The 49866-nt window shown below is 69.2% G+C and carries 42 protein-coding genes and 2 pseudogenes; 16 read left to right on the top strand and 28 right to left on the bottom strand.

All coding sequences use genetic code 11. The features are described from left to right. Positions 1-584 (top strand): annotated as a pseudogene (locus tag ACJ8AN_RS18735) (hypothetical protein); the annotation flags it as partial. A gap of 57 nt (positions 585-641) precedes the next feature. After that, on the top strand, positions 642-1010 hold the full coding sequence (locus ACJ8AN_RS18730; RefSeq protein ID WP_407756752.1) for a hypothetical protein: 369 nt from the start codon (positions 642-644) through the stop codon (positions 1008-1010). Positions 1011-1019: 9 nt separating this feature from the next. On the opposite strand, the gene ACJ8AN_RS18725 is transcribed toward ACJ8AN_RS18730, so the two are convergent. The 6 genes from ACJ8AN_RS18725 to ACJ8AN_RS18700 all read right to left on the bottom strand — a co-directional run bounded on the left by ACJ8AN_RS18725 (position 1020) and on the right by ACJ8AN_RS18700 (position 10704). Continuing rightward, positions 1020-2069, bottom strand: a complete 1050-nt coding sequence (locus tag ACJ8AN_RS18725; RefSeq protein ID WP_407756751.1) for a hypothetical protein — start codon at positions 2067-2069, stop codon at positions 1020-1022. Between the two features lie 13 nt (positions 2070-2082). Next, positions 2083-2589 (bottom strand): hypothetical protein, encoded by a 507-nt coding sequence (locus ACJ8AN_RS18720; RefSeq protein ID WP_407756750.1) that lies wholly within the window; start codon positions 2587-2589, stop codon positions 2083-2085. Between the two features lie 88 nt (positions 2590-2677). Beyond that, positions 2678-6553, bottom strand: a complete 3876-nt coding sequence (locus tag ACJ8AN_RS18715; protein WP_407756749.1) for a serine/threonine-protein kinase PknK — start codon at positions 6551-6553, stop codon at positions 2678-2680. Positions 6554-6586: 33 nt separating this feature from the next. Beyond that, positions 6587-8437 carry a cache domain-containing protein gene (locus ACJ8AN_RS18710; protein WP_407756748.1) on the bottom strand — a complete coding sequence of 617 codons (1851 nt, stop codon included), beginning with the start codon at positions 8435-8437 and terminating at the stop codon, positions 6587-6589. Between the two features lie 42 nt (positions 8438-8479). Next, positions 8480-9964 carry a glycine betaine ABC transporter substrate-binding protein gene (locus tag ACJ8AN_RS18705; RefSeq protein WP_407756747.1) on the bottom strand — a complete coding sequence of 495 codons (1485 nt, stop codon included), beginning with the start codon at positions 9962-9964 and terminating at the stop codon, positions 8480-8482. After that, positions 9961-10704, bottom strand: coding sequence for an ATP-binding cassette domain-containing protein (locus ACJ8AN_RS18700; RefSeq protein ID WP_407756746.1), 744 nt, complete (start codon positions 10702-10704; stop codon positions 9961-9963). Before ACJ8AN_RS18700 ends, ACJ8AN_RS18705 begins: the two co-directional genes overlap by 4 nt. Positions 10705-10869: 165 nt before the next feature. Between ACJ8AN_RS18700 and ACJ8AN_RS18695 the strand changes: the two genes are divergently transcribed. From ACJ8AN_RS18695 to ACJ8AN_RS18685, 3 genes are all read left to right on the top strand, one after another. Beyond that, a complete protein-coding gene (locus ACJ8AN_RS18695) occupies positions 10870-12303 on the top strand; it encodes a hypothetical protein (protein WP_407756745.1) in 1434 nt (477 codons plus the stop codon). A gap of 12 nt (positions 12304-12315) precedes the next feature. Further along, positions 12316-12804, top strand: a complete 489-nt coding sequence (locus ACJ8AN_RS18690) for a hypothetical protein (protein ID WP_407756744.1) — start codon at positions 12316-12318, stop codon at positions 12802-12804. Between the two features lie 70 nt (positions 12805-12874). Continuing rightward, a complete protein-coding gene (locus tag ACJ8AN_RS18685) occupies positions 12875-13666 on the top strand; it encodes a YdiY family protein (protein ID WP_407756743.1) in 792 nt (263 codons plus the stop codon). 2 nt (positions 13667-13668) lie between these two features. Here ACJ8AN_RS18685 and ACJ8AN_RS18680 read toward each other — a convergent pair whose 3' ends face one another. Continuing rightward, positions 13669-14889, bottom strand: a complete 1221-nt coding sequence (locus tag ACJ8AN_RS18680) for a cytochrome P450 (protein ID WP_407756742.1) — start codon at positions 14887-14889, stop codon at positions 13669-13671. 110 nt (positions 14890-14999) lie between these two features. Between ACJ8AN_RS18680 and ACJ8AN_RS18675 the strand changes: the two genes are divergently transcribed. Next, entirely contained in the window at positions 15000-15188 is a 189-nt protein-coding gene (locus tag ACJ8AN_RS18675; RefSeq protein WP_407756741.1) for a hypothetical protein, read from the top strand. Between the two features lie 86 nt (positions 15189-15274). Here the strand turns inward: ACJ8AN_RS18675 and ACJ8AN_RS18670 are convergent, their stop codons facing one another. From ACJ8AN_RS18670 to ACJ8AN_RS18615, 12 genes are all read right to left on the bottom strand, one after another. Further along, entirely contained in the window at positions 15275-16759 is a 1485-nt protein-coding gene (locus ACJ8AN_RS18670; protein ID WP_407756740.1) for an N-6 DNA methylase, read from the bottom strand. After that, on the bottom strand, positions 16725-17387 hold the full coding sequence (locus ACJ8AN_RS18665) for a hypothetical protein (protein WP_407756739.1): 663 nt from the start codon (positions 17385-17387) through the stop codon (positions 16725-16727). The genes ACJ8AN_RS18670 and ACJ8AN_RS18665 overlap by 35 nt, the downstream gene beginning before the upstream one ends. Positions 17388-17423: 36 nt before the next feature. Beyond that, positions 17424-17945 carry a hypothetical protein gene (locus ACJ8AN_RS18660; protein ID WP_407756738.1) on the bottom strand — a complete coding sequence of 174 codons (522 nt, stop codon included), beginning with the start codon at positions 17943-17945 and terminating at the stop codon, positions 17424-17426. Positions 17946-18358: 413 nt separating this feature from the next. Then, positions 18359-18748, bottom strand: coding sequence for a hypothetical protein (locus ACJ8AN_RS18655; protein ID WP_407756737.1), 390 nt, complete (start codon positions 18746-18748; stop codon positions 18359-18361). Positions 18749-18758: 10 nt separating this feature from the next. Beyond that, complete coding sequence (locus ACJ8AN_RS18650; protein ID WP_407756736.1) at positions 18759-19766, bottom strand: glycosyltransferase family 2 protein; 1008 nt, start codon at positions 19764-19766, stop codon at positions 18759-18761. 159 nt (positions 19767-19925) lie between these two features. After that, positions 19926-20882 (bottom strand): SRPBCC domain-containing protein, encoded by a 957-nt coding sequence (locus ACJ8AN_RS18645; protein ID WP_407756735.1) that lies wholly within the window; start codon positions 20880-20882, stop codon positions 19926-19928. After that, positions 20854-21255 carry an ArsR/SmtB family transcription factor gene (locus ACJ8AN_RS18640; protein WP_407756734.1) on the bottom strand — a complete coding sequence of 134 codons (402 nt, stop codon included), beginning with the start codon at positions 21253-21255 and terminating at the stop codon, positions 20854-20856. Before ACJ8AN_RS18640 ends, ACJ8AN_RS18645 begins: the two co-directional genes overlap by 29 nt. A gap of 92 nt (positions 21256-21347) precedes the next feature. After that, the gene (locus ACJ8AN_RS18635) at positions 21348-22373 is read right to left on the bottom strand and encodes a hypothetical protein (protein ID WP_407756733.1); all 1026 of its coding nucleotides are present in this window, start codon (positions 22371-22373) and stop codon (positions 21348-21350) included. Next, complete coding sequence (locus ACJ8AN_RS18630) at positions 22370-22972, bottom strand: hypothetical protein (protein WP_407756732.1); 603 nt, start codon at positions 22970-22972, stop codon at positions 22370-22372. The genes ACJ8AN_RS18635 and ACJ8AN_RS18630 overlap by 4 nt, the downstream gene beginning before the upstream one ends. A 58-nt stretch (positions 22973-23030) precedes the next feature. Further along, entirely contained in the window at positions 23031-23531 is a 501-nt protein-coding gene (locus ACJ8AN_RS18625) for a thermonuclease family protein (RefSeq protein ID WP_407756731.1), read from the bottom strand. Then, positions 23519-24730 (bottom strand): lamin tail domain-containing protein, encoded by a 1212-nt coding sequence (locus ACJ8AN_RS18620; protein ID WP_407756730.1) that lies wholly within the window; start codon positions 24728-24730, stop codon positions 23519-23521. Before ACJ8AN_RS18620 ends, ACJ8AN_RS18625 begins: the two co-directional genes overlap by 13 nt. Continuing rightward, complete coding sequence (locus tag ACJ8AN_RS18615; RefSeq protein ID WP_407756729.1) at positions 24727-26838, bottom strand: hypothetical protein; 2112 nt, start codon at positions 26836-26838, stop codon at positions 24727-24729. The genes ACJ8AN_RS18620 and ACJ8AN_RS18615 overlap by 4 nt, the downstream gene beginning before the upstream one ends. A 219-nt stretch (positions 26839-27057) precedes the next feature. On the opposite strand from ACJ8AN_RS18615, the gene ACJ8AN_RS18610 reads away from it, so the two are divergent. Together ACJ8AN_RS18610 and ACJ8AN_RS18605 are read left to right on the top strand one after the other, a co-directional pair. After that, positions 27058-27831, top strand: a complete 774-nt coding sequence (locus tag ACJ8AN_RS18610) for an alpha/beta hydrolase (RefSeq protein WP_407756728.1) — start codon at positions 27058-27060, stop codon at positions 27829-27831. 22 nt (positions 27832-27853) lie between these two features. Next, positions 27854-28411 carry a DUF2378 family protein gene (locus ACJ8AN_RS18605; protein ID WP_407756727.1) on the top strand — a complete coding sequence of 186 codons (558 nt, stop codon included), beginning with the start codon at positions 27854-27856 and terminating at the stop codon, positions 28409-28411. 3 nt (positions 28412-28414) lie between these two features. Here ACJ8AN_RS18605 and ACJ8AN_RS18600 read toward each other — a convergent pair whose 3' ends face one another. Beyond that, entirely contained in the window at positions 28415-29578 is a 1164-nt protein-coding gene (locus tag ACJ8AN_RS18600) for an acetyl-CoA carboxylase biotin carboxylase subunit family protein (protein ID WP_407756726.1), read from the bottom strand. Positions 29579-30709: 1131 nt separating this feature from the next. Between ACJ8AN_RS18600 and ACJ8AN_RS18595 the strand changes: the two genes are divergently transcribed. Continuing rightward, complete coding sequence (locus ACJ8AN_RS18595; protein ID WP_407756725.1) at positions 30710-31498, top strand: hypothetical protein; 789 nt, start codon at positions 30710-30712, stop codon at positions 31496-31498. A 60-nt stretch (positions 31499-31558) separates the two neighbouring features. Here ACJ8AN_RS18595 and ACJ8AN_RS18590 read toward each other — a convergent pair whose 3' ends face one another. From ACJ8AN_RS18590 to ACJ8AN_RS18565, 6 genes and pseudogenes are all read right to left on the bottom strand, one after another. Continuing rightward, positions 31559-32029, bottom strand: coding sequence for an NUDIX hydrolase (locus ACJ8AN_RS18590; protein ID WP_407756724.1), 471 nt, complete (start codon positions 32027-32029; stop codon positions 31559-31561). Beyond that, positions 32026-32511, bottom strand: a pseudogene (locus ACJ8AN_RS18585) (DUF2380 domain-containing protein); the annotation flags it as partial. The gene ACJ8AN_RS18590 and the pseudogene ACJ8AN_RS18585, both read right to left, overlap by 4 nt. Positions 32512-32916: 405 nt before the next feature. Continuing rightward, entirely contained in the window at positions 32917-33669 is a 753-nt protein-coding gene (locus ACJ8AN_RS18580; RefSeq protein WP_407756723.1) for a hypothetical protein, read from the bottom strand. Further along, positions 33662-34828 (bottom strand): AAA family ATPase, encoded by a 1167-nt coding sequence (locus tag ACJ8AN_RS18575; protein ID WP_407756722.1) that lies wholly within the window; start codon positions 34826-34828, stop codon positions 33662-33664. Before ACJ8AN_RS18575 ends, ACJ8AN_RS18580 begins: the two co-directional genes overlap by 8 nt. Before the next feature lie 159 nt (positions 34829-34987). Beyond that, complete coding sequence (gene ettA, locus ACJ8AN_RS18570) at positions 34988-36667, bottom strand: energy-dependent translational throttle protein EttA (protein ID WP_407756721.1); 1680 nt, start codon at positions 36665-36667, stop codon at positions 34988-34990. Between the two features lie 258 nt (positions 36668-36925). Continuing rightward, on the bottom strand, positions 36926-37474 hold the full coding sequence (locus ACJ8AN_RS18565) for an FHA domain-containing protein (protein WP_407756720.1): 549 nt from the start codon (positions 37472-37474) through the stop codon (positions 36926-36928). 74 nt (positions 37475-37548) lie between these two features. On the opposite strand from ACJ8AN_RS18565, the gene ACJ8AN_RS18560 reads away from it, so the two are divergent. The 4 genes from ACJ8AN_RS18560 to ACJ8AN_RS18545 all read left to right on the top strand — a co-directional run bounded on the left by ACJ8AN_RS18560 (position 37549) and on the right by ACJ8AN_RS18545 (position 42207). Then, the gene (locus ACJ8AN_RS18560; protein WP_407756719.1) at positions 37549-38499 is read left to right on the top strand and encodes an ABC transporter ATP-binding protein; all 951 of its coding nucleotides are present in this window, start codon (positions 37549-37551) and stop codon (positions 38497-38499) included. Between the two features lie 57 nt (positions 38500-38556). Next, entirely contained in the window at positions 38557-39303 is a 747-nt protein-coding gene (locus ACJ8AN_RS18555; protein WP_407756718.1) for an ABC transporter permease, read from the top strand. A 93-nt stretch (positions 39304-39396) separates the two neighbouring features. Further along, positions 39397-41001 carry a serine/threonine protein kinase gene (locus ACJ8AN_RS18550; protein ID WP_407756717.1) on the top strand — a complete coding sequence of 535 codons (1605 nt, stop codon included), beginning with the start codon at positions 39397-39399 and terminating at the stop codon, positions 40999-41001. Positions 41002-41043: 42 nt separating this feature from the next. Beyond that, positions 41044-42207, top strand: a complete 1164-nt coding sequence (locus ACJ8AN_RS18545; protein WP_407756716.1) for a serine hydrolase domain-containing protein — start codon at positions 41044-41046, stop codon at positions 42205-42207. A gap of 6 nt (positions 42208-42213) precedes the next feature. Here ACJ8AN_RS18545 and ACJ8AN_RS18540 read toward each other — a convergent pair whose 3' ends face one another. Next, entirely contained in the window at positions 42214-42645 is a 432-nt protein-coding gene (locus ACJ8AN_RS18540) for a hypothetical protein (RefSeq protein ID WP_407756715.1), read from the bottom strand. A 234-nt stretch (positions 42646-42879) separates the two neighbouring features. On the opposite strand from ACJ8AN_RS18540, the gene ACJ8AN_RS18535 reads away from it, so the two are divergent. Then, positions 42880-44973, top strand: coding sequence for a Dyp-type peroxidase (locus ACJ8AN_RS18535; RefSeq protein ID WP_407756714.1), 2094 nt, complete (start codon positions 42880-42882; stop codon positions 44971-44973). Positions 44974-45025: 52 nt separating this feature from the next. Here the strand turns inward: ACJ8AN_RS18535 and ACJ8AN_RS18530 are convergent, their stop codons facing one another. Then, positions 45026-46246: a PPC domain-containing protein gene (locus tag ACJ8AN_RS18530; protein WP_407756713.1), complete on the bottom strand. Its 1221-nt coding sequence runs from the start codon at positions 46244-46246 to the stop codon at positions 45026-45028. Between the two features lie 261 nt (positions 46247-46507). On the opposite strand from ACJ8AN_RS18530, the gene ACJ8AN_RS18525 reads away from it, so the two are divergent. Together ACJ8AN_RS18525 and ACJ8AN_RS18520 are read left to right on the top strand one after the other, a co-directional pair. Further along, positions 46508-48478, top strand: coding sequence for a HEAT repeat domain-containing protein (locus tag ACJ8AN_RS18525; RefSeq protein WP_407756712.1), 1971 nt, complete (start codon positions 46508-46510; stop codon positions 48476-48478). A 209-nt stretch (positions 48479-48687) separates the two neighbouring features. Beyond that, positions 48688-49866, top strand: a 1179-nt coding sequence (locus tag ACJ8AN_RS18520; protein WP_407756711.1) for a hypothetical protein, incomplete at its 3' end; no start/stop codon positions are given.

The raw sequence follows: 49866 nt of genomic DNA, 5'->3' as shown, positions 1-49866 counted from the left end.
TGATGGGCCTGGTGGGCCTGCACATCGCCCACAAGACAGCCACCCAGAAGAAGTGGATGTGGTCCACCTTCGAGCACGTGGACAACGTGACGAAGCTCTTCAACAACCCGCAGTGCCCGCGGACGCCCACCTACAACCCGAACGTGCCGGTGCCCTGCACCCAGACGTGCTGCCTGCCCAACTCGCAGACGGCGGCCAAGGACCCGAAAACGAACACCTACGTGGAGCTGAGCCCGGCGGGCAAGCCGCTCAACCGCCCCACCCAGCTGACGCGCGTCATGGCCATCACCGATCCCCAGGCGAACGAGCAATTCAAGGCGCTGCTCGCAGGCTCGGTCTGGGAGAACTACGAGCTGGTGTCCACGCAGTGGGTGGACAACCTGGGAAAGACCCAGCCGGAGTTCGTCGCCAACACCACGCTGGAGAGCTTCAACCAGGGGCCCACTCCGCCCACGAACGGCAAGCTGCCCTACAAGCCCCTCTCCACCCAGGTCAGCTCCAGCTGTCTGCAGTGCCACTCCACGGCCACGAGTACGAGCGGCGGATTCGCGGACTTCAGCTTCGTCCTGGGCACGGCCCAATAGCCTGCCCTAACCTCTGGCGGTTCATGCAGCGGCCTCCTTGAAAGAAGGCGAGCACACATGGCGATGAACAGCACGACGAGCCCCAGGTATCGAGTCACGGCCTTGGACGCGAGCTACTCGGGCAGGGCGCTGACGGTGCGCTGCGAGGTGGCGCCGGCGGATCCCTCGCATGCGATCTCGCTCCTCCTGGTGCGGGTGGACGACCCCAACACGGGGAACATCTACCTCAACCCGTGCGCCACCCCGAACTACGGAACCCCGCCCCCCGCGGGCGCCAGCCTGAGCGTGAGCGGCTCCACCCAGCTCTTCGTGCCCTCGGCGACGATGAACAAGGTGCGGGTGGGCTACTTCGGCTTCGTCACCGACCCGAAGGGCGTCTCCTACGACTTCGACGGCATCCAGATCTTCGACGTCTCCCAGGAGTAGGCCGGCGGCTCAAACCCAGAGGGAGAAGCGGCACTCGAAGTAGGGGTACGCCTTCACGGTGACGGGCTCGTGGGGCCGGCACACCAGCTTCAGACCGATGGTCCGGCACAGCTTGCTGGGCCAGCGGTACCCCTCCAGGGTGACCCGGTCCGAGCCCGTCCAGTCCAGCACGGCGTCCCGCTTCGCGGGTGTACACAGCTTCTGCTCCACCATCCGCTGGAGCACGCCGCTCGCCCAGCTCTTGCGCGGCTCGTCGGGCAGGGGCAGCGAGAAGCCCAGCGTGGGCCCGAGGCCATCGGGCCCGGCATCCACGTTCACCTCCGCGAAGCTCAAGGGGGAGAGCCACGTTCGCGAGAGCTCCTCCACCTGGGCGCGCGGGCCGGGCCAGCCGAGCCGCTCCACGAACTCCGCCAGCAGGGGCCTCGGTACCCCCATCACCAGGCGCACCGCGTCCAGGCCGCGGCAGTCCAGCGGGGCCACGTGCTCGACCACGCCTCCCTCGGGGAGGTGCTCGAAGCAGCGCGCGACGGTGCGGGCCACGGCCGGAGTCAACGGCCTGCCCCGCAGCACCTCCAGGCCCCGCAGCGCCAGGTGGAGCGACGCGTCCGCGGCCTTGCGGTGGTCCAACGCGCGCCCGGGCGGCTTGAGGAAATCCGGCTCGACGCACAGGAAGGCGAAGGGCTGGAGAAGGCCACCCAGGGGCCTGGGCAGGTCGTACTCGAGCCAGAAGATGGGCACCCGAGCCAGGGGGGAGCTCGCCTCCAACCACTCGCGGGAGAAGGCGCGCACGCCATCCCAGAGCGGGCCCCGGAGCCGGTCTCCCGCCTTCGCGAGCATGTCCGCGAGCGCCGGGGCGCCCCCATCGTCGAGCATGCCGCAGGCCATGAAGTCCACCTGCGAGGCCCCTTCCTCCAGCCGGCACTCGAGGGAAATGCCCCCCGACATCCTCGGCAGCAGGTGGGCTACCTCGCTCACGGTGGCCAGCGCCTCTTCCGAGACCAGCTCCCAGGGCAGGCGCGTGCTCAACGGACGCAGCAGCTCATCGATGTGGACGATCACCCGCGGCTCCCAGCTACTTCGCGACGACGGTGAAGCTGTTGTCGAGGAGGGAGAACCACGCGCTCGGGTTGGACACGGTGACCGCGTACACCCCCGGGGGGGCGCTCGCCGGGAGGTTGAGCCGCGCCTTCAGCGTGGAGCCCTGGACATCCGGCTGGGTCACCTGGAGCGTCTGGGCCAGGTAGTTGCCACCATTTGCCTGCTGCAGGGTCACGAACGCGGTCGAGGCGAAGTAATCCCCGGTGACGGTGAGCTCGAGCTGCGTCCCGGCCTTGCCGGTGGCCGGAGACACGGAGTTGATGACGATGCCACCGGGCTTGCTCCAGAGCGCCCCGAACAGCGCGCTCCGCGACATCTCCTGCCCCATCATCTCGAGGAGCCTGTCCCGGTCCCCTTCCTCCAGGGCCTGACGCGCATCCGGGGGCACGCCGTAGGAGTCCATCACGCCGGAGGGATCCCGGCTGAACTGCTGCTGGACGTCGGAATTGGTCAAGAGATCCGCGATGAGCTTGATGAGCAAGGGTTCCCCTCCCGGGATACGGCCCCCGCTACGCTAGCCAACAACGGCGCCCATGACAGCAACGCAATGCGTGGCGCGGCGGGTGGAGCTACGGCGCACAGCCGGGGAGCATCATCGCCGCCCACTCGCGCGGGCGCTGGATGCCATCCGCCCTGAGCAGGGTGGTGGCCTCTTGCACGAGCGCCCGGCCTTCGTCCCCGCCCACCAGCTCGCCCTTCCACCAGCGCGCGCACGCCTCGAGGTTGGGCATCCCCACGGCCCGGTACCCGTCGATGGCCGAGGACAGGTGCACGAGCGCCTGCTCGAGCTGGTCCCGCTGCCGGGCCACTCCCGCCCGGATCAACTGGGCGAGCGAGGGGCAGTCCTTGCGGATCTCCTTCTCCAGTTGGAGCGCGTCCTCCTCGGCCTGCCGCAGCAGCTCCGGCCGGCGGTCTGGAGCCGTGGCCGCCATCGCCAGCGCAACCTGGGCGCGCAGGGTATGGCTCTCGATGCGGCTGGGCTGGCCGCGGAAGATCTGCGCGGCGGTGAGCATGGGCCAGGTCTTCTCCAGCCGCGCCCAGGCACTCTCCGGCCTGCCCTGGTAGAGGTCCGCTTGAGAGGTCCTCAGGAACGCGTGGTACTGCTGGATGGCACCCATCCGGGACCAGCCGGCGATGGTCTCCTCCACGAGCTTACGGGCGTTGTCCGGCTCATCCCGGGCGACGAGGCCGAAGGCCGAGTAGAAGGAAGACATCACCCGGGAGTAGGAATCGCCGCGCTCGGTGGCGGTGCGGTGCCACTCCGACGCGCGGATCCCCAGCCCGCTCATGCGCCGCTGCGCATCGTGCAGGTGGCAGTCCAGGGAGCGCGAGACGTTGAGCTCCCAGATGACATCCACCCCGTGCTGCAGCAGCAGCCGCTTTCCCTTCTCGACGTGGGCCCGCCCGCTGGCGAACTCCCCCTGCACCAGCGAGCAGGCCGCCTGGTACACCTCGGCGAAGCCGATCAGCGCGGGATGCTGGAGCCGCTCGGCGATGGCCGCCCCCTCCAGCAGGTAGCGGGAACCCCGCTCCAGGGCGGCATGGCTGCCCTCCCACAGCAGGACCGGACCGAAGGCGATGAGCGAGCGGGCGATGCGCGAGGCCTCTCCGCACTCCAGCGCCAGCCGCAGGCTCTGGAGCTGGAAGCCCGAGGCGCGGATCCACTCCACGTCCGCCAGCGCCTTGCCGAGCGACCAGCCCAGGTCCACCCGGTGCAGGTGCTCGGGAGCAACCGCGGAGGCGGGCTGCTCCTGGAACGCCGTCCCCCGCTTCTGGAGCCGGCTGCGGTGCCACAGCATGTTCGCCGGCGCGCCCCGGTGGGTGTCCCCGTAGGAGAGCTTCACCTGGGAGAGCATCGGCCGCACCAGCGCGAGCCCCTCGTCGATCTGCCCGCCCAGCATGTAGCTCTCGGTGGCGCGGCGCTGGTTGTCCAGCACCGCCACCGGAGAGCCGCCCAGGCCCGCCACCTCGAGGAACAGGGGCGCGGCTTCGAGACACCGGCCGGCATTGGCGAGCGCCTCCGCGCGGCTCCGCTTCAACGCGCCCGGGGTGCCCAGCTCGGGCTCGGGTGCGCCGCCGCTCCATTCGAGCGCGGACCCGAAGAGCTCCGCCGCGCGATGGAAGGCGAGCGCCTGATTGGCGCGCTCGGCCGCGCGCAGGGCGTTGCGAGCCGCCTTGCGCAGCTCCCCCGCCCCATGCTGGTGCACCGCCAGGTGCTCGGGATCCGCGTCGGCACGCGCCTCCAGCACCCGGGCCAGCCGGGCGTGATGCGCGATCAACTCCGAGGCGTCCAGCTGCCCCACCACGCTCTCGCGAATCCGGTCGTGGGAGATTTCCAGGCGGGTGTACTCCCCCTGGTGGAAGCGCAGCAGGTTGTGGGCGCGCAGCAGGACGAGCGAGGACAGGGCCGAGCCCGAGCCCCCGAGCGCCTCGACCAGCAACTCCTCGCCGGTGGGCCGGCCGGAGACCGCGAGCACCTCCAGGAGATTGCGAGCCTCCTCGGGAAGAGCGTGGATGCGCCACCGCAGGACGTCCCCGAGCGACACGGCTCCAGAGTCTCCCGCCTCCTGAAGCGCCCCGGTGACGGGAGCACGGGCGAGCTCCTCGATGAAGAGGGGGTTGCCGCGCGACTCCCGGGCGATGTGCTCGGCCCGCGTCCGGGCCTCGAGGGACGAGGTCCCCAGGCGCCGCGTCGCGAGCTGCACGGAGACCTCGGGCGGAAGGGGCTCGAGCCGCAGCTCGCTCCGGGCCATCTGCCAGGTGGAGCCCGCCAGCAGGCGCTCGAGCTCGACGAGGAAGGGACTGGTGCGGGCCTCGCTGGCGCGGTAGCTCGTGATGAGCATCAGCGGAGGAGCCCCGGGCGGCGACAGCAGCTCGGCCAGGAAGCGCGCACTGTCCACGTCGCCCCACTGCAGGTCATCCAGACAGAGCACCACCCGCGCGCGCTGGGAGATGCGCAGCAGCAACTCCTGGAGCACGGCCGCCGCGAGCTGGCGCGCCTGGAAGGGCTCCGCGGGAGGGGCCGAGGGCGGCGCCTCGGGTTGGAGCTCCGCGCTCAGCACCAGCACCGGGAACAGGCGCGTGAGCTCGTGCATCCGCGCGGGAATCAGCTCCCGGGCCTGCTCGCGCGGCAGTTGGAGCAGGTAGCGCCCCAGCGAGTCCATCAGGTCATCCAGGGCCTTGTACGGCACGGACTCGCGCTCGTAGCAGCGGCCGGACAGGACCACCGTGCCGCGCGCATGCAGCGAGTGGGTGAAGTGTCGCAGGAGGGTGCTCTTGCCGATGCCGGGCTCACCTTCCACCGTCACGAGGGAGAGCGTCCCCGCCTCGGTGCGCTGGAACGCCTCCGTCAACTGCTTCAGCTCGGTCTCACGGCCGATCAGCTCCTGGCCGGAGTAGGTGGCGCGCACGCCCGGCTGGGTATCGCCTCCCTGGGGATGGAGGGTCGCCACGATCTCGGCGTAATCGGGACGGCGGCTGGGCTCCGGGTTGAGCAGACGCACGCAGAGCTCGTCCAGCTCCGCGGGAACGCCTTGCACCAGGAGGGAGGGACGCACGACGCCCAGCCGCTGTTGCGCGAGGCGCTCGTGTACCTGGCCCTGGAAGGGCCGCCTGCCCACGAGGGCCTCGAAGAGCATCACGCCCAGGCTGTACCAGTCGCTCGCCGGCGAGGCCTGCTCCCCGGACCACTGTTCGGGAGCCATGTACGGCGGCGAGCCCGCGAACTCATCGGGGGTGACGTCCAGCGGGGCCGGCGCGGGCTCCTTCGCCAGGCCGAAGTCGAGCACCACCGCGCGGCCGCTCTCGGTGATGATGACGTTGGAGGGCTTGAGGTCGCGGTGGACGATCCCCTGGGTATGCAGCGTGTGGACGCCCTGGACGATGTGGAAGAAGACGGCGCGCAGACGCTCGGGATCTCCGGTGAAGACGGCAGGCTCGGACCTGGGCTCCTGTGGGGAGGAGGATGAGGCGGACGAAGACGCGACAGACGGCCGCTGCACGAAGCTGACGGTCTCGTCGCTGGAGGAAGCCGTGGTGCCCAGCTGGGTCTCGGTGGGAGCCTCGGGCGGCGCCGTGTCCTCGGGCCTGAGCGACAACAGCAAGGGATTGCTGACGTTGACCCGGGCGCTGCTCGTATTGGAGACGTAGGCGTTGAAGTGGCGCCCCTCGACGTACTCCATGGTGAAGAACCACTGGTCGCCCTCGGAGTGGAGCTCGTAGAGGGTGACCAGGTTGGGGTGCACGAGGTTGGCGAGCAGCCGGAACTCGTGTTTGAAGCGAAACACGGCGGACGGGCGGGTCTCGTTCAGGACCTTGAGGGCCACCACGGTGTTGTAGTGGCGATCCCAAACCTCATACACGGAGCCAAACGCTCCCGAGCCCAAGAGGCGGCGCAGCTCGAACCGGCTGCTCCCCTGAAACGAGAACTTCGTCGGCAACCGCATCTTCCGTCTCCTGAAACGCTGACGTGAGGGCCCTCAGGCTACCATGGAATGGTCAGCGCTCGCGTGCAGGGCGGACACGTCCACCGGCTCGGCGCGGCCCTTCACCGCGATGAGACCCAGGCTCTCCAGCCGCAGTCCGGACTCGCTCCGCAGCCCCTCCGCCACGGAACGGCTCATCAGGATGGGGTGCTCGGGATAGTCCTTGGTGAGCGATTCCAGCCGCGCCGCGATGTTCACCGTGTCACCGATGACCGTGTAGAGCAGCCGCTCGGGCGAGCCGATCTGGCCCGCCACCGCCTCGCCCGCGCACAGGCCGATGCCCGCCTCGAGGGGGAACTCGCCCCGCGCCACCCGCCGCGCGTTGAGCACCGCGAGCCGCTCCTGCATGGCCAGCGCCGCCCTCGCCGCGCGCCGCTCGATGCCCGTCTGGTCGATGGGCGCTCCAAAGACAACCACGATGGCGTCGCCGATGAAGTTGTTGATGTAGCCCTGGTAGGGCCGCACCGCCTCTGTCATCTCCGTGAGGTACTCGTTGAGCAGCGCCACCACGCCCTGCGGATCCATCCGCTCGGACAGGCTGGAGAAGCCCCGGATGTCCGAGAACAACACCGCCACCCGCCGCGTCTCGCCGCCCAGGCGCAGCTCGCCGCCGAGCAGCTTCTCGCGCACCTCGGGAGACACCACGCGCCCGAAGATGTCCCGCTCGCGCTCGCGCTCGGCGAGTCCCGCCGTCATGGTGTTGAAGGCCCGCGTCAGGGCGCCAATCTCGTCCTCCGAGTGCACGGGCACCCGCCCCGCGCCGTACTCGCCCCGCTCCACCACGCTCGCCGCCCGCGTGAGGCTCAGCAGCGGCCGCACGATTCCCCGCGCCACCAGCAGCGCGAGCACCGTCACCGCGAGTCCCACCCCCAACACGCTCAAGAGGGTCTGCCTCGCCAGCGAGACGAGCGGCGCGGAGAACTCGGCATCCGGCATCTCGACGCCCACCGTCCAGGGCCGGGTCTTCATGGGAGCGAAGCCCACGATGAGCGGGCCGCGCTGCGCGTCCGTGTAGCCCGTGTGTCCCGGGGCCTTCGCGCCGATCATCTCGCGGCCCAGCACGTCCAGCCCGAGGCTCGGAATGGTGTTGATCCCCACCGACGAGAAGCGCCGGTCGAAGACGGGCAGCTTCAGCACCTCGGGAGCCAGGGGCGTGAGGCTGTGGAACAGCAGGCCTCGCTCGGTGTGGCTGATGACGACCCCGTACTCGTCGATGAGGAAGCCCCGGCCCTGCTCACCCAGACGGAGCGAGCCCACCATCTCCATCAGGGACTCGCCCTGGAGCTTGAGCACGACCACGCCCACGGCCGAGCCCTCCGCGTCGCGCACGGCATGCGAGAAGAAGACGCCGGGCCGCGAGGTGGTGCTGCCGGTGAGGAGCTCCGAGACATAGGGGCTGTGCTCGAGCGCGCCCCGGTAATAGCTGCGGAAGGCGTAGTCCCGGCCGAGATTGTCCGGGTGCGTCGCCGCGACGCACGTACCGGCCTTGTCGAGCAGGAACACCGAGAAGACATCCGGGTTCGAGTGGATGACGTTGTCGAGGGCCTGCTGCACGGAGGCGCGCTCGGTGGCGTCGGGAGCCGGAGCGGAGAGGAAGGCCACCACCTCGGCGTCGCCGGCGAGCTGGGCCACGGAGCGGCTGGTGTCCGTGACGAGCTGGTCCAACCGCGCGGCGGTGGTGCCGGAGAACAGCTCCAGGTTGAGGTGGGCGGTGCGCCGCACGCTGGCGAGGGACTGGTGGAGGTTGTACGCCGCCGTCAGGCCCATGGGGACCAGCGCGACCGCCAGGAAGGCGAGCGAGAGCTTGAGGGCAACGGGCCAGGAGGAGGGACGCGGCAGGCGCATGGGCAAGCGGGGTTCATCCTACCCCTGGAGTGGCCCGGGGACCTAAAGCCGCAGCCCCCGGGGAACCACGAGCCGCTCGATGAGCTCGAACAGGCCGCTGACGAGCAGCGCGAGCACCGCCGCCGGCACGGCCCCCTGGAGGATGAGCCCGGTGTCATCCAGCCGGATGCCGGTGAGGATGGGCTGTCCGTAACCCCCGGCGCCAATGAGGGCCCCCAGCGTGGCGGTGCCCACGTTGATGACAGCGGACGTCTGGATGCCGGCGAGGATGGAGGGGGCGGCCATGGGCAGCTCCACCAGTCGCAGGCGCGCACCGGGCGGTAGGCCGAGCGCCTCGGCGGACTCGCGCACCTCCGGCGCAATCCCCGAGAGCCCCGCCGCGGTGTTCCGGATGATGGGCAGCAGGCTGTAGAGGAACAGCGCCACGATGGCCGGCCGCGTGCCGATGCCCAGCAGCGGAATCATGAACACCAGCAGCGCCAGCGAGGGCACCGTCTGGATGACACCGGCCAGCGCGAGCACGCCCCTCCCCAGCTTCGGCCTGCGCGCCACCAGCACGCCCAGCGGCACCGCCACGAGAATCGCCGCGAGCAGCGACAGGCCCACGAGGAACAGGTGCTCACGCGTGTGGCGCCACAGGCTCGCGAGCAGGCTGTCGCCACTCACCGCCACCGTGAGGCCCAGCTCGCGCTCCAGGAACGTGGCGGCCACCTGCGGCTCGGGCACGCGCTGGAGCTTCGCCCGGGCGTTGAGCTCCACCATCTCGGACTCGGAGAGGCGGCCCTCCAACCGGCGGAGCGCGGTCACCACCTGGGGCGCCCGCTCGGACAGGTCCGCGCGGTAGACGAGCACGGCGTCGTACGCGGGGAAGTGCCGCAGGTCGTCCTCGAGGACGCGCAGGTGGTAGTACGCGATCTCCGCGTCGGTGGAGTACAGGTCCGTCACCTGGAGGGCGCCGCTCTCCAGTCCCCGGTAGGCCAGGTCATGGTCGAGTCCCCGCACGTCCCGCTGCGGCAGCGCGTAGCGGGAGCGCACCGCGGGCCAACCATCGGCGCGGTCCATGAATTCGTTGCTGAAGCCGAAGCGCAGCTCCGGATGCTGGCGCAGGTCCGAGAGCGTGCGGATGCCCAACCGCTCGGCCTCGGCCTCCTTCATGCCGAGCGCATACGTGTCGTTGAAGCCCAGCGGCGCGCTCATGCGCAGGCCCTCGGCGGCGAGCGCCTGACGCAGGGCCTCGTCATCGGGCAGCGCGCGGCCGGAGAAGATTTCCTGGCGCAGGGTGCCGGTGTACTCGGGATAGAGGTCGATCTCCCCGCGCCGCAGCGCCTGCCAGAGCACCTGGGTGCCTCCGAGCTCGCGCCGGTGCTCGGCCCGCGCGCCGGTGCTCCGGGCGAGCTGCGTCACCAGGTCCCCGAGGATGACGGACTCGGTGAACTTCTTGGAGCCCACGCGCACGGCGGGGCCCTCCACGGGCGCACCCGGGCACGCGGCGAGCACGAGCAAGAGACAGACGGCGGGGAGCCTCATGTGGGGCGGCCCTCGGAGGGCAGGCGCTGGGCCTGGAAGAAGCGGGTGACGAAGGGGTCCGCGGGAGCGCGCTCCAGCTCGGCGAGCGGGCCCTGCTGGACGATGCGGCCCTCGCGCATCAACACCACGTGGTGCCCGAGGAAGGCGCCCTCGCCGAGGTCATGCGTGACGAGCACCACCGTCTTGCCGAGCCGGGCGAAGATGTCGCGCAGATCGCCCTGAAGCTCGTGGCGGATCATCGGATCCAACGCGCCGAGCGGCTCGTCGAGCAGGAGCACGTCCGGGTCGAGCATCAACGCGCGCATGAGGCTGACGCGCTGGCGCTGGCCGCCTGAGAGCTGACCAGGGAAGCGGCCGAGCGCATCCGGGGGGAAACGGGTGAGCTCCACGAGCTCGCGCAGCCGGGCGTGGACGCGGTCCGCGGGCCATTTCAAATAGCGCGCCATGAGGGTCGCATTGCCCTCGGCGGTGAGGTGTGGGAAGAGCCCACCGCCCTGCAAGGCGTAGCCGATGCGCTGGCGGACGGAGAGCAACTCCTCCTCGCGCAGGGGCTGACCCCGGAAGAGGACGCGGCCGGAGTCGGGCCGGAGCAGGCCGTTCATCAATCGCACCAGGGTGGACTTGCCACAGCCGCTCGGGCCGAGCAGGACGGTGGTGCGCCCCGGGGGTACACGCAGGTCGAGCGGGTGCAGGGCCCACGTCCCGCCGAAACGCTTGGATACCTGCTCGAGCTCGAACATGCCCCGAGTCATACCGCGACAGGCGACACCTCGGGCATTCAAGGGTCGTCTTCTGTAAACCCAGACACGCGCCTCCCGCGGGCTCCCTTGCCCGGTGCGGACGCGGTCTCCACCTTCGCGCGGCCCGTGCCGTGCGGACGGGCGACCCCCGTTGGAGAAGACGTCATGTCCCCGAAACGAATCCTTCCCCTGTTTTGTCTGCTATTGGCCCTTCCGCTGGCGGCGGGAGCCCAGACCCATCCGAGCGCCGTCAGCCTCCGCATCCAATGTGACTTGAAGGACGTCACCCAGACACTCGGCGCGGCGAGCCGCGATTGCCAGACGCTCTTCGGCTGGTTCGAGGGCCGGCTCGACTGGCGTAGCGGCGGCACGGTGGGCGACGAGGAGTCGGGCACGCTGCTGTACTCGGAGTTCGGCCGCTTCTACGCCACCCACGCGCTCGACGGCGAGGTCATCGTCTACGCGGATGGTGGCGACAACCGCGAGGACTTCGAGCAGCGCTACCTCACCCCGAGCGAGCACAACGTCCTGACGGCGCCGGACGTGCGGGTGGTGCTCTACCTGAAGAAGAAGAGCGACTACGTGAAGCTCACGGACCAGCGCTTCATGCCGGTGGCGAGCGCGGCCTGGGCCCGGTACGCCGAGGAGGCCATGCGCTTCAAGGGCGAGCTGCGCGGGGACGTCACGGGGCCTCAGGAGGGCACGAAGGTGGTGGCCCTCCAGAACGTCCCGGTGTCCGGCACGGCGCCGGTCCAAGGGCAGGAGCTGCGTTTCAATGGCTCCCAGTGGGCCCCCACCACGCCCTCGCTCCTGACGGCGGGGGCCGGCCTCCAGGGCGGCGGCTATGACGGCTCGAGCCCGGCCACCTTCAGCGTGGTGTTCGGCACGGGCCCGGGCACCGTGACGGAGGGCTCGGATGCGCGGCTGCCTCCCGCTCCGGGCACGGCGGGACAGCTCCTCTATTCGAATGGCTCGGGCTGGAGCGCGCTCTCGCCGGGTGCGCCGTATCAGGTGCTGCACGCAGGCCCCCTGCCTTCCTGGGGCGCGGTGTCCCTGGGCACCGACGTGAGCGGCGTCCTACCCGTCGGGAGCGGAGGTACGGGGCTCGCCTCGCCGGGCGCGCCGGGCAACGTCCTGCGCAGCACCGGGACGGGATGGACCAGCAGCCCGCTCTCCGGCACGGAGCTCCCGGGCGGCAGTGGCAACTACATCCAGAACCAGGGCTGGATGGCGCAGAACGCGCAGCTGTGGATCTCCGGGACGGCGAAGGTCGGCGGCCTCCAGGTGGGCGGCGGCACCGCGCTGAAGCGGATGCAGATGGGCACCCTCACCCTCAACCCGCCCGGCCGCTGCAATGGCTACCCGGTCGTCAAGTGCACCTATACCTATCCGCTCGCGTTCCCCACGCCGTTCTCCACCACGCCGACGCTCATCGCCTCGCCGCGGAGCGCCTGCGGGGACTGCACGGACGCCTTCAGCGTCACCACCCGCAACGTGACGCCGTGGGGCTTCGAGGTCGTGGTGACGCGCGTCGACCCGAACCGCATCGGCGGCGACTGGGGACAGTTCCTCCAGATCGACTACTGGGCCGGTAACTGAGCGGAGGCATCGATGACTCCACGTCGCTCCCTCTGGATGGGCACCTGTGCCGCGCTCCTCGCCGTGGGAGGGCTGCTCGGCATCCACGTGTACCGCCTGGAGGCTCGCCTGGCCTCGCTGGAGGCCCATGCCGAGCGACGTGATGACCCCGAGCCGGGAGTGCAGGGGCGCGCGCCTCCCACGCCCGTCCGGCCCACCCGGCAGACCCTGCGGGTGGATGACCAGGCGGCGCGGGAGCTCGCGCAGCGGCTCGGGGGAGAGCTGGGTCTCGAACAGGAGCGGGTGGAGAAGCTCACCCGCTTCCTGATGGCCTGGCACCTGCGCGCTGCACTCGAGGGCGCGCGGGCCCAGGGCGAGGACGTCTCCGGCGTGGCGGCCAGCCATGCCGAGCTGCTGCGAGGGGACCTGAAGCAGGAGCTGGCCGGGCTGCGGCTCGACCGGGCGCAGCTCGCCGTGTTGTCCCGGGAGACGCCGGGGCTCGAGGCGCTGCTCACGCATTGACCAGACGCGGCGCGCCCCGAAGCTCGCGGGAGTATCGGCGCACCACCGGTTCCCGGTACGGTGCGCCGCCATGGAAGACACCCCTCCGCGCCGGTGGGCGGGCCTGCTGTTCCTCCTGCTGGGAGTGCTGACGCCGCTCGGGGCGTCCGCGCAGATCGTCAACGTCCAGGCGCTCTTCGACGAGGCCACCTCCCCCATGGGCGGCTCGGGCGGCGCGGAGCTGTCGCTGGACTGGCGCACGGGCAGCACGGACCTGCTGGTGGTGCGCGGCCTGGTGCTCGGCCAATGGCGCTCGGAGAAGCACACGGTGCTGGGCGTCGCGCGTGGCGAGTACGGCTACGCCCAGGACACCCTCATCGTCAGCAAGGTGCTCGAGCACGTGCGCTACCGCTACCGCCTCATGGACTGGCTCCAGGGGGAGACGTTCGTGCAGCACGAGCTGGATGCCTTCCGGCGGCTGCGGCTGCGCGCACTGGTGGGAGCCGGGCCGCGCTTCACGCTGTTGAGCTCGGAAGGGGGCTCGCTCGTGCTCGGGGTGGCGGCGATGCTGGAGTACGAACAGCTGCGCCACGATGAGCTGCCGGACGCGGGCTCCGAGACGCTGGACCCGCGGCTGAGCAGCTACGCGCTGGGCCGGTTGCGGCTGCTGGAGAACCTGAGCCTCGTGGAGACGCTCTACGTGCAGCCGAGGCTCACGCGATTCTCCGACGTGCGGGTGCTCAACGACCTGTCCCTGGTGATCGACATCAACAAGCGCCTCACCTTCGGCACGGGCTTCATCCTCACCTACGACGCGGCGCCGCCCGCCACCGTGTCCCGCTTCGACACCCAGCTGCGCTCGGCGCTGGGCGTGAAGTTCTGAGGTCACCAGCGGACGGGCAGCGAGTCGAACCCGCGGAACAGCAGGCTGTTGCACTTGAGGCGCGGCGGCCGCTGCTCGTCGAGCCGGAGGTCCGGCAGGCGGCGCACCAGGGTCCGCAGGGCGAGCTCCAGCTCGCGGCGGGCGAGCCCGAATCCGAGGCACAGGTGCGGGCCGAAGGCGAAGGCCACGTGCTTGTTGTTCTCGCGGGTGAGGTCGAACCGGCCCGGGTCGGCGAAGACGGACGGGTCCCGGTTGGCGGCGGCGATGCCGAGGAACACCAGTTGGCCCTTGCGGATGGTGCGCCCGCGCAGCTCGACGTCCTCCACGGCCACGCGGTGCATGAAGGGCACGGCGGGGGTGTAGCGCAGCAGCTCCTCCACGGCCGGTTTGCACAGCTCCGGCTGCCGCTTCAGCTGCTCGAGCTGCTCGGGGTGCGTCAGCAGCTCGTACACGCCGTTGCTGAGCTGGTCGATGGTGGTGACGTGCCCGGCGGTGAGGATGAGGACGGCGTTGGACACCAGCTCCTCGGTGCTCATCCGGCCCTGCTCCTCGTAGCGCAGCAGCAGGCTGAGCAGATCATCGCCGGGACGCTCGCGGCGCGCCTCGATGGCCGCCGTCAGGTAGCGCGAGAGCTGCGCCGAGCCCTCGTTGGCCTGGAGCGCGGCGCTCCTCATGTCCCCCACCGCGGCACCAAAGAAGGTGGTCACGTGGTTGGACCACCGCTGGAAGCGCTCGTGGTCCTCGGCGGGAATGTCGAACAGCTCGGTCATCACGAGCGCGGGCAGGGGCTCGGAGAGCTCCACGGCCACGTCCATCCGCCGCTGCTCCTGGACGCGGTCCAGCAGCGAATCGATGATGCGCTGGATGGCGGGACGCCACCCGTCGAGCACCTGCGAGGTGAAGCCCGTGTTGGCCTGCCGGCGCAGGCGGGTGTGCTCGGTACCGTCCTTCATGAGCATCATCCCCTCCGCCACGCGCAGGTAGTCCCGCACCAGCTCCGTCCCGAGCCCCCGGAGCTGGTGCTCGGCGAAGAGCTGGGTGCGGTTGGCGCTCAGCCGCGGGTCGCGGAAACATCCGGTGACATCCTCGTGGCGGGTGACGAGCCAGGCCTGGAGCGCCTCCGACCAGTGGACCGGGTCCTCCTCCTGCAGTTGCCGGTACACGGGCCAGGGATTGCTCAGGGTTTCGGGAGTCAGGAGCGCGGGCGCTGCGGGCGACGTCATGGGTCCTCCTCACGAAGAGGTCATTTCAAGTGAACACCTCGTATTTCCAGAACGGCTGCGTTCCAGAACTCGTGGGGCGCACGCTGTGATGGAACGAGAGGGTCTCGAACGTGACCCGCGGCCCGGCCGGGGTGGTGAGGCAGGCCGCGAAGCGAGGAGGCGCACCCCAGGACTACCTGCTCACCCGCTGGGCCGAGACGGAGGTGGACGGCAAGCCACTCTGCGAGGAGGACATCTCAGGCTTCTTCCAGCTTCAGGAGGACTTCCAACTCGCCAGCGGCGAGCCCTGGCCTCCCTGACTCAGACTGCACCCGCACGGGCACAGCCAGGCTCCCAGTGCGCCAACCAGTGCCCCGCGTCTCAGCCGCGTGAGGCACAGCAAACCTCAAGAAGAGGGAGGCAAAAAGCGCATCAGCCTTCTGACGGACTCATCCATGCGCCGCGCTGCCTCATCGCGCCGGCTCTCGGCATCAACAAGGGCGTCGAGTTGCTCGTCCAGCTCGAAGCGCTCGCGAGCCTCCTCGCGTTTCACATACCGCTCGATGGTCAGGTTCCAGTCGAGCTTGCGTATCTCGTCCAAGGGAACCGCACGCACATAGCGCGGGTCACCGCCGAAGTCCCGGTATGCGCTGACGATGGCACCGATGTCGTCCTGCGACAGCGCGCGCAGCAACCTGCTCTGCTTCGCGCCTGCTTCGGATGCATCAATGAACAGCACGCGATTCCGCCGCTCGGTGGGCTTGCCCTTTGCCAGGACAAGAATGACGGGTGCAAGGCCGAGGCCGTAGAGCACGCCGCCGGGCAATCCGATGATGGCTTCGAACCGATCCTCTTCCAGAAGCTTGCGGCGGATGAGCCCTTCGCCGCCACTGCGGAGGAGCACTCCGCGCGGGAGCAGAAGTGCCGCCCTTCCTCCTTCCGTCAGAGTGGCCAGACAGTGCTGCACGAATGCGTAGTTCGCGTTGCTCCTGGGCGGTACAGGATTGAACCGGCCGAAGGAATCCTCTGAGGCCCGCTCGGCCCCCCAGTTGTCGAGATTCCACGGAGGATTCGCCAGAATCCTGTCGTACTCGAGCAGGCGTTCCTGCCCCGTCAGCGGGGGTGACCACAGGACATTTCCAAGCTCAAGGTGAGCATCGGTGATGCCGTGCAGCAGGAGATTCATGCGGCATCGAACCCACGTTTCCGCGTTCCGCTCCTGTCCGTATAAAGCCAGCGAAGCTGCGGCGTGAGGCAGGTTCATCACGGACTTGGAGGCAACCTGACGCGTACACTCCACGAGCAATCCGCCCACGCCACAGAACAGGTGGCAGATGCGCATGCCTTCGCGCGGCGCCAGGAGCTCGGCCAGGAGCCGGGTCACGGACGGGGGGGTGTAGAACTCGCCGGACTCCCGCCCACTCGTCTCGGCCAGCCGCTGGAGGAAACCGTCCGCGGCCTCGCCCAGTTTCCCCTCTGACACCAGTTCTCCGCTCAAATGAGGAAGTGTGGAGAGCGTCTGGAGCAGCACCTCCAGAATCCGAGCGCCCATCCCGATGGAGTTGAAACCAGCCCCCTTCAGAAGACCTCTGAGCGAAGGATTGGCCTCCTCAAGGACCGCGCAGGCCTCGTCGATACGCTCACCTTGCTTCGAGGACACGTAACTTCGCAGCTGGGACCAACGAGCCGAGGGGGGCACCACGAACCGCTGCAAGCCCGAGATGGCGGGCCCCTCCGTCACGTCGCTCAGGAACTTCAGGACCAGCAGGCGCAAGACGTAGCCGACTCCCGAGTCGATCCTAAACCCTCCATTCGCGTAGAGGACATCCGTGGCCTTCCACAGCACCCCGACCAGCTCATTCGTTCCCGGGCTCACGTGACGACTCCTCATCTGCGGCTGGCAGCAGGATTTCCGAGATCAGTCCATCCACCAGCGCACGCCGCACTGCCGCGGCCCGGAGCGCCGCTTCATGGTGCTCCTGCTCCGCCTCGATGAGCGCGGCGAGCTCGTGTTGCAGCTCCCGGGGCGGCAGAGGAACGGGCAGGTTCTCCAGGTCCCGGACGGTGAGCTGGACGAGCCTCTCCGAGGAGCGGGCCCGAAGCCGCAACTCGCTCTGCCACGCGGCACTCCGAAACAAGGCCAGGAGCACGGCGGGAAGGAGCATCTCCCCGGGCCGCACCACGATGAGATTGGAGCTGACGAGGAGCGAGGCCGCGCTCTCGGGAACGCGCGCTACCTTGAGGACGGTGCCCCGACAGGAGACGAGAAGATCATCCGTCTGGACGCGGAACCGCTCCAGCGACCCCGGGCGCAGCGCCACTGGCACCAACGCCTCCCGAGGCGTGATCCGACCCGCCTCGATGTCTCCCACGCTGAGCACCGGCTCATGGATGACCCGCGCGCCTTCCTCCGCCTGATGATGGCGGGACACCGGCAGCCCGACGAAGAGCGTCTCCACGACGGAGCGCAGAGGCAGGATCGGCCACCGCGGGGGCACTCCGGATTCAGAACGACTCATGGGCCCTCCCGCTGCCTCCGCCTGGGCGCGCGGCCCTCATTGAACATCCACCTCGAATGCCGTCGGGCCCTTGGCATGAACCTCGGTGAAGGTAGGCGCATCGGGAAGGATGCGGCTCAACACCGGTTCGAACCAACGGAGGGTCTCTTCCAGGGCCGCGTGCCGCCTCGGGAGGTCCCTCAAGCGCCAGATGGGCTCGTGGTGGAAGACCCGGTTGCGAAGCTTGCGCACCTCGTGCATGCGCTCCGCCACCCGTTGGCGCGTCCGCTCACGCCGGGGCATATGGGGAAAGACGGGTTTCAAGAGACCCGGCCAGATGACCTGCTCATAGGAGCGGCTCAGCAGGCTCGTCCAGAACCCGAAACTGAGCTCGGCCACGAGACGGCTGGGTTCCAACGGCACGGGACGCTTCTGCAGTTCCGTCTTCGCGGCCGCGATCGCATCCTGCTCACGTGGCAGCAACCACGCGGGAACGATGTCGTACCAGGCGGGCGCTCGATAGAACGCAACGAGCGCATCATGGAGGTTGTTGCGAAAGGCCACCTCCAGGTAGCCCAACGGTGCATACAAAGACATGCATAGGGCTACGTTCCATCGATAGCGCCCGATGAGGACACGCGGGGTATCGCTCGGACTCAGCCGATAGGCTTCCAGGCGAGGAGACGACAACACCCTCGTCAGGGCCGCAGCGGAAATGGATTGCACGGCTGAAGGGTTCGACATACGTTCACCGCACAGTCCCCGGGTCGTCCTCTCCCAGCGCTCAGTTGCTGGTGATGACCCCGGGGTTTTTTATTTCCCGACATTCGACGCACCACGCCTTCGGGAGCGCTGGAGTCCCCAGCGCTCCCGCCTAATGCGCGAAGAACACCCACGAGGAGCAAAGTAGGCCTCGTGGCGTCCTCCGTCAATGCCTAATGGGCCGAGAACATGCCCGCGACGTGGTTATCTGTGCGACAAAATCACAGAACCTACGCCGTCTTCAGGCTCACCAGGTACAGCCCGGCGATGATGAGCAGGATGCCGCCGAGGTTCACCCAGCTCATCGGCTCGCGCAGCACGAAGCGGCCGATGAAGAAGAGCGCCACGTAGGACAGCCCTCCGAGGATGGGCAGGGCGCGGGCGATGTCGAAGCGCGAGAGCACGTACAGCCAGCAGATGGCCCCGAGCCCGCACAGCGTGACGCCCGCCAGCGCGTAGCGCGACAGGCACAGCGAGACGAGGTGGTCTCTCAGGAACTCGGTCATCGACGGCGTCGCGCCCGCCAGCTCGGCCATGACGCCCTTCTTGAGCAGCACCTGCCCGGAGAGCGAGAGCGCCAGGGTGAGGATGAACCAGATGAAGAGGGACAGAGGAGGCATCGGAGAGACCCTAGGCGTTGAAGATCATGTCCCGCAGGGGCATGCGGTGGCTGCGCAGCAACTGCGTGAACTCGGCATCGGAGAGCCGGCGGCTGGCCGGGCGCTGGCGCAGGTGGCCGGGCCCGGCGCGCAGCGCCTCCCAGTGGCCGCGCAGGAAGGCCTCGAGCAGTGCCTTGCCCTGGCCGCCGCCCGTCGCCTGGCCCTTGCCCCTGCCGAGCAGCAGCGCCGAGGCCATCAGCCCGTAGCGGTAGGCGCTCCACACCGGCAGCATGGCCAGCATGGGCGCGGGGAAGTTGCGCAGCGCGAGGAGGTAGTGGTTGCGCTCGACGAGCCGCAGCTTCCACGGCGAGTAGGTGCTGCTGGAAGCCGAGTACTTGTGGAAGACGACGGCGCGCGGGGCGGCCACCGTGCGCCACCCGGCCCACAGGCAGCGCAGCCCCAGGTCCGAGTCCTCGCAGTAGGCGAAGAAGTCCTCGGCGAAGAGGCCCACCTCGTCGAGCATGTCCTTGCGGTAGAGGGCCGCGCAGCCGCTGGGCATCAGCACCTCGCCGAGCCCATCGTACTGCCCGGTGTCGTGCTCGCCGCGCCCCCGCCCCTGGGCGATTCCGTCCGCGCACATGACGAGCCCCCCCACCGAGTCGATGAGGGTGCGCTCGAAGAAGTTGAGAATCTTCGGGGCCACCATGCCGGCCCGGGGGTGCTTCTCCGCCGCGGCGACGAGCTCCTCGAGGAAGCGGGGGTCCGTCTCGGTGTCGTTGTTGAGCAGCACGAGGTACTGGCCCCGCGCCGCGGCGATGCCGATGTTGTTGCCCTTGGCGAAGCCGGTGTTCTCGGTGAGCGGGAGGAAGTGCGCCTCGGGCATCAGCTCGCGGGCGCGCGCGAGCGAGCCATCCGCCGAGCCGTTGTCGACGAAGATGACCTCGAAGTCGCGGTACGTCTGGCGCTGGAGCGAGCCGAGACAGTCGGCGAGCAGCTTCTCACCGTTGTAGTTGACGATGATGACGGAGACGGTGGGCACGGGGGGCTTCTAACCCAACCCCCGCGCCCGTCCAACCCGAGCGATGCGCCCGCGTGCCCTCCTCCGGCGAGGGCCGGGGACTCGGAGTGAAAGGGCACCCCGCTCGCCCGCCGGGATGACGGCCAGCCATCCCAGCGCAACCCCGAGCGTCGGGTCCGCTCAGGCCGCGGCGAGCGCGGCGGCGAGCTTCTCGAGGCTTCCGCTCCACCCTTCCCGCTGACCCCTGGCGGCCTGGGCCATCGCCGGGATGTCCTGCCGCACGGTCACGCGCGTCTTGCCGTTCTCGTCGTCGAAGGTGACGGTGGTGACCACGTCATTGCCGGGCATGTCGGCGATGAGCGCGTTGAAGACGATGCGCTGGTTCGGGACGATCTCCAGGTACTTGCCGTGGAAGGGGTACTGCCCGCCGCCCGGGTCCTGCATCACCATCCGGTACGCGCCGCCGACGCGGAAATCCACCTCGCAGATGGGCAGGGTGAAGTGCTTGGGGCCCCACCACCGGGCGAGCATCTTCGGCGAGGACCACGCCTCGAACACCAGCTTCACCGGGGCATCGAACACGCGGGTGACGACCATGGACCGGTCCGCCGAGCCATCCACGAGGTACGGCAGGAACCCCGCGAGCCGCGCCAGCGTCTGCTGGCCGCCCTCGACGGCGCCGAACTTCTTCACCTCCGCCAGCGCCTCCGCCGACGGGAACACCGAGCGCATGGCGACCCGGGTGCGCTGGCCCTCCGCCGTGAAGGTCACGGTCACGTGGAAGTGGGGCACGTCACTGTCGCCCCCGCCATGGCTGTAGACGAGGCGCTCCGGCTTGGAGATCTCCTCGTAGCGAATCCAGTTCGGCCAGTCCTTGCCATCCGGCCCGTGCATCATGTACCGCCACACGCCGCCGACGCGGAAGTCCATCGCGGAGGTCTCGTTGCGGAAGCCATTGGGGCCCCACCACTTGTCGACGTGCTTGGGCTCGGTCCACGCCGTCCAGACCAGCTCGCGGGGCGCGTCGAACACGCGCTCGACGACCAGCTCGCGGTCGGAGGTGGAGGTGGAAGCCGCGGCGGCGGCCACGGCCACGGGGTTCTGCGTGTCACGTCCGGTTCTTGTCGTTGCGACCATGGCGCTTCTCCTTCTTCGGTGAATGCGGAGGCTGCTTCTCGGGTTTCGGCTTCCCCTGCAGCTCGTGCAGGTAGTCGTCCAGGCGGTCGAAGCTCTCTTCCCAGAAGCGGCGGTATTGCTCGATCCAGTCGGAGGCCTCCTTGAGCGGCGTGGCCTGGAGCCGGCAGGGCCGCCACTGCGCTTCCCGGCCGCGTGCGATGAGCCCCGCGCGCTCGAGCACCTTCAGGTGCTTGGAGATGGCGGGCAGGCTCATGTCGAACGGCTGAGCGAGCTCCTGCACCGACGCCTCACCCGACGCCAGCCGCGCGAGGATCGCCCGCCGCGTCGGATCCGCCAGCGCTGAGAAGGTCGCGTTGAGTTGCTCGGAGGTCATGGTATTGAACCGGATGGTTAATTAACCCATGGGTTTAATACACACGGAATGCGTCTCCGTCAAGTCCAGCGGCTCGACCCTGAGAGAAGACGTCAGGCGGCGGGCCGCAGCAGGCGCTCCGTCAGCTCGGTACTCAGGATGGCGATGGGGTCCTTCGATTCCGACAGGGAGACGGCCGTCCCCAGTCCCACGCGGTAGAGAATCTCGAGGCCGGGCGTGCGATCGGCGAGTTCCTCCATGGCGATCATCCTCGCGGCACGGAAGAGAGGCAGGTACAGCCGCGTGCGTGCCTCCGGCAGGGAGGCTCCCACCGACGCCACCTCGGCGATGCGCTCCCAGAGCTGCTGTGTTCCCCGCCTCGCGCGCTCCACGAGATGCAGCCCCGCCGCCACCACCGCCAGGCAGAGGTCGGCTTCCGCGGGACCGGAGCGCACCCGTGCATGACTCGCATCGAACGCCGCCCGCGCCTCCGGGAGCGCGAGCGCCTTGGCGGACACGATGATCTCGATACCCGGCGCCATTCCCTCGATGCGCTCCGGGTGCTCCTCGTTCAACAGGAGCCTCCGGGCCCGGCGCGCGCACTCGAGCGCCAGGGGGTCGTCACCGTCAACCACGGCATTGAGTGCCTTCATCGTCCACAGGCGAGGGTCACCCGGAAACCGGCGGAGCACCCGGTCGAGCTGCCGCGCCGCGCGCACGGAGAACGTGCCAGGGCTCCGCAGGCGCGCGAGGAAATCGGGTGCCGCACCGGCCGCCTCGCGGTATTCGCGCACGAACTGCTCCACCCGGGCATCCACGCGAGCGCGAAGGGCGCGTGCGAGGGATGGCGCGACCTCGTCGGAGAGTTCCAGGACCTCGGGCCAGGCCACTTCGAGCACCGCACTGGGATCCTTCCCATCGATGAGGCAGCCGCACCGCTCGATGGCACTCCGGAGCCGGGTCTCCGCCGAGGGCGATGGCAAGGCCGCGAGGGCCCGAGTCTCCGCACGTGCCGCCTCGTGGAACAGGACCGCGGCCTCGTATCCCGCGTCCGCGCCTCCCTCGGCGAACAAGGCCGCGCCCCGGAGCTTCAGCCGGGAACCCTCCGCGAGCGACAACGTGTACGGATCGAGGTTCATGGTTTCACATGCACCATCGCCGATACGGCGGGAGAAGCACACCAGAGGGACAACCACGCCTCGGCGACCTCGGGATCCTCCCGAAGCGCGGCGGTCTTGCCGGGCGCCTCGCCGGTGCCTTCACGAATGAGACGCAGGGCACCGCGCCCTCCATGGGTACGGCCCGCCACTTCCACTCCACGTCGAGCGGAGGGCGTCGCATCGAACAACAGGTCGGGCGCGACATGTCTTGCCCAGGCCACCACTCGCCGTCCTGGCAGGAACACCGAAATGGCGATGAGCGCGAGCCCATAAGCGGCCACCTCGGTGACATGTTCCCGGTGCGGTGTCCGGCCGTTGAGCATGCGCTGTACCCGCTGTTCTAGAGAGGGATCGTACGCGGAGAGCTTTTGCATGTCCCACGACACAAGCAACGTCTCTTGTGAGGAGGTGTCCGCGGCACTGCGTTTGACCTCGACATCGAATTCGAACTCCCGCCGCACACCGTGAGCACTCGCGAGCAGCCATGCGAGCATCGCGGGCACGGCGTCGAGCACGAAGTCCCGATGCTGGTCTTCGTACAACTGCTCAACCTTGTAGGAATGAGACACCACGCTCATGGGGAACCTGTTCTCACGCTCGGAGGGCCGCCAGGCGTGCGGCCCGGCAGCCAGCGGTTCACCGCGCACACGGGACGGCGGAGCACGTGCTCCACATTCCGCGCCCCGCCCGCCGGGCCGAGGACTCGAGCGCCTCGAACTCCGAGCGCCTCGAGCCGCCTGCTGGCGCCACGTAGAGCACGCACGCGTACCCGCCTTCCGCGAGCAGTGAATTCACCTCGCGCCCGTCCACCGTCACGTACGCCAGCAGCCGCCCGTACCGGTCGGTACACGCCTCGCCATATTCCAGCCGCACGTTGCGCCCCTCGACGAGCGAGCGGTTGAAGTCCCGGGCCTCGGCGCCGAAGCACTCGTGCTTGCCGTTCGTCGTCTCCGGCGTGTCCACCAACAGGTAGCGCACGCGCTCGCCGCTCTGGAGCACCACGGTGTCCCCGTCCACCACTCGAGACACCACGCCCGCCCCCGGGCCACACGCCGGCTCCGCGCCACACGCGCACAGCACGATGAGCACCAGTCCGAGCAGCACCACGCACACCCGCCAGCCACTCACCGGACGCATGGACGGTTCTCCGCTCCCGGGGTGCCCCGGTCCACCGCGTTGTAGGAAAGGCCCTCGGGCGTCAGGCAGAAGGCGTCCGGTGCATCGTTGCGCGAGGCGTCCTTGCGGGCCGGGTCGAGCTGCCGGGACACGCCCGGAGTCGCCGCGCTCGTCCAGGCCACCTCATCGAGCAGCGTCTCCCCGAGGAGCAACCGGAGCGCGTGCGGTTCCTGGCCGTTGCCCAGGCCGAACGAGAAGGTCCACACCACCGGAGGCAATCCCCCATTGGCCAAGGCATCGCCGCTCCGCGCGAGCACTCCATACGCGCCCGCCCTCAATTCCAGACACTTCGAATCGCCGAGCACGGCCCTGCCGCTCCCCTCGTTCGCGAGCGTCACGCCATTGAGGTCCACATCGCGCAGTGCATACACCTCCACCCACTCACCCGACGTGTCCGGCATGGCCTTCGGATCGGCCATGATCTCCGTGATGACCAGGTCCCCGGGACGCGGAGGCGACACGCTCCGCGCCGTGCTTGAAGACAGACACGTGCCCCCGGGCACTCCCGCGTCCGGGCCCACCTCCGAGCCCACCGGCACACCGCCATCCGAGCCTCCAAGCGGACACGGTGGATTCGCGGCCCCGGGGCTCGCACGTAAGCCAGTGCCCGAATCGGGCGCATCGCACCACCGGCCCGGCTCGTCGTTGTCCGCCGCGTCGGGGACGAGCCTCCCGTCGTAGATGCGCGCCACGCCGGAGCGGACGGGCCCCACGTAGCACACCTCGTCCACGATGACGTCTCCACAGCGCAGCCCCACGAGCCCGCCCGAGTTGCCCAGCGAGCCCAGGGTGTCGCCATACGAGTGGTTCACGGGCGGCACGGGCTCGCCGGAGCGCACGTCTCCGAGCACCGCGTACCCCTTGGGCTCCACCGGCACGGACGTCTCGAAGAGATACGCCCGCTCCTGCGAGCCATCCGGGCGCGCCGCGTAGAGCAGCAGTCCCTTCAGGTCCACCGCCGCGCTCCCGGGGTTGTACAGCTCCACCCACTCCTGCCCGGTGTCCGCTCCGGCGGGGTCTGGCAGCAGCTCGGTGAAGACGACGCCTCCGGGCTTCCACCCTTCACAAGCGGGCTCGGCTTCACCCAGGGACAACCCACAGGCGCTGCTCGCGAGCCCCAGGGCCAGGACATGACATGCATTGAGAATGGCTTGCTTCACGGTCGACTCCCTTCGAAACGGCCCTCCAGCTCCAGCCGGAAGAGGTGTTGCGGCGGCACGGGCGGCGTGCGCGAGCCCACGGGTGACTTCAGGTCCACCGCGAGCTCGTACCGAGCGCGGACGCCCAGCTCGGGCAGCGCCGCCCAGGCCACCTCCAGCGAGGTGCGCAGCGCCTGGGTGAGCCGCGTGTTCTCCGAGAGGTCCTCGTCCTGCCAGCTCGCACGCCCGTGCAGGCGCAGCGACGGCACCGGCCGGAAGAGGATGTCCAGCAGCGCCCGGCCATCCTGTTGGAAGCTCTCGGGGCGCTGCCGCGTGCCCACCCAGGTGTGCTGGTATTGCGCCGCCAGCGACAGGCTCTCGGAGACCTCGAGCTTCACCCGGCCCGCGACGCGGTACTGCTCGCCCGCGCACGCGCTGTCTCCCTGGAAGCACAGCCCCGGCCCGTTCTGGCCCAGGTCCTTGTCGCGATGCTCCACCCACACCGAGGGCTGGAGCTCCGGCACACCCACGTAGTCCACTCGCGCTTCCGTCCCCAGCTGCACCACGCCGGACGCCTCGCTCCCCGGCGGCTGCGTCCACACGTCCACCCGGCCCGACAGGCGCCATGCCTCGTCCTGTGTCCGGTGGAGGTAGCGCAGCCGCGCGCCCAGCTCGTTGCTCGCGCGCAGGCCCTCGGACTCGTCGGGGCCGGAGACGGCGCGGCTGTACGGGTTGGCGAAATCGCGCCCGTAGGAGCGCAGCGTCAGCTCCAGCTCGCGGCGCTCGTCTCCGAGCACCGTGCGCTGGACGGCTCCGAAACCCCCGCCCGTGGCGGAGAGGCTCCGCGCGCCCTCGAAGAAGAGGTCCACCGGCCCCACGCCCCACGTGGCGTCCACGCCCAGCGCGCCATGGTCTCCGCCCTCGGGGTAGCGCGAGCTCTCCTGGAAGCCGAGCGTCATGCCCTCCACCGCCCACACCGGCCTCGCGCCCCAGGCCGTCAGTCCCACGTGCGCTCGCGGGGAGAAGCCCGCCGAGACATGGCCGCCTCCAGCCAGCTCGTGGAAGACGTCCGGCAGCGTGCGCGAGACGAAGCGCGCGGCTCCCGGCACCTGCTTCCCTGGCGCCACCGCGAGCACGTCCGGCGTCTTGCGCGTCCTCGCGTCGAACAGCTCGTACTGCGAGAGATCTCGCGACTGGTGCGAGCCGAAGCCCGTGAACGACAACTCCACGCCCTCCACCTGCCCGTGCACCGTGCCCACCGCGCCGCGAAAGCCCTCCGTCCAGCCGAAGTCCGGCGTGACGCGCCCCTGCTCGCTTTCGTCCGTGCAGGCGCCCGTCCCCGTCAGCATGCAGCGCCGCTCGGTGCCCGAAGGCACGCGGAAGCCGTCGTCGGGCACGAAGCCCTCGGGGGCGGGGCGGCCCGTGGTGTCCAGGGTGAGCCGCTGCCCGAAGCCCAGCCGGTACGTCCCCACCAGCACCGAGGCGTGCTCGCCCTCCCATTCCACGTACAGCTTCGGCACCTGGGGCACCGCCCGGGGGAGCTCGGCCACCAGCGCGCGGCGGCGCGAGTCGTAGCGCACCGGGCCCAGGTGCCTCCGCGTGAGCACCCCCCCGCCTCCCCCCTGCAAGCCCCCCGGCCCGTCCACCCGCGCCTGCAGCAGCACCGGGGGCACCAGCGCATCCGCCGCCCCGTACGCCGACAGCAGGCGCACCCGTCCGGAAACCCCCGCCTCCCCGCGCTCCTCCCCGGCGAGGAAGGGCCGCAACCGGCGCAGCTCGTCCTCCGTCAGCACCCCGGCCTCCACCAGGGCCCCGGCCTCGAAGGCGCCCCCCACCCGCTCCCGGTACGCCACGAGCGCCTCCACCTGCGCCCACGTGAGGCCCGGCAGCGCGTACAGCGCCTCGCGCGAGGCCGTGCGCACCTCCACCCCCGTGCGCAACAGCTCCAGCAGCGTCTCCAGCTCCTCCTCCGAGAGCACCCCCTCCTCGAAGAGCGCGCGCAGGTCCGCCTCGTCGGAGACGGCGAGGTCCACCGCGTACGGCTCGGCCCTCGCGCCCGGGGCCACGAGGAGGAGGCCCATCAGCCATGGGGCGAGGAATCGGAAGGCAGGCAGGCAGGCGTTTCGCACGGGGGCGGGCGCCCTGCACGAAGGAGACCAGCGAGGACACCTCGGGGACCCCACCTGCGAGGTGTCCCGGGCACGGACGGCCCATCCAGGGACCGGACCGCGGATCAGGGTAGGCACCTACCCATACGGCTGGCGTAGCGGATGGTGCTCCGAGAGGGTTGGCCGGGGACGCCGGGCTGACTATCGTTCGGCCCCGCCGTTCTCCGGCGCCCAAGCCCCATGGGTCACGTGCACATCATCCGAGACTTCCACTCCCCTCAGGAGGGCTTCACCCGCACCGTGCGCATCTACACGCCGGACGGGTATGACCACGCCCCCCACCACCGTTTCCCCGTCCTCTTCATGCACGACGGGCAGAACGTCTTCGCCCACCCCGAGTCCGCCCGCTTCGACACCTGGTGCGCCAACCTCGCCCTGGAGCAGCTGGTACACCAGGAGGGCAAGGAGCCGTGGCTCATCGTGGGCATCGACTCGGGCCCCGGACGGATGGAGGAGTATTCGCCCTGGGACGAGCCGCGCAACAACGTGCGCGCCCGCGGCGAGGCCTACTCCCGCTTCATCGTCGAGACGCTCAAGCCCTACGTCGACGGCGTCTACCGCACCCGCCAGGGCGCCGAGTGGACGGCCATCATGGGCGCCTCGCTCGGCGGGCTCATGTCGCTCTACCTCGGCTGGCGCTACCCCGAGGTGTTCGGCCGCATCGGCGCGCTGTCGCCCTCGGTGATGTGGAGCCAGTACCAGCTGTTCGCCCACTGGAAGGCCCACTCCCGGAAGTGGTCGCGCATCTACCTGGACGCCGGCGAGCACGAGTGGATCGACCCCGGCGGCGTGCCCCTGCCCTACGGCGAGGCCACGCGCGACTTCTACTTCCACCTCAAGGGGCTGGGGTACGAGGACCACGAGCTGGCCCTGGTGCTCGAGCCCGGGGGACTGCACCACGAGCGGGACTGGCAGCGCCGGCTGCCCTTCGCCCTGCGCTGGCTGCTCGGGTGACGGAGGGCATGTGCCACCCCGCGTGGTGAAGCGGGAAGACCGGAAGGTGCTCGCCCAGGTGGTGGAGGGATTGCTGCGGCACGGCGTGGGCGAGCGGGTGACGCCCCGGCTGCGCGAGCGGCTGCGGCAGGTGGGGCTGGACCTCGACCGGCCGCTGCTGCCGGCCTACCCGGTGGAGAAATGGGTGCACTGCCTCCACGTCATCGTGGAGGAGCTGTACCCGGGCCTGCCGCGCGAGGAGGCCTTCCGCCAGCTCGCGGCGGCGCACGTGGAGGGCTACGGCCAGACGCTGGTGGGGCGCGCCCTGCTGCGGCTGCTCAAGCTGCTCGGCCCCAGGCGCACGGTGCGCCAGATGGTGCAGGCCCTGCGCTCCTCGGACAACTACACCGAGGTGGAGCTGACGGAGCTGGGGCCGGGCCGCTACGAGCTGTGGATGAACTCGACGCTGGACGCGCCGGGCTACGCCGAGTCCCTCTTCGTCAGCTTCCTGCGGGTGAGTGGCGCGGAGGAGCCCCACGCCACCCGGGTGCGCCGGGACGAGGAGAGCACCGTCTACCTCCTCACCTGGACGGAGCGCTGAGTCTCAGGCGCCGGTGTCCTGGACGAGCTGGATGGCCTCGTGCATGGCGGCGAGGCTCTCGTGGCGGGTGAGGTACATCTCGTTGCCCATGGCGTTGTGGTACACGGGCGGCAGCTCGCGGTGCAGCAGCAGCGCCTTGCCGAGCTTCGTCACCAGCTCCGAGTGCGAGTAGCGGTAGCGCTTCGCGGCGCGCCGGGCGACGTGGCACACGTGGTACTTCGGCGTGTAGCGGAAGCCGCTCAGGTCGTCGCCGGTGAGGACGCGGGCCCAGAGGCGGTACACGTCCATGTCGCACGCGTAGTTCATCTGGTCCGTCATGAAGCCGCCGGGCGGACGCAGGTTGGCCTCGAGCGCGACGTAGTTGCCATCGGAGAGACGGAAGAACTCGAGGTGGAACCAGCGCTCGCGCAGGCCGAGCGCGGCCACGGCCTTGCGGCCCTGCTTCTCGAGCTCGGGAGGAATCTCCGTGAGGCTCCAAAAGGAGATGTCGCGCTGCTCGAGCACCACCTCCATGACGCCGTCGCTGTACTCGTGGCTGAGGCGGAAGACGATGTGGCCCTCGCGGTCCACCAGGCCGTCATAGGTGACGATGGTGCCGCGCACGAAGGCCTGGGCCACGTAGTGGGGCAGGGGCTCGGCGAGGGCGGCATCCACCTCGGCGTCGGTGGAGACCTTGAAGGTGCGCGCGGCGCCGACGCCCACGTCCGGCTTGAGCACGAGCGGGTAGCCCACGCTCTTGGCGAAGGCCTTCACGCCCGCGGCGTCCTTGACGGGGATGCCGTCGGGGTGCGGGACGCCGGCCTTCTTGAAGACATCGTGCATGCCCATCTTGGTGCGCAGGCGGGCGATGTCGGCGGGCAGGAGGCCGGGGACGTGGAAGTCCTCGCGCAGGCGGGACTCGACCTCCAACCAGGTCTCGTTGAGCGAGTCGATGCGATCGATGCGGCCGTGGCGCCAGGTGAAGTAGCCGACGGCGCGCAGGAGGGCGTCGTAGTCGTTGAGGTTGGGGGTGAAGAAGTACTCGGAGAGGGACTCGCGCAGCTCGTGGCGGAGGGAGTCGTAGGGGGTGTCGCCGATGCCCAGGACGTTGACCCCGCGCTCGCGCAGGGCCGCGACGAAGTGGAAGAACTGGGAAGGGAAGTGGGGGGAGATGAAGACGACGTTCATGGGCGAATGGGGCGGGACCTGACGCGCGGCCCCTCACCATAGCGCGACCCGGGGCCGAGCCCACTTTCCTCGGAGTGGAAACCGTGGCCCCCACCCCTCGCCCTCCGGGAGAGGGACGGGGTGAGGGGAGCGGGACCCTTGGGTTGCCAACCGAGGCCCCCGGGGAACGGACCCCCAGGGAGCGGGCAGCCAGCCATCCAGCTCCTGTCAGGGGTGCTCTCGCGGCAAGGAACGAGGCCCCTTCCGGTCGCGTTTCGTCCCGACCGGTCCGACCATCGGACCAGTTGCGGGAAAACGCGCCCGGGGTCGCCCCCTGACAAGACCTACCTGGCCTGGCTTGGGAAAGGGAGTCCTCGGACAGCCGCTGCGATAGAACCCCCGATGCGCGAGCGAGCACCGGTGGAACGGGTCCCCGTCAGTGGAACGGGTCCCCGTCAGGAGAGAGCTCCTTCCAGAGCTCGGAGAACAGTTGCCGAGCGCCTTCGCGGTCGCCGGACTGGCTCCTCTCGATGGCCGCTGAACTCCTGCTCATGACCTCGTCTTGCGCCGACATGACCGCTGGAGCCTGGAACAGACCCGCGCAGCACCTCGGAGAAGTCGACGAGCGTGAGCCCGAGAGCACCTACCCCGACAGCGGCTCGCCGGCCGGAGCCACGCGGATGCTCGCGCACCGTCTTCCAGAGCCATGACGTGTCGAGCACCTCCGAGACCGAGCGCGCCCACAACCACGGGCGGCGATCGCGCCCCCTCACGAGCCCCAGGCCGATGACGACGTCACGCGTGCCCGCGAGGCGCAGGTTCATGCTCTGGCCTCGGACCCGGAGGAGGCGGCGGAGGGGGTCCGCGAAGGCGAGCAGGACGAGCCCCGAGCCCACACTCCCCCATCCGAGCACCCGCTGCAGCCGTTCATGGTTCATGGCGCACTCCTCCCCTCCCGGGAACATGCGTGCGCGGGCCCGTGCCGCCAACCTGTCCCGAGCCGCCGCCTGGAAGGACGCCAGGAGACGAAGCGCACCGACCCGGGGAGTAGGAGGCCCCGATTTCACCCGCCAACTCCTGGAGCGCGGGCGCGGCCCGGTGCAAACAGCGGCGAGGGCCGCGAGCACCTGGACCGGCCCGCGAGGAGCGCACATGGCGGACGAGCAGAAGCCCGAGGGTGAAGGGGAATGGAAGCGGCTGGGGCCGTATCAACTCCACGAGGAGGTGGCGCAGTCCACGCGTGAGCATGGAGTGCTCTACCTGGCCACGCACGAGACGAGCGGGGCGGCGGCGCTGGTGCTCGAGCCCGCTCGGAAAGATGCGAAGCCACCGGGTGACTGGGAGGTGGGCTGCGTCTGCTCGAGCGATCCCGGCTACCTCGCCGTGGAGGTGGAGCGCTCGCCGTGGACCGTGGCCAACGACGAGCACACCGCGGAGGAGTTGGAGGGCACGTTCGAGGACCTGCGAGACGGAGTGGAACGCATCGCCCGCGCCTTCCCGGCCGCGAACGAGCCCCGCCCCGGGTCGCGTCTGGGATTGGCGCTGGCGGGCACCGCCGCGGTGTGCGCGCTGGCCTTCGTCCTCATGCACCAGGCCCCCGCGTCTCCTCCGCCAGCGAATCCACACGCCGTGGCGAGCGTCGGACCCGCGCCCATGAGCGATGAGGTTCCTACGAACACCGCAGCGCCCCTCACGGGCAATGCGATCGTAGGCATCGAGGACGGGGGAATCCCTGCCCTCGCCCATCCATTTCCGCGCAAGCCCTACAAAGGGCAGAAGCGCCCGCCCTGCACTCCTCGTGTCGAGGTGGAGATCATGGACGCCTGCTGGGTGCCTCACGAGCTGAAGGCCCCATGTCCGAAGGAACTCTACGAGTACCAGGGCAAGTGCTACACGACGTCCATGCTGCCCCCGCCGACGCCCCAATCCGTCGAGCCATGAGCGGCACGGGAGCGCCGCCGCGCAGGTGCGCCGCCAGGGTGGAACCTCCTCCCGTGAGGCTCAGACTTCCTCGTCGGGCAGGAGCGTGCGCAGAAGCTCGTCGTCGGGGCCGAGCGGGCGCCAGCCGGGCGGTGGCGGCGTCGCGAGGAGCGCATCGCTGACCCGCCTCACGCGCTCCTCATATTCTTCCGGGGTGTAGGCAGACCACGAGCCGAGTGCCTTGGCGACCTTGAAACGGTTTGCGTCGTCCATCAGTGCCGGCCAGCCCAGCGGGAGACTCTGGGACAACATCCGTACGAGCACGTCGCGCACAAAACGAGTGACTTGCTTGCGCCGCTCGGCCTCGGCGAGCAGCACGCTCAATATCTGCACCCCGGCGACGTCGTCCTTTCCAAGCTCCTCGGCCAGCAAGTACAGCGGGACGGCGGGACGTGCCTCGGCGAAGGCGGTGAGCGAATCGTACCCACGCTCGCGGACCCGCTCATACAGGCGCACCTTCCAATTGCCCTGCCAGGTGCGTCCGTCGCTCATGGTCCTCTCCATGGGATGAAGTTCATCGGGACGTTGTAGTCCTTCATACGCTCCGCGACGATTTCCAGAACCTCGTTCCGCGTCAACATCCTGCCTGCATGGGTCTCGGCGTCGCGCAGCACCTTCATGATCATCCTGTTCCATTCGCCGGGCCACCTGCGACCGAGGCGCCAGTCGCCACCGCCATGGATGGCTTCGTGGCTTGCCTGCTCCATCTCGACGCAGAACTGGTCGATGTCCATCTCGCCGCTGAAGCCGCGCTGCTCGAACCACTCGCGGAACTCCTGTGGCATGACGTGGTGCCGCGGTGGCTCGGCCATACCAGCTCCCGCTCTGCCCCTCTCGTGCATGGCCCGCACCTCGGGCCCATCGCCCAGCGCCTCACGCACGCCCCTGGGCAGCTCGCCGTGCGCCTGCGCCATCAGCATCTGACCGGCGCGAATCCTCACGGCGGCGCTGACGACGGGAAGCGAGATGACGCCCCCGGGAGGCCCGGCGGCGGTGAAGCCGTTGCGGTGTTTCGGGCTCTGACACGGAGTGAGGGGAAGAAGAGAAACCGTGCGGAGGCTCGATGCCCGACGCTTGCGCCGGAGCGGGCACGGAAGCCTCGGACGGTATGTAGCGCAGGTTCATTTCCTGGCTGGGCGGTGGCGACAGCGACACACAGCCCGCGGAGAGCAGCACCAGGGCGAGTGGCAACCCCGCCCAGAGGGCCCGCAGTGAGTCCGTGCACATGACGTCCACCTCCGGGCACCCACGGAGGCGAAGGCCTCGAGTGTGGCGCGCCTTCGCCTCAATATCTCGGACTCCCCCGTACGCCCAGCCCTCCCCCTTGTCTGCTTTTCATTTCAGGTCCCCTGGGCTGCTGCTCCATCGGTTGCCCTGGCTCAAGGCACCGTCGAACGACCACTGAGGATCGGGACGAGTCGCTCGCGGACTTCCTTCAGATACTCGGTGAGGCCCGTCTTCTCGCCGCGTTGTTCGAGCACCGAGAGGGGCGTTTCCTCCCAGCACGCTCGCTCGCGATCCATGTCCCCCTGGGTCAATGCATCCAAGGCGACCTTCGCATCTTTCTTCGCGCCGTGCTCACGCGCGGTCAGCCGGTGAGCGTCACGCACGGGATGGAACGACAGCCTCATCCTCTCTTCTTCGAGCCGCTGCGCTTCATCTGCGTTCCTGGGCTCGAATCCCACGAGGACCCAGCACTCCCGCTTGGCATGCGCCAACCCGATGATCACCTTGAAAGGCCAGGGCTTGTCATTCCTCGCCTGCTCGAGCCCCGCACGATCCCGCTGTGCATCACCGTCTCGAATCAACAACACAGCATCAGGGCGGCGCTTGGCCCCAGCAAAAAGAAGGAGCGCGCGCCTTGCACTGAATGCATCTGGCCCGCCCGGCTCCCCATTGAAGCGTCCAAACACCTTCAACCCAGCCTTTTTGACCTCATCATCCACGTGCTTCCAAGCCAAGAAGGGCTGCCCTTCTCTGAGACCAACCCATTGCCGATATGAATCCAGCATCTCGGGCTCGAGCCAGGATGATACCTCTTCGATCAGCACACGATCCGCGAGCCCGCACGCAATGTCGCGATCCGCAGGTGCCTCGCAGAGGACACCGAACTCGTATGAGGCCTCACTCATGGGCCGCGGGCTCGCTCGCCTTCTCCAGCCAGGACTCGCCCACCGTGCTCCAGAACTCGCCGGGGCTCATCATCCCCTTCCAGCGCTCGAACTCGGGATGGGCCGTGAGCTTCTCGCAGCGGGCGAAGCCATTCTCCGCGAGGAAGGTCATCCGGACCTCCTTCGGGTCGAGATAGTTCAGGATGAAGGGCGAGTGGCTCGTGGCGATGATTTGCAGTTCGGGGTCGCGCTCCTGGAGTTTGCGCAGAACCTCGATGAGCTTGCCTTGAGCAGCGGGGTGAAGACCCAATTCGATATCGTCGAGCAGAACGAGGCGTGGCTGGGTGGGCCCCATCAAGACAGTCAAAAGACCAAGCGCCATGAGCGTGCCCTCACCTGCTGCATCGGCGGGAACACCTTTAGCGCCCTTCATGTCCAAGACAATCTTCTGGCCCCACAACGTGCGCTTCTCGGGAACTTCGTGCCGCTGCTCATCCAGCGAGATGGTTCTGATCGCCGTCTGCTCCACCGTCGCACGCTCGATACGGATGCGACGCACCGCTGGAACCACCTGCTTCAGCGCAAGCTCGATTTGCGCGAAAGCCTCATCCCAACTCAGCTTGAGGTGAGCCAGTACAGATGCAAGTCCACTCCCATCAAAGTGGATTCTTGGAACAGCCTCTTCACTGTATGAAGGCTCCGCCAGCCGACGCGGCTCGAAACGCAGAACCGTCGTCGAACTCAAGGCGGAGCCGAAAACCTCGAGCGGCGGATTGAATGTGCCCGACGCTCGCGATTCGCCAACATGGAAGAGCCCCCCGCCCCACGTCCCCCTCGCCTTGAAGTCCTGACTCTCTGGCCCAGGGTCGGCCCCCACATTTGGAACAGCATCCGTACTGGTGACTCGAAACGACCCCGCCGTACCGCCCCAGGATCCCTCGATGCCGAGTTCAACGGGCGCACTGGAGCCATAGGCCCGCACTCCTGGTTTCACTCGGGTCGTGGGTGAGAGCCCCTGACTTCCAATGGTCAGTGCCCCCAGGTTGGCGATGAAGTCCACTCCTCGCAGCAGCGTCGTCTTGCCCGACGCGTTCGGGCCCACGAGCACCGTGAAGGGCTCCAGCTCCAGGTCGAGCGAGCGGTACGCCTTGAAATTACGGAACGAGACCTTCTGAATCACGACCGGCCTCCCGGGAGGGACTTCCCTCACCCCGACCCTCTCACAGGTGCGAGAGGGGACTTCCACAGCCGTGAACCTGGGACTTCCCCTACCCTCACCCCGACCCTCTCCCGGTGGGAGAGGGAGGGGTTCACTGCGTTACTGCGACTGTGTCTCCGCTCAGCTCTTGGTGAGCGGGCGGTAGCGGATGCGGTGCGGCTCCAGCGCCTCGGGGCCCAGGCGCTTCTTCTTGTCCGCCTCGTAGTCCTGGAAGTTGCCCTCGAAGAAGAACGCCCGGCTCTCTCCCTCGAACGCCAGGATGTGCGTGGCGATGCGGTCCAGGAACCAACGGTCGTGGCTGATGACCACCGCGCAGCCCGCGAAGCTCAGCAGCGCGTCCTCCAGGCTCCGCAGCGTCTCCACGTCCAGGTCGTTCGTCGGCTCGTCGAGCAGCAGCAGGTTGCCGCCGCTGCGCAGCATCTTCGCCAGGTGCACCCGGTTGCGCTCGCCGCCCGACAGGTCCTTCACCCGCTTCTGCTGGTCCTGTCCCTTGAACGCGAAGCCCGCCAGGTACGCGCGGCTCGGCATCTGCCCCGCACGCCCCAGGTCGATGTAGTCCAGCCCGTCGCTCACCTCGTCGAAGACGCTCCTGTCCCCGTTGAGCGCGTCGCGGCTCTGGTCCACGTACGCCATCTTCACCGCCTCGCCCACGCGCAGCTCGCCCGCGTCCGGCTTCTCCACGCCCGTGAGCATCCGGAACAGCGTCGTCTTGCCCGCGCCGTTCGGTCCAATCACTCCCACGATGCCGCCCGGCGGCAGCTTGAAGTTCAGCTCGTCGATGAGCAGCCGATCCCCGTACGCCTTGCGCAGGCCCTTGGCCTCCACCACCAGGCCCCTCAGCGGCGGCCCGGCCGGAATCGTCACCTCGCCCGTCGCGTCGCGCTTGTCCTGCGTCTGGTTGAACAGCTCCTCGTACGCCGTGATGCGGGCCTTGCTCTTGGCCTGCCGCGCCTTCGGAGACGCACGCACCCACTCCAGCTCGCGCTTGAGCGTCTTCTGCCGCGCGCTCTCCGACTTCTCCTCCAGCTCCAGCCGCTTCTGCTTCTGCTCCAGCCAGCTCGAGTAGTTGCCCTTCCAGGGCACGCCCTCGCCGCGGTCCAGCTCCAGAATCCACTCGGCCGCGTTGTCGAGGAAGTAGCGGTCGTGCGTGATGCAGACGATGGTGCCCTTGTACTCCTTGAGGGCCTGCTCCAGCCACGCCACGCTCTCGGCGTCCAGGTGGTTGGTGGGCTCGTCGAGCAGCAGCAGGTCCGGCTTCTCCAACAGAATCCGGCACAGCGCCACGCGGCGCTTCTCACCACCCGACAGCTTCGTCACGTCCGCGTCGCCCGGCGGCAGGCGCAGCGCGTCCATCGCCATCTCCAGCGTGCGGTCCAGCTCCCAGCCGTTGCACGCGTCGATGGCGTCCTGCAGCCGGCCCTGCTCGGCCAGCAGCTTCTCCATCTGCGCGTCGTCCATCGGCTCGGAGAACTTCGCGCTCACCTCGTTGAAACGGTCCAGCAGCGTGCGGATGGGCTTGAGGCCCAGCTCCACGTTGCCCTTCACGTCCAGCGTGGTGTCCAGCTGCGGCTCCTGGGCCAGGTAGCCCACGCGCGCGCTCGGGTCCGGCTTGGCCACGCCGAAGAACTCGGTATCCACGCCCGCCATGATGCGCAGCAGCGTCGACTTGCCCGACCCGTTCGGGCCGATGACGCCAATCTTCGCGCCCGGGAAGAACGACAGGTAGATGCCCTTGAGGATCTCCTTGCCGCCCTTGACCTTGCGCAGGTCCTGCATGGTGAAGATGAAATTCTGGGCCATCGTGCTCTTTCTGCCTCCGACTCGGTGACGTGCTCTCTGACGTGAACGTGGGCGGATAGCAGGGAGCCCGGGCGGGCTCAAGGCGCTCGGCCGCCCGCCCGCTCTTCCAGGACACCCTGCTTCTGGGCTCCGCCTCTTGCGCCCGAGAACAGCCCACGGCGCGCGCCACGTCCTCCCGTGCCCCCGGGTGCCGCCCTCCCCCCGAGGCCCCCTACCCTCCAGGCGGGAGGCCTCGGCTGCTCCGGGCCGGGTTCCGGCCTACTTCGGGCCCAGGACTCGGGCCTCCGGCATGGGGCCCGTGCGCAGCAGCCGGGCGTGGAGCGAGCGGGCCAGGAAGAAGGCGAAGTCCGCGTCCCCGAAGCGCAGCAGGTCCCCGTCCTGCACGAGGTACTCCCGCTCGGGCCCCAGCTCCTGGCCGTTGAGGAAGGTGCCGTTGGTGGAGCGCAGGTCCTTCACCCGGCAGGTGCGCGTGCGCTCCACCCAGCTCAGCTCCGCGTGTTGTTTGGACACCGAGGGCTCATTGATGACCAGGTCGCAGCTCGGCAGCCGCCCCACGGCCAGCACGTCCTGCTCCCTCAGCGGCGGCAGCGTGGCCACCTGCAGCTGATCGAAATTCAAGAGCATGGAGACCTGCCGCGACTCCAGGCTGCCCATGCCGTGAGCCAGCGCCGTACGCTCCGCCCCCATCCGCAGCGCCATCTGCTCCACCACCGGCTTGGGCGGCTTCTGCACCAGCGCGAACGGCCCCACCTGCTGGCAGAAGAACGCCTCCGCCAGGCGCCCCGCCATCCCCCTCAGCTCTTTCACGGTAAGCATCCAGCGTCATTGTAACGCGGTCGGGCCTTTTCGGGAGCCGTGGTGGTGGTAAAGGCGTGCCCACCATGTCCTCCACCCCCGCGCTCGAGGTCCAGGGTCTCACGAAGACCTATGGCGGCAAGCTCACGGCCCTCTCCGACGTCACCCTCAGCATCCGCCCTGGGGAGATCTTCGCCCTGCTCGGCCCCAACGGCGCGGGCAAGACGACCCTCATCGGCTCGGTGTGCGGGCTGGTGAAGAAGACGAGCGGCACCATCCGCCTCTTCGGCAAGGACCTCGACCACGACCCCGTGCGCCCGCGCTACGAGGTGGGGCTGGTGCCGCAGGAGGTGAACTTCGATCCGTTCTTCACGGTGGCCGAGTCGCTCTACATCCAGCAGGGCTACTACGGGCAGCAGCGGGACGAGGCGCGGGTGAAGGAGGTGCTCACCGCGCTGAGCCTGCAGAACAAGGCGGACACGATTACGCGCGCGCTGTCGGGCGGCATGCGGCGCCGGTTGCTCATCGCCAAGGCGCTGGTGCACAAGCCGCGGCTGGTGTTCCTCGACGAGCCCACCGCGGGCGTGGACGTGGAGCTGCGGCGGGACTTGTGGAACTACGTGCGCAAGCTCGCCGCCGAGGGCACCACCATCGTGCTCACCACGCACTACCTGGAGGAGGCCGAGGAGTTGGCCGACCGCGTGGGCGTCATCAACGAGGGCAAGCTGCTGCTGGTGGAGGAGAAGAAGGCGCTCTTGCGGCGGCTGGGGGAGAAGCGCCTCATCGTCACCTTCTCCGCGCCCGTGCCGGAGACGCCCGAGGTGGCGCGCAAGGCGGGCGCCACGCTGTCGGCCGACGGCCGCGTCCTCACCTATCCCGAGCGCGAGGGCTGCGCGCCCGCGGGCGACATCCTGCGCACCCTCTACACCCAGGGCCTCCCGGTGTGTGACGTGGAGACGCGTCACTCGCGCCTGGAGGACATCCTCATCGAGATTCTTCGCGGCAAGCCCGCCGCCGCCACGCCTGGCGCCGCCTGAGACCGCCGCGCACCACCCCTCGCCTTCCCCGGTAACCCCACCATGAACACCCTTGGGATGAAGACCCTGCTGTCGAAGGAGGTCCGGCGCTTCATGCGCGTGCCGGGCCAGACGGTCCTCCAGCCGCTCATCAGCACCTCGCTCTACTTCCTCGTCTTCGGCTACTCGCTGTCGGGCCGCGTGCACGAGGTGCAGGGCGTGCCCTACCTGCAGTTCATCGTCCCGGGCCTCGTCTTCCTGGGCCTGGCCAACAACGCCTTCCTCAACAGCAGCTCCTCGCTCTTCATCAACAAGATTCAGGGCACCATCGTGGATCTGCTGGTGGCGCCGCTGGGGCCGCTGGAGCTGATGGCCGGCTTCATCGGCGGAGCCATGGCGCGCGGGCTGATGGTGGGCGGGCTCACCTGGGTGGTGGCCGCGCTCTTCACCGGCTTGCGCCTGGAGCACCCACTCGTCACCCTCCTCTTCCTGCTGCTGTCCTCGTACACCTTCAGCGTGCTGGGAATCCTCGCGGCGGTGTGGGCCGAGAAGTTCGAGCAGATCAACTTCTTCCCCACCTTCGTGATGCTGCCGCTCACGTTCCTCGGCGGCATCTTCTACTCGGTGCGCGAGCTGCCCGAGCCCTGGAACCACGTCAGCCTCTTCAACCCCATGGTGTACATGGTGGAGGGGCTGCGGTACGGGATGCTCGGCCAGAGCGGCTTTCCGCCCCTCCTGGGCTCCAGCATCCTGGTGGCGTTGGCGCTGGTGGCCACGGGGGTGGCGTGGGCCGCGTTGCGCTCCGGTTACAAACTGAAAGCGTGAGTGCGCGTCAGCCTGCTCGCCTGCTTGCCCTCCCGCGTGTGTAGAAGAGAGGACATTCGCGGATTCTTGGAACCCGGGTTATCGTAACGCGTCATGGCAGTCCCCTTCGGCAAGTACCAACTGCTGCGCAAGATTGCCTCCGGCGGGATGGGCCAGATATTCCTGGCGCTCGAGCGGGGAACGGGTTTCGAGCGGCTCGTGGTCCTCAAGCTCATCCTGCCGCACCTGGCCGAGGACGAGGACTTCCTCGAGATGTTCCTCGACGAGGCGCGGCTGGTGGCGCGGCTGGGGCACCCCAACCTCATCACCATTCTGGACCTGTCCGAGATTGATGGCCGGCACTGTCTGGCCATGGAGTACGTGCACGGGGATGACGTGCGGCGGTTGGAGAAGTTCGCGCGCGCGCAGGGCAGGGCGCTGCCGGTGGGGCTGGTGCTGCGCATCATCGCGGAGGCGGCGGCGGGACTGCACTACGCGCACCAGGCGAGAGACCAGCAGGGCCAGCCGCTGAAGCTGGTGCACCGGGACGTGTCGCCGCAGAACATCCTGGTGGGCTTCGATGGAGGCGTGAAGGTCATCGACTTCGGGGTGGCGAAGGCGGCGGGGAGTGCGTCGCACACGGCCACCGGGGTGCTCAAGGGCAAATACCCGTACATGTCGCCGGAGCAGGCCAACGGGATGCCGGTGGACGCGCGCAGTGACTTGTTCGCCCTGGGCGTGGTGCTGTGGGAGCTGCTGACGAACCGGCGGCTCTTCAAGGGCGAGTCGGATTTGATGACGCTGCGGCTGGTGCGCGACTGCCAGGTGCCGCCGCCCTCGCAGCTCAACCCCAGGCTACCGCCGGGCCTGGACGAGCTGGTGCTCAAGGCGCTGGCGCCCACGCCCGAGGGGCGCTTCCCGGACTGCGGCGCCTTCCGGCTGGCCATCGAGGACTACATCCTCCAGTACCAGCTGCCGGCCAGCAACGCGCACCTGTCGGCGTGGCTGCGCGAGGTGTACGCCGAGCGCATCGCGCGCGAGTCGGACCCGAGCCAGCTGGACCAGCTCCCCGATGACACGGACCTGGACGCCAAATCCAACCCCTCGCGCAGCAGCGTGCGCTCGAAGTCGCAGTCCCAGAAGCTCGTGCCGCCGCCGCCGCCGCCCTACCCCTCGTCCACGGGCACGCCCGTCGTCCCGCCGCCCCGGCCGCTGGACGGGAAGACGAACCACACCCGCACGCTCCTGCCGGACACCGTGACGCCGCGGCGCTTCAAGCTCATGCCGGTGGTGGCCGGTCTGGGCGTGCTGTTCTTCGCCGCGGGAGGCGCGGTCATCTTCCTGCGCCAGCAGCCGGACGAGGCTGCGGTGACGGAGCCCACGCCGGTGGCGCACGAGCAGGCCGACCTCGAGACGCCCCGGCCCACCGAGCCGGCTCAGCCGCGGCCCGTGCAGCTCAAGGTGCTCACCGAGCCCGCGGGCGCGCTCGTGGAGGTGGATGGGAAGCAGGTGGGCGAGACGCCCGCGGAGCTGCCGCTCGCGCCGGATGCGCCCCCGGTGACGCTGGCACTGAAGCTGGATGGCTACGAGCCGGTGTCGCAGCAGGTGTCCGCCGCGAACGCGCCCGCGCTGTCGGTGAAGCTCACGCAGAAGCCGCCGACGCAGAAGCCACGGCGCCCCCCGCAGCCGCAACAGCTGGGCATCAAGACGGACCGCTGAGAGTCCTGGCGCAAGGGGCCCGGGCAATGGCTTTCTTCCGCCATGTCCAACCCCTCCCTCGTCACCCCCGCCCTGCTCGCCACCTTCGCCCTGCTCGTGGGCTGCGCCACGCCGGGCACCCGCGCGCTCCCGGCTCCGGACACGCGGACCGTGGACGCGCTCTTCGCCCCCTATGACGGCCCCGGGCTCCCCGGCGCCAGCGTCGTCGTGATTCACGAGGGCCGCATCGTGCTCCGCCACGCCTACGGCCTCGCGGACCTCCAGGCGCGCACCCGCGCCACACCGGAGACGCAGTACCGCCTCGCCTCGCTCACCAAGCAGTTCACCGCCACCGCCCTCCTGCTCCTCGTCCAGGAGGGCCGGCTCCACTACGACGATCGCGTCGTCGACGTGCTCCCCGGCTTCCCGGCGTACCTGCGCGAGGTCCGCATCCGTCAGCTGCTCCAGCACACCTCGGGCCTCTGGGACTACGAGGCCTTCGTCCCCGAGTCACAGACGGTGCAGGTGAAGGACCGCGATGTGCTCGAGCTGCTCGCGCGCGCGGACCACACGTACTTCCCGCCCGGGAGCTCGGTGCGCTACAGCAACTCCGGCTACGCCGTGCTCTCCCTCGTCGTCGAGCGCGTCAGCGGTATGCCCTTCGCCCGCTTCCTGCACGAGCGCGTCTTCGCCCCGCTCGGCATGCACTCGGCGGTGGCGTACGAGGCGGGCAGCTCCACGGTGCCCCAGCGCGCGTATGGGTATGCGACGGGCCCCGAGGGTTTCATTCCCCGGGACCAGAGCCCCACCAGTGCCGTGCTCGGAGATGGGGGCATCTACGCGTCCGTGGCGGAGCTGGTGGCGTGGGACGCGGCGTTGGATGCGCACCCGCTCGTCAGCGCGGACACCCAGCGGCTCGCATGGACGCCCGCGACGCTGCCGGACGGCGCGTCCTCGCGCTACGGGTTCGGCTGGTTCATCGACGAGGACGAGGGCCGCGTCCGCCTGTCGCACCACGGCGAGACGTGCGGCTTCACCAACGCCATCGTGAAGTACCCGGAGCAGCGCCTCACGGTCATCGTCCTGACGAACCGCGCCGGCGGAGAGCCGTGGCGGATTGCCCAGCGGCTCGCGGACCTGTGGCTCCCGGCTCGCGCGGAGGACGGACGGCACGCTCCCGCCCAGACGCGCCCCTGGCCCTTCGAGAGCATGCCCAACGCGCGCTGAGGGGCCCTACCGTCCCTGGCCCTGGCCCTGCTTCTCGCCCTGGGAAGCGCCCTCGGCGGGCGCGAGCACCTCGATGGAGGTGGCCACGCGGACCCCGCCCTCGTTGCGGAAGGACGCGCGCACGGGCATGCCCTCCCGCAGTTGCTCGAGGGCGAGCGGCTGGCGCTGTCCCTCCTGACGGATGGGCAGCCGGTCCTCGTCCTTCACGACGACCTGGACCAGGGGCTCCTTCCGGCCCACGTCGAGCGTGATGACGTTGCCGGTGGCGCCCTTCACCGTGCCGTGGATGGAGCCCGTGCCCGCGGTGGTGAACGGGTCTCCGGGACTGGCCTTCTCCTCCACGGCCTGGAGCTTCGGGGGCGTGGGGTCCTCGGCCGCCCGCGCACCGAGGGCGAGCGTGGCCACGGTGAGCCCGGCGAGTACGCAGCGTGAGCGCATGGAGCAGACCTCCTTGGCGGGAAGGTGCGTCCGGCCCCGGGCCCCGCCAAGCCGGGCCTGTCCTCTCGGAGAGCGGGCAACCGGGGGGCGGACTCGAAGCCACCTCCCGCCCCGCCTACCCACGGCGCGAGGAGGCCCCGCGCGCCCTCCTCCACCTGGACACGTCACACATCCCGCGGCCGCCTCTGTCCTTCTGACAACCCCTCACAGGTTCTCACCAGGGAGAGACAGAGCATGAAGGACGACACCACCACCGAGAACATCGTCGTGAGCCCCACCGAAACGGCCCCCGCCATCGAGGCTCGCGGACCGGGCACCCAGGAGACACCGGGAGACACCTCGTCCACCCAGGCCGTGGAGCCGGTGCGCGAGGCCCCCTTCCCCGAGCCCATCTTCGCCCGGAGCAACGACCCCGCCTTCCCCGATGCCTCCAACGAGCCGGTCCTCCGCGTCGACAACATCCAGGGCAACATCCTGGGCGGTTTCAACAAGGACCATCAGGCGTTCGTGTTCCTCACCCTGCACCGCCACCCGCGCCCGGGCGCCACGGCCGAGCAGGAGTTCCCCACCGTCCAGGCCTTCAAGACCTGGCTCCGGGACATCCTCCCCCTCATCGCCACGACCGCCGAGGTGGTGGCCTTCAACCGCCTCTTCAAGGAGATGCGCTCGCGGCAGCGGCAGGAGCCCCTCGGCCTCAAGTCGACGTGGATCAACCTCGCCTTCACCGCCCGCGGGCTCGAGGTCCTGAAGAAGTTCGACCCGGCGCTCGACCTCGACTTCACGGACTCCGCCTTCACGCAGGGCATGGCGAGCCGCGCCAGGCAGGGCCGCCTCGGGGACCCCGCCGCGGATGACCAGAAGAGCGCCGAGGGCCATCCGGACAACTGGCTGATCGGCGGCACCCAGGAGGAGCTCCACCTGGTGCTCATCGTCGCCAGCGACGACAAGCGAGAGGTGAAGGAGAAGCCGGGCACCACGCTCCACCGCCTGCTGCGGGGCGAGGGCAAGCGGCCCGGGCTCCGGGACCTCGGCACCGTGAAGGTGCAGCGCGGCCACAACCTGCCCACGCAGAAGCGGCTCGCCGGACACGAGCACTTCGGCTTCCTCGACGGCGTCTCCCAACCGGGCGTGCGCGGCCGGCTCTCGAGCGACCCGCACGACGTGCTGATGCCCCGCCAGAATCCCAAGAACCGCCAGCAGGGCAAGCCGGGCCACGAGCTCATCTGGCCGGGAGAGTTCGTGTTCGGCTACGAGGGCGGCCCTCCCAACACCGATGGCGGGAAGAGCTTCGAGGACCCGGGCGACGTCGCCCATGCGGGTCCCGCGTGGGCCGATGATGGCTCGTATCTCGTCATCCGGCGGCTGCGGCAGAACGTGGGGCTGTTCCACCGCTTCCTCGAGAAGGTGGCCAACACGTTCCAGGTGCCCGCGCCGCCTCCGCAGAGCGAGCCCCCTCCTCCGGGCGTACCGGTGGGCGACTCCGCCGCGGATCTCGTCGGCGCGCGGTTCGTCGGCCGCTGGCGCAGCGGCGCGCCCATCATGCGCACCGGCAACCCGGACCCCAAGAAGAACGACCGGGACAATCCGGGCATGGCCATCGACGACAGCGTGAACAACCACTTCGAGTTCCAGGAGGAGAGCGAGCCGCTGCTGCCCGCCGACGCGCAGGGCCCCTTCGACAGCACGGACGAGGACCCCCGGCACCCGGGCACCCTCTTCCCGCCCGCGCCCGAGGACATCGCGGGCCGGACCTGCCCCTTCACCGCGCACACCCGCAAGACGTACCCGCGCGATGACGTGTCCACCTCCAACCCGCCCAACATCCCGCTCGATCTCCTCAACGAGACCACCACGCAGACCCACCGCATCCTGCGGCGGGGCCTCCCCTACGGGAAGGCCTCGGACTCGACGCCCGCGCACCCGAAGCCCGACTCCCGCGACCGGCGCCCCCCCAAGAACGGGGGACTCGACGAGGACCGGGGGCTCATCTTCCTGGCCTACCAGACCTCGCTCGTGCAGCAGTTCGAGTTCATCACCAGCGCCTGGGTGAACAACCCGGACTTCAAGGAGGCGAGCCAGCCCCCCGACGCCACGCAGCCCGGTGGGGATGATCCCATCATCGGCCAGAACAACTCGCCGAACTCCCAGGGCGTCCGGGACCGCATCCGCGAGTTCAACCTCACCTACGTGGACAAGCAGGGCCAGCCGAAGTTCCAGCGCGTGTCCACCCAGCTCATGGACCCCGCCGAGCGCGACTGGGTCATCCCCACCGGCGGTGAGTACTTCTTCGCGCCCTCCATCTCCGCGCTGAAGATGCTCGCGAAGTAGTGCACCCACCCGGGGCTCCGCAGGAAACCACCCGCGGAGCCCGGTGACGGACTCACGGGCAGATGGGCAACATCGCGCTCTCCGGCTCGTCGCCCGTCCCCGCCCTGTAGGCGTAGCAGGTATTCGGGGGCGGCACGTAGTAGGTCGCGGAGAGCGACACGCCGGAGTACGGGCTGTAGCCCCGGACCATGACGGAGTAGGTGCCCTCGGCGGGGTAGGAGAACGAGCACGTCTCGGTGCTGGTGCCGCTGAACGGACGGCAGTCATACTGAGACACGGTGGCCGGCCCGTTGTACCGGACGTAGATGTCCGCGTCGCCCGTGCCCCCGGTAATCTTGAACGTAGCCGAGGTGGCGTCCGCCGGGACGTAGAACGTGTAGTACTTCTCGACGCCCCACCCCGAGTACAGGTTGGGGACCGCGACGCCCTTGCTGAGCTCGTTCCAGTTCGCCTGCAGCGACAGGCCCGAGTAGGCCGAGGCCCCCTTCACCATCACGTAGTACGTGCCCGCGGCCGGCGTGGAGATGTAGCAGTAGCCGTAGTTGTAGGAGTAGAGCGAGGAGCAGTCATACGTGCTGGTGGTCGGGGCGGAGCCGCTCTTGACGTACATGTCCGCGTTGCCCGACCCGCCATCCATGTAGAAGTAGAGGCCCGTGGAGCCCTCGGGAATCTTGACGGTGAAGACCCGCTCCGCCCCCGCGTTCCCGCTCAGCGACGTCACCGGGCTGTTGTTGCTCAGCACCGCGCTGTTCGAGTTGCAGTGCGCGCCCACATAGAAGGTGCTCGCCACGTTGTAGCCGCTCCTGTCCGTGTAGAGGTTGCAGTCGGCCAGCTGCGGGTGCGGGTAGAGCTGCGTCCCGCTCGAGTAGGGCCCGCTGTTGAAGAGGGGGTAGTACGGGTACTGCCGCTTGGAGCCCGAGGTCCACTTGTAGAAGCCGTACGGATCCACCACCTGCGTGTAGGGCGTGGCCGTGTACAGCCAGTACGAGTAGGTCGAGTTGACCTCGAAGCTCATGATGTCGCCGACGAAGGAGCTCTGACCGGACGGATTGAACCCCGGATCGACCTCCTGGTACTCGGTCACCCCGCCCACGTCGTACCCCTGAGCGGTGGACAGCTTGTTGAGCGCGCACCGGCGGGCCCACTCCACCCGGGCCTCCGCCTCCTGGCTGTTGAGCCCGTCATTGCCGCACTGTCCGAACTGGGCTCGCGCTTCCATCGGGGCCAGGGAGCACAGCGCCAGGGCCGCCACGCAGGAAATACCGATACGCATGAGAACCGTCCTTTGCGAGATGAATGAAAACATACCGCATCACGGAAATTTGGTAAATCGAGAAGTACACGGTATCGCGTATTTTCCAGTGATGACGTCGTTTCCAGAGCGGCTGGAAAGGCCCGCCAGCCCCGCAAATGCCAGCTTCACAGGGGGTGTGATTCCTCTTTGGAGCCCGTAACACTCCCTTGGGGATTGGCGGGGATGTCGTGGTACACGGTGAGTGTGGGGCGGTGGACAAGGGCGCCCCAGGAGATCGTCATGTCCGGGAAGCAGTCACGAACCATCGGGTTGTCGTTGTTCGTCGCCCTCGTGCTGGGGTTGGGAGGCTGGTGGGCCGTGTCTGGACGGACGCCGTCGCCGGAGCAGCCCGTCCCCCCGCCCACGTCCCCCTCGCGGCCGGCGTCCTCCGCGGCGGGGCCGGAGGAGACCCAGGTGCCGGTACAGGCCTCCGGCGACGGCACGCGGGTGTGGAGCCCCGGCACCCTCTACCGCTACGAGCTCACCAGCGACCAGCAGGTGACCTTCCGCCCGAGCCAGCCGGGCGCGGCCGTCCCTCCGGGCATGCGGTTCCTCGTCCAGGGCCAGTGGGAGGTGGGCGTCGTCTCGGCCAGCGCCGAGCGCGTGGACCTGCGCATCCACCTGCACCCCTCCACCTTCTCGGTGAACGTCGACGGGCAGGACGCGCTCACTCCCGAGGTCCGGGGTCCGCTGCAGACCAGCCTGGGCACGTCCTTCTTCGTCTCCCTGGACCGCGAGGGCCGGGTGAAGCTCACCCACTTCGAGCAGGGGACCGACATCCTGGTGCAGGGCCTGCTGCGCTCCTTCGTGGCCTCCACCCAGTTCGTGGCGCCCGGCAAGCCCGGCACCGCCTGGGAGGCGGAGGAGTATGACTCCACCGGCCAGTACTCCGCCGCCTACCGCCGCGTGGACGGGTCGCGCTTCGAGAAGTCCAAGAAGAGCTACTCCCGGCTCGCCTCGCTCCAGGGGCTGGTGCCCATCGGCCAGGATGTGCACCTCGAGGTGCACACGCAGTCCACGTTCGAGCTGGCCGAGGACCTGTGGCCCCGCTCCGTGCAGAGCAAGGAGGAGCTGACGCTGGACGCCGGCGGTGGCACGCCCCCCGCCGCCACCTCGCTCCAGCTCGCCCTGCGCCTGCTCGGGCGCGGCAGGGATGGCTCGCTGTCCGGCGCGCTCCTGGCCCGCCAGGCCACCCTCATGACCCTGCCCATGGCCAATGTGATCGGCCAGGAGCAGGACCCGATGGACGGCTACCGGCAGGTGCTGGGCGGCAGGCGCTTCGAGGACATGCTGAAGGACCTGCGCGCCCTGCCCACCACGGAGAAGGAGCGCGACGATGCCCGCACGCTGGCGCTGGAGCGGCTGCGTGCCCTCTTCAAGCTCCAGCCCGCCGAGGCCCTGAAGGTGCCCGACGCCCTGCGCTCGGGGTTGGACCCCCTGGCCGCCAGCCCCTTGATTGGCGCGCTCTCCGCGGCCAGCACCCCCGAGGCCCTCCAGGCCCTCTCCCGCTCCATCGACGACGGCAGCCTGCAGCCCATCGTCCGCACGGACGCCATCGCCGCGCTGGGCATGGCGGACGCCCCCAACCGCGAGGGCGTGGACACCCTGCGCCGCTACTCCCAGGACGCCAACCCGCTCTTCCGGGACACGGCCACGCTGGCGCTCGGCAACGCGAGCCTGCAGATGCAGGACGACGACGCCCGCGGCTCAAGCACCCTGCTCAACGAGCTGATGAACGCCTACCGCACCGCCTCCACCCCCGAGCAGCAGGCCCTGGTGCTGCGCGCCCTGGGCAACACCCGCTCCCCGCAGGCGCTCCCCGTCATCCGGGAGGCGCTGCGCTCCGGCTCCCCCCTCGTGCGCGAGGCCGCCGTGGCCGCCGTGCGCAACATCCCCGACCCCTCCGTCGACCAGCTCCTGGTCGAGCGGCTCTCCGTGGATCCCGCCCCCGAGGTCCGCAAGAGCGCCATCTTCGCCTGCGGCTTCCGCCCCCTCGCGCCTCTGCTGCCCACCTTCCAGAAGCTCCTCCAGACCGACCCGGCCGATGCCGTCCGCTCCGAGGCCGTCGCCCTCCTGGGCGCCAACCGCGCCACCCTCCCCCTCGTCGACGCGCTCCTCACCTGGACCAGCCAGAACGACCGCAGCCCCGACATCCGCAACACCGCCCTCTCCTTCCTCCAGCCCTCCGGCAGGCCTCTGCCCACCCCCTGAGCCCGGGAGCCGTCACCCCGGCGGTGCCAGGCCCTCTCCCCATTCCACCCAATTGTACTATTGCAATCCGGTTGCAATAATGGCACCCTCGCCGCACTGGCAGAAAAAAAAGTCTTCACGGAGTTTCACATTTGTCCTTCACTCGGAGTATTAATGGGCTCCCCAATGATGGCGGGGAAACTCGTTCTCCCAGGAAGGTCAAATTGCCCATGATTCTCAAGCTGCTCAAGGCGACCGCAGTGCTGGCGATTGCCACGGTTCCGGTGATTGCCGCCGCCGAGCCCGTGTACACGGACACCCAGGTCTACCAGGTCAACCCGAAGTATCCGTATGTCGTCTATCCGGCCAGCTATGAGCTGAACAACCATTACTCGTGGGACACCACGAGCTATTACTTCGACCCGAACCTCTACTACTTCCAGTACGAGCAGCAGCAGATCATCGCGAACGAAGCCCAGGTGACCGGCGGCACGCTGAGCACCGACACCGACGGCTCGTCGCTCATCACCGTCAACCAGGGCAGCATCCCGGAGGCGACCCAGCAGAACGTACCGGCCACCGTGGAGTCCCTGCCCGGCGGCAGCGGCATGCAGACGCAGGGTACGAACTACATCAAGTCGTACTATCGCTCGCAGAGCTTCGGTAACAGCCTGTTCGGCGCCGGCTACGTCATCGACGCCAACATCACCTCCACCGAGGCCACGGCCACCGACAAGAAGCGCGTCGACGCCTACGCCGAGGGCAAGGTGTCCGCCACCGCCTTCAACAACCAGCAGGAGATCGTCCGCGGCCGCGCGGAGGTCCACGGCCAGGAGGGCGGCGCCAACAGCGGCACCGCGGCCCTGTACGCCATGGGCCAGCAGATCTGGTCGGCGAACCTGTACTACACGTTCAACGCCACGCCCATCAACTGGAGCCGCACCTTCTTCTCGGTGAACAAGACCTTCATGGTGGGCCCCGTTCCCATCAACGTGAAGGCCTCGCTCTCCGGTGGCGTGAAGATGACCGTATCCGGTGAGGTCGGCCCGACGGTGGCCAAGCTGTCCGCCACGGCCGGCGGCTGGTCCAACGTGACCGCTTCCGCCTCGGTCAGCATCATCATCGCCAGCTTCGGCGTCGAGGGCAACCTGACGCTCATCAACGTGTCGATGCCCGCCTACGGTGAGCTGTTCTGGCCGTACTGCACCATCAACTGGACCCTCAAGTCCACGCTCAGCCTGAACACCCACGCCGCCAACCTCTCGCTCTTCGCGAAGAACAAGTACCTCTTCTTCAGCAAGACGTGGCGGGTCACCATCGCGACCTGGTCGGGCCTGACCTACAACTGGACCCTGGTGGACCTCAACGGCACCAAGGACCTGGGCATCTGCATGTTCGAGATGGCGCCG

Source organism: Archangium sp., from assembly GCF_045802675.1.
Lineage (GTDB): Bacteria > Myxococcota > Myxococcia > Myxococcales > Myxococcaceae > Archangium.
The sequence above is the reverse complement of the archived record's forward strand: the minus strand, read 5'-3'. Positions and strand labels throughout refer to the sequence as shown.

Coding starts and splice junctions, on each gene's coding strand:
- ACJ8AN_RS18730 (WP_407756752.1), top strand. CDS start 642: ATGGCGATGAACAGCACGACGAGCCCCAGGTATCGAGTCACGGCCTTG.
- ACJ8AN_RS18715 (WP_407756749.1), bottom strand. CDS start 6,553: ATGCGGTTGCCGACGAAGTTCTCGTTTCAGGGGAGCAGCCGGTTCGAG.
- ACJ8AN_RS18710 (WP_407756748.1), bottom strand. CDS start 8,437: ATGCGCCTGCCGCGTCCCTCCTCCTGGCCCGTTGCCCTCAAGCTCTCG.
- ACJ8AN_RS18705 (WP_407756747.1), bottom strand. CDS start 9,964: ATGAGGCTCCCCGCCGTCTGTCTCTTGCTCGTGCTCGCCGCGTGCCCG.
- ACJ8AN_RS18700 (WP_407756746.1), bottom strand. CDS start 10,704: ATGTTCGAGCTCGAGCAGGTATCCAAGCGTTTCGGCGGGACGTGGGCC.
- ACJ8AN_RS18695 (WP_407756745.1), top strand. CDS start 10,870: ATGTCCCCGAAACGAATCCTTCCCCTGTTTTGTCTGCTATTGGCCCTT.
- ACJ8AN_RS18690 (WP_407756744.1), top strand. CDS start 12,316: ATGACTCCACGTCGCTCCCTCTGGATGGGCACCTGTGCCGCGCTCCTC.
- ACJ8AN_RS18685 (WP_407756743.1), top strand. CDS start 12,875: ATGGAAGACACCCCTCCGCGCCGGTGGGCGGGCCTGCTGTTCCTCCTG.
- ACJ8AN_RS18680 (WP_407756742.1), bottom strand. CDS start 14,889: ATGACGTCGCCCGCAGCGCCCGCGCTCCTGACTCCCGAAACCCTGAGC.
- ACJ8AN_RS18670 (WP_407756740.1), bottom strand. CDS start 16,759: ATGAGGAGTCGTCACGTGAGCCCGGGAACGAATGAGCTGGTCGGGGTG.
- ACJ8AN_RS18665 (WP_407756739.1), bottom strand. CDS start 17,387: ATGAGTCGTTCTGAATCCGGAGTGCCCCCGCGGTGGCCGATCCTGCCT.
- ACJ8AN_RS18655 (WP_407756737.1), bottom strand. CDS start 18,748: ATGCCTCCTCTGTCCCTCTTCATCTGGTTCATCCTCACCCTGGCGCTC.
- ACJ8AN_RS18645 (WP_407756735.1), bottom strand. CDS start 20,882: ATGGTCGCAACGACAAGAACCGGACGTGACACGCAGAACCCCGTGGCC.
- ACJ8AN_RS18640 (WP_407756734.1), bottom strand. CDS start 21,255: ATGACCTCCGAGCAACTCAACGCGACCTTCTCAGCGCTGGCGGATCCG.
- ACJ8AN_RS18635 (WP_407756733.1), bottom strand. CDS start 22,373: ATGAACCTCGATCCGTACACGTTGTCGCTCGCGGAGGGTTCCCGGCTG.
- ACJ8AN_RS18630 (WP_407756732.1), bottom strand. CDS start 22,972: ATGAGCGTGGTGTCTCATTCCTACAAGGTTGAGCAGTTGTACGAAGAC.
- ACJ8AN_RS18625 (WP_407756731.1), bottom strand. CDS start 23,531: ATGCGTCCGGTGAGTGGCTGGCGGGTGTGCGTGGTGCTGCTCGGACTG.
- ACJ8AN_RS18610 (WP_407756728.1), top strand. CDS start 27,058: ATGGGTCACGTGCACATCATCCGAGACTTCCACTCCCCTCAGGAGGGC.
- ACJ8AN_RS18600 (WP_407756726.1), bottom strand. CDS start 29,578: ATGAACGTCGTCTTCATCTCCCCCCACTTCCCTTCCCAGTTCTTCCAC.
- ACJ8AN_RS18595 (WP_407756725.1), top strand. CDS start 30,710: ATGGCGGACGAGCAGAAGCCCGAGGGTGAAGGGGAATGGAAGCGGCTG.
- ACJ8AN_RS18590 (WP_407756724.1), bottom strand. CDS start 32,029: ATGAGCGACGGACGCACCTGGCAGGGCAATTGGAAGGTGCGCCTGTAT.
- ACJ8AN_RS18580 (WP_407756723.1), bottom strand. CDS start 33,669: ATGAGTGAGGCCTCATACGAGTTCGGTGTCCTCTGCGAGGCACCTGCG.
- ettA (WP_407756721.1), bottom strand. CDS start 36,667: ATGGCCCAGAATTTCATCTTCACCATGCAGGACCTGCGCAAGGTCAAG.
- ACJ8AN_RS18560 (WP_407756719.1), top strand. CDS start 37,549: ATGTCCTCCACCCCCGCGCTCGAGGTCCAGGGTCTCACGAAGACCTAT.
- ACJ8AN_RS18555 (WP_407756718.1), top strand. CDS start 38,557: ATGAAGACCCTGCTGTCGAAGGAGGTCCGGCGCTTCATGCGCGTGCCG.
- ACJ8AN_RS18550 (WP_407756717.1), top strand. CDS start 39,397: ATGGCAGTCCCCTTCGGCAAGTACCAACTGCTGCGCAAGATTGCCTCC.
- ACJ8AN_RS18545 (WP_407756716.1), top strand. CDS start 41,044: ATGTCCAACCCCTCCCTCGTCACCCCCGCCCTGCTCGCCACCTTCGCC.
- ACJ8AN_RS18540 (WP_407756715.1), bottom strand. CDS start 42,645: ATGCGCTCACGCTGCGTACTCGCCGGGCTCACCGTGGCCACGCTCGCC.
- ACJ8AN_RS18535 (WP_407756714.1), top strand. CDS start 42,880: ATGAAGGACGACACCACCACCGAGAACATCGTCGTGAGCCCCACCGAA.
- ACJ8AN_RS18530 (WP_407756713.1), bottom strand. CDS start 46,246: ATGCGTATCGGTATTTCCTGCGTGGCGGCCCTGGCGCTGTGCTCCCTG.
- ACJ8AN_RS18525 (WP_407756712.1), top strand. CDS start 46,508: ATGTCCGGGAAGCAGTCACGAACCATCGGGTTGTCGTTGTTCGTCGCC.